The sequence below is a fragment of the Vibrio sp. M250220 genome (genome assembly GCF_036533795.1).
Lineage (GTDB): Bacteria > Pseudomonadota > Gammaproteobacteria > Enterobacterales > Vibrionaceae > Vibrio.
Window position 1 is genome coordinate 1 of the sequence record NZ_JATABI010000040.1, and the last position, 41,942, is coordinate 41,942.

Annotated in this window: 30 protein-coding genes and 2 pseudogenes; 19 read left to right on the top strand and 13 right to left on the bottom strand. The window is 45.4% G+C overall.

Annotated elements, in window-relative coordinates; all coding sequences use genetic code 11:
• Positions 1–187: pseudogene (locus QTN94_RS13770) on the top strand (DUF2931 family protein); the annotation flags it as partial.
• A gap of 42 nt (positions 188–229) precedes the next feature.
• Positions 230–976 carry a DUF2931 family protein gene (locus QTN94_RS13775; protein ID WP_331427953.1) on the top strand — a complete coding sequence of 249 codons (747 nt, stop codon included), beginning with the start codon at positions 230–232 and terminating at the stop codon, positions 974–976.
• 7 nt (positions 977–983) lie between these two features.
• Here the strand turns inward: QTN94_RS13775 and QTN94_RS13780 are convergent, their stop codons facing one another.
• The 4 genes from QTN94_RS13780 to QTN94_RS13795 form a co-directional block, all read right to left on the bottom strand.
• Positions 984–2,321 (bottom strand): ATP-binding protein, encoded by a 1,338-nt coding sequence (locus QTN94_RS13780; protein ID WP_138972006.1) that lies wholly within the window; start codon positions 2,319–2,321, stop codon positions 984–986.
• Positions 2,311–2,970 carry a response regulator transcription factor gene (locus QTN94_RS13785; RefSeq protein WP_138972005.1) on the bottom strand — a complete coding sequence of 220 codons (660 nt, stop codon included), beginning with the start codon at positions 2,968–2,970 and terminating at the stop codon, positions 2,311–2,313. The genes QTN94_RS13780 and QTN94_RS13785 overlap by 11 nt, the downstream gene beginning before the upstream one ends.
• A 12-nt stretch (positions 2,971–2,982) precedes the next feature.
• A complete protein-coding gene (locus QTN94_RS13790; RefSeq protein WP_331427954.1) occupies positions 2,983–3,381 on the bottom strand; it encodes a PepSY domain-containing protein in 399 nt (132 codons plus the stop codon).
• A gap of 69 nt (positions 3,382–3,450) precedes the next feature.
• Positions 3,451–5,190, bottom strand: coding sequence for a DEAD/DEAH box helicase (locus tag QTN94_RS13795; protein ID WP_331417164.1), 1,740 nt, complete (start codon positions 5,188–5,190; stop codon positions 3,451–3,453).
• Between the two features lie 73 nt (positions 5,191–5,263).
• On the opposite strand from QTN94_RS13795, the gene rsuA reads away from it, so the two are divergent.
• The 3 genes from rsuA (at position 5,264) to QTN94_RS13810 (ending at position 7,986) form a co-directional block, all read left to right on the top strand.
• The gene (gene rsuA, locus QTN94_RS13800) at positions 5,264–5,965 is read left to right on the top strand and encodes a 16S rRNA pseudouridine(516) synthase RsuA (RefSeq protein ID WP_331427955.1); all 702 of its coding nucleotides are present in this window, start codon (positions 5,264–5,266) and stop codon (positions 5,963–5,965) included.
• 156 nt (positions 5,966–6,121) lie between these two features.
• On the top strand, positions 6,122–7,327 hold the full coding sequence (locus tag QTN94_RS13805) for a Bcr/CflA family multidrug efflux MFS transporter (RefSeq protein WP_331427956.1): 1,206 nt from the start codon (positions 6,122–6,124) through the stop codon (positions 7,325–7,327).
• Entirely contained in the window at positions 7,327–7,986 is a 660-nt protein-coding gene (locus QTN94_RS13810; RefSeq protein WP_331427957.1) for a DUF2913 family protein, read from the top strand. Before QTN94_RS13805 ends, QTN94_RS13810 begins: the two co-directional genes overlap by 1 nt.
• 27 nt (positions 7,987–8,013) lie before the next feature.
• Here the strand turns inward: QTN94_RS13810 and QTN94_RS13815 are convergent, their stop codons facing one another.
• Positions 8,014–9,453, bottom strand: coding sequence for a DUF2867 domain-containing protein (locus QTN94_RS13815; protein WP_331427958.1), 1,440 nt, complete (start codon positions 9,451–9,453; stop codon positions 8,014–8,016).
• A 108-nt stretch (positions 9,454–9,561) separates the two neighbouring features.
• On the opposite strand from QTN94_RS13815, the gene QTN94_RS13820 reads away from it, so the two are divergent.
• From QTN94_RS13820 to nhaA, 5 genes are all read left to right on the top strand, one after another.
• Positions 9,562–10,932: an MATE family efflux transporter gene (locus tag QTN94_RS13820; RefSeq protein ID WP_138971998.1), complete on the top strand. Its 1,371-nt coding sequence runs from the start codon at positions 9,562–9,564 to the stop codon at positions 10,930–10,932.
• 123 nt (positions 10,933–11,055) lie between these two features.
• On the top strand, positions 11,056–11,727 hold the full coding sequence (locus tag QTN94_RS13825) for an ABC transporter ATP-binding protein (protein ID WP_269376340.1): 672 nt from the start codon (positions 11,056–11,058) through the stop codon (positions 11,725–11,727).
• Positions 11,708–14,161: an ABC transporter permease gene (locus QTN94_RS13830; protein ID WP_331427959.1), complete on the top strand. Its 2,454-nt coding sequence runs from the start codon at positions 11,708–11,710 to the stop codon at positions 14,159–14,161. Before QTN94_RS13825 ends, QTN94_RS13830 begins: the two co-directional genes overlap by 20 nt.
• A complete protein-coding gene (locus QTN94_RS13835; RefSeq protein WP_331427960.1) occupies positions 14,162–15,280 on the top strand; it encodes a lipocalin-like domain-containing protein in 1,119 nt (372 codons plus the stop codon).
• Positions 15,281–15,553: 273 nt separating this feature from the next.
• Positions 15,554–16,738 (top strand): Na+/H+ antiporter NhaA, encoded by a 1,185-nt coding sequence (gene nhaA, locus QTN94_RS13840; RefSeq protein WP_331417172.1) that lies wholly within the window; start codon positions 15,554–15,556, stop codon positions 16,736–16,738.
• A 77-nt stretch (positions 16,739–16,815) separates the two neighbouring features.
• Here the strand turns inward: nhaA and QTN94_RS13845 are convergent, their stop codons facing one another.
• Positions 16,816–17,430 (bottom strand): OmpA family protein, encoded by a 615-nt coding sequence (locus tag QTN94_RS13845; protein ID WP_331427962.1) that lies wholly within the window; start codon positions 17,428–17,430, stop codon positions 16,816–16,818.
• A 2-nt stretch (positions 17,431–17,432) separates the two neighbouring features.
• Positions 17,433–18,746 (bottom strand): TolC family outer membrane protein, encoded by a 1,314-nt coding sequence (locus tag QTN94_RS13850; RefSeq protein ID WP_331427963.1) that lies wholly within the window; start codon positions 18,744–18,746, stop codon positions 17,433–17,435.
• Between the two features lie 288 nt (positions 18,747–19,034).
• Between QTN94_RS13850 and QTN94_RS13855 the strand changes: the two genes are divergently transcribed.
• The 4 genes from QTN94_RS13855 to nspC all read left to right on the top strand — a co-directional run bounded on the left by QTN94_RS13855 (position 19,035) and on the right by nspC (position 27,376).
• Positions 19,035–21,491, top strand: a complete 2,457-nt coding sequence (locus QTN94_RS13855) for a cadherin repeat domain-containing protein (RefSeq protein WP_331427964.1) — start codon at positions 19,035–19,037, stop codon at positions 21,489–21,491.
• A 502-nt stretch (positions 21,492–21,993) separates the two neighbouring features.
• The gene (locus QTN94_RS13860) at positions 21,994–24,894 is read left to right on the top strand and encodes a pyridoxal phosphate-dependent class III aminotransferase (RefSeq protein WP_331427965.1); all 2,901 of its coding nucleotides are present in this window, start codon (positions 21,994–21,996) and stop codon (positions 24,892–24,894) included.
• A gap of 14 nt (positions 24,895–24,908) precedes the next feature.
• Entirely contained in the window at positions 24,909–26,153 is a 1,245-nt protein-coding gene (locus tag QTN94_RS13865) for a carboxynorspermidine synthase (protein WP_331427966.1), read from the top strand.
• An 89-nt stretch (positions 26,154–26,242) separates the two neighbouring features.
• Positions 26,243–27,376 (top strand): carboxynorspermidine decarboxylase, encoded by a 1,134-nt coding sequence (nspC, locus tag QTN94_RS13870; RefSeq protein WP_331417178.1) that lies wholly within the window; start codon positions 26,243–26,245, stop codon positions 27,374–27,376.
• A gap of 69 nt (positions 27,377–27,445) precedes the next feature.
• On the opposite strand, the gene QTN94_RS13875 is transcribed toward nspC, so the two are convergent.
• Both QTN94_RS13875 and QTN94_RS13880 read right to left on the bottom strand, forming a co-directional pair.
• On the bottom strand, positions 27,446–27,958 hold the full coding sequence (locus QTN94_RS13875; RefSeq protein ID WP_269376350.1) for a glycine cleavage system protein R: 513 nt from the start codon (positions 27,956–27,958) through the stop codon (positions 27,446–27,448).
• Positions 27,959–28,169: 211 nt separating this feature from the next.
• Positions 28,170–29,066 carry a DUF3943 domain-containing protein gene (locus QTN94_RS13880; protein ID WP_331427967.1) on the bottom strand — a complete coding sequence of 299 codons (897 nt, stop codon included), beginning with the start codon at positions 29,064–29,066 and terminating at the stop codon, positions 28,170–28,172.
• A gap of 174 nt (positions 29,067–29,240) precedes the next feature.
• Between QTN94_RS13880 and QTN94_RS13885 the strand changes: the two genes are divergently transcribed.
• Entirely contained in the window at positions 29,241–30,482 is a 1,242-nt protein-coding gene (locus QTN94_RS13885; protein ID WP_331427976.1) for a CinA family nicotinamide mononucleotide deamidase-related protein, read from the top strand.
• 244 nt (positions 30,483–30,726) lie between these two features.
• Positions 30,727–30,966, top strand: coding sequence for a 30S ribosomal protein S6 modification protein (locus tag QTN94_RS13890; protein ID WP_138971984.1), 240 nt, complete (start codon positions 30,727–30,729; stop codon positions 30,964–30,966).
• A 350-nt stretch (positions 30,967–31,316) separates the two neighbouring features.
• Here QTN94_RS13890 and yfaE read toward each other — a convergent pair whose 3' ends face one another.
• The 4 genes from yfaE to ubiG form a co-directional block, all read right to left on the bottom strand.
• Positions 31,317–31,595 carry a class I ribonucleotide reductase maintenance protein YfaE gene (yfaE, locus tag QTN94_RS13895; protein ID WP_331427968.1) on the bottom strand — a complete coding sequence of 93 codons (279 nt, stop codon included), beginning with the start codon at positions 31,593–31,595 and terminating at the stop codon, positions 31,317–31,319.
• Positions 31,595–32,728: a class Ia ribonucleoside-diphosphate reductase subunit beta gene (gene nrdB / locus QTN94_RS13900; protein WP_331417182.1), complete on the bottom strand. Its 1,134-nt coding sequence runs from the start codon at positions 32,726–32,728 to the stop codon at positions 31,595–31,597. The genes yfaE and nrdB overlap by 1 nt, the downstream gene beginning before the upstream one ends.
• Before the next feature lie 83 nt (positions 32,729–32,811).
• Positions 32,812–35,094 carry a class 1a ribonucleoside-diphosphate reductase subunit alpha gene (gene nrdA, locus QTN94_RS13905; protein ID WP_331427969.1) on the bottom strand — a complete coding sequence of 761 codons (2,283 nt, stop codon included), beginning with the start codon at positions 35,092–35,094 and terminating at the stop codon, positions 32,812–32,814.
• A gap of 468 nt (positions 35,095–35,562) precedes the next feature.
• Positions 35,563–36,270, bottom strand: a complete 708-nt coding sequence (ubiG, locus tag QTN94_RS13910; RefSeq protein ID WP_331427971.1) for a bifunctional 2-polyprenyl-6-hydroxyphenol methylase/3-demethylubiquinol 3-O-methyltransferase UbiG — start codon at positions 36,268–36,270, stop codon at positions 35,563–35,565.
• A 284-nt stretch (positions 36,271–36,554) separates the two neighbouring features.
• Between ubiG and gyrA the strand changes: the two genes are divergently transcribed.
• From gyrA to QTN94_RS13925, 3 genes and pseudogenes are all read left to right on the top strand, one after another.
• On the top strand, positions 36,555–39,182 hold the full coding sequence (gyrA, locus tag QTN94_RS13915; RefSeq protein WP_331427973.1) for a DNA topoisomerase (ATP-hydrolyzing) subunit A: 2,628 nt from the start codon (positions 36,555–36,557) through the stop codon (positions 39,180–39,182).
• 224 nt (positions 39,183–39,406) lie between these two features.
• Positions 39,407–41,161, top strand: a complete 1,755-nt coding sequence (locus QTN94_RS13920) for a putative bifunctional diguanylate cyclase/phosphodiesterase (RefSeq protein WP_331427974.1) — start codon at positions 39,407–39,409, stop codon at positions 41,159–41,161.
• Between the two features lie 195 nt (positions 41,162–41,356).
• Positions 41,357–41,806 (top strand): annotated as a pseudogene (locus tag QTN94_RS13925) (methyl-accepting chemotaxis protein); the annotation flags it as partial.
• Positions 41,807–41,942: the final 136 nt, after the last annotated feature.

Consider the following 41,942-nt stretch of genomic DNA (forward strand, 5'->3'; position numbering starts at 1 on the left):
AGAGCTTGAACCTATTAAGGAGCTCGATATGGATTCCTTTGGCAACGATGCTGAAATCTATCGAATCAATTATGGCAAGCGGATGGCAGAAAGAGCCAAACAACTTGGTGCGACGCTCGATCCAATTCCGTGGGATAAGGTTAACAAGGTCTATTCCAAAGAAGAAATTACTAAGCTCGAACTATGATGTGTTTTGACCTTTTCCAAGATAAGTAGAGGGCATGATGCTGTGAGTTGTCTTGATATAAAGTGGTTTATTGCCCTGTTAGTGCTTATCACTTATGCAAATGCTAATGCATTTAGTCGGGTGCCTAGCGTACCGGAAGATATGCCTAAATGGCGTATTGGTTACGCGATGTCAACTTTGTATCCTGTTCAGGTTACAAATGCTTATGGGGTTAATGAGCTAAGAGACTGGACGTCTTTCATTCAACTCGACATGCATTTTATAACGAGAACTCAGCTTGAAAAGGTTAGAGAGTATTACCCTAATTACGATGGCTTTAGTATTTCATTAGGCATGCATGTCCCTCCCAAAAGACAGGTTATGGCGACGAATGTTCTTCCCGATAGCGTCTATCTTTACTGGTCATCAATCACCAATCAAAGGTTTTTTGCGACCAAATTTGATCTAACGCCTAAGATGAAAACGGTGATGAGCACCAAAGAGCCATTCACCCGCTTTGACGGCTTTAAAACTCACTGTTATCGAAGTGATATTGTTTTTGGCTTCCTACCCAACGGAAATACAAAAGTGTGGCTAGATGGCTGTGGTGAGTACAAGTTTGTTACAGAGCTTGAACCTATTAAGGAGCTCGATATGGATTCCTTTGGCAACGATGCTGAAATCTATCGAATCAATTATGGCAAGCGGATGGCAGAAAGAGCCAAACAACTTGGTGCGACGCTCGATCCGATTCCGTGGGATAAGGTGAACAAGGTCTATTTCAACGATGAGATTACTCAACTGGAATGATGACTGATTATGAAAGCTTTAATGTTAACACCGCTCTCAATCCCCCCATGGAACTGCGTGACAGGGTTAGTTTCCCTCGGTAGCTGTGTGCCATTTCACTGACGATATTTAAGCCTAAACCGGTACCTGGCGTCGTCTCATCAAGGCGTACTCCGCGTTCAATTGCCTGTTTGAGTTTTTCATCGGGTATCCCAGGGCCATCGTCTTCAATGATAATGGCGATGTCATCAGCTGCTAAGGTCTCGGAATGCACACGGATGATGCTTTCTGACCATTTGTACGCATTTTCGAGCAAGTTACCGACCATTTCATCTAAGTCTGTTTTATCAACCGCCACTTGAATATCGGAATCAAGTTCGTTGATAAGCGTCACGCCACGCTCTGCATAGACTTTATCGAACGCCATCGAAATCGCATCAACTCTTTGGGAAGGATTCGCTCGAACCGAAAGAATATTCTTTGAGCCAGCCATACGAGCACGGCCAAGGTGGTAGTCAATTTGGCTTTGAATCTGCTCGACGGGGGGGTGTAGGTAGCGCTGGGTTTCCTGATCAAGCGCCGCGATTTCGTTTTTTAACACCGACAAAGGCGTTTTTAACGCATGAGATAGATTTCCAGCATGGTGTCGAGCGCGTTCAAGTAGCTCTTGGTAGTGGAACACCAGCGCATTGAGATCAGACACAACCGGAGCAACTTCTTTGGGGTAGTCTTGATCTAGCTGAGTCTTTTCACCAGAACGTAACTGAGAGAGTTCTTTGTGCATTTTCGTCAACGGACTGAGTGACCATTGAACCTGCAAGAAAATGACCGCCAGAACGCCAAAATAGAGCAGGGCAAGAATAATCCACAATTGGCTCATAAGGCTGCCGACGGTATCTTCGATAGGTTGTTCATCGATGCCGATAATCACTTCGATTGGGCCGTCATAGTCTGGGTAGTAAAGGGTGGTTTTTATGTAAATGAGCTTCTCGTTTCGTGCGCCAAAATACTCTTTTTCTTTCTTCTCCGATGTGATTTTTTTATCCCACAGAGAGCGTGAACGAAGCAGTTCCTTGTCTGTTTTGGCTGACCAGTAAAGTCCACTATAGGGACGATTGAAACGAGGATCTGAGAGTGTGCTCGTGAGGGTCAGGTTGCCGGTTTTATCCGCTTCAAGCGATGCTGAGATCTCATCCATATAGATGGTGAGCTGTGATTTGGTGTCATCAACCATGTAGCTGAATACCTGATTGGGTACGCTGACACCAACTGCAATAATCATCGCTGTTAACCAGACTACGGCCGCAAGGACGAGGCGGCTTTTAAGACTCAGTCGTTTAAGCAGCGTTCGTTTGTTACTCGGCATTCAGTTGATACCCTAGGCCACGAACGGTTTTAATCACTTTTGGTGCGATTTTTTTGCGGATACGGCCAATGAAAACTTCAATGGTGTTTGAATCACGGTCAAAGTCTTGTTTGTAGATATGCTCAACCAGTTCGGTGCGCGAGATAACCTTTTCTGGATTATGCATAAAGTAGGCGACGACTTTATATTCCAGCGCAGTGAGGCTAATCGCTTGACCTTGCCACATGACTTTTGATGTACGCGTATCGAGGCTGAGATTACCAATTTGCATCACAGGAGATGCGTTACCTGAAGCGCGGCGCAATTGCGCACGAATGCGAGCGGTAAGCTCGACCATTTCAAAGGGTTTAGTCAGGTAGTCATCGGCTCCGGCATTGAGTCCTTCTACGCGTTGAGTCAGGGTGTCTCGCGCACTAAGGATTACCACAGGCGTGTTGATGTTCTCGTCTCGAATGCCTTTCAAAACGGTTAGCCCATCTAATTTAGGTAAGCCAAGATCAAGTACGATGACGTCCCACTCTTCGGAGGTCGCGCGATAGAGGGCATCAATACCATCTTGTGAAAGTTCTGGCACCCAGCCGGTTTTCTCTAATGACTCTACAATTTGTTCACCAAGGCGTGGTTCATCTTCAACAACAAGAATTTTCATATTCAGTTCTTCTTAGTTTTTTAGTGCTTGTTTAATGTTTCTGCCTTTGATTTGCAGCATTTCCAAAGTTTTGGCGTTGTACTCGACTTTAATTATATTGTTGTCGTGGTTCAGTTTGAGCTCATAGATCCAAATATCGTCGTCTTCTTCGAGTTCAACGTGAATGATTCGTCCGTTTAAGTCACGTTCAACGGCCGCGTAGAGTTCTGAAAAAGGGCGAATGTTGCCATTTTTGACCGCTTCATAGACTTCATCCTGATCCTCATCGAACTCAATTCGAGTTCCCGGCTTGTGTACGTCCTGAACTAAAGCATGACCATCTTGCTGGTCATGTTTTTTAGCCATTGTTGGTAATGAGAATAGCACACAGGCAACGACGGCAGACGTCGTAACTATCGGACTTTTAAACATAATCATACCTTCTCGCATTTTCTATCGCTCAGTATACGGACTTGTTTATGAACACCAAGTGAATGGCATTTAGTTAGTTAACTCGTCAGCAAAAATCTTATCGCGCATCTTCCAGAAGCGTCCGGATTTTCTGGCAATAACAAACTGAGGAGGGCGGAATCGATGTTGATTGTTGACCACTTTGGTCGGTGATGACTCGTCAAAGGGGCGATGTTTGTCTGCCAGATGCGGGCGAACAAATTGATCAAGAAAACGCTGCTTTTGCGGTTTGGTAGAGAGTGACCAGAACTCACTAACTTGCGCTTGGTTGTCCCCGATATAAGCGACCTTGAGACTGCTTTTACCTTTATCGTCTTTGTGGACAGAGAGGGTCATTTCACGGCATTCGAAGACTAAGGCATCTTTTAGGTTTAACGCTTCTTTTAGTTTCTTATCTGGATCAACCAGAGTGGCGTCACATTCATGGCAAATTCGGGCGGCGATATCATTGTCTGCCCCGCATTCACCGCAGTATTTGGCGCGAAAACGATAGTTGCAGTGTTCACGCTCACCCGTTTCATCATCTTCAAAATAGCCTTGGCATTTACGGCCAAAGTGTTCGATTAAAAATCCGTTGTTGTCGAGTTTGCCCCAAAAGTTATTATTAAAACCACAGGCAGGGCAAGGGATGGTAATGATTTCACTGTCTGAGTCGGGCTTTGGATCGCCAACTTCTGGCTGATAAAGGTCGTAACTATTGCCTGCGTAATCCAGTACCAGACATTCATCTTTCCCCGGAGATAAGCGTAGTCCGCGACCAACGATTTGCTGATAGAGACTGATCGATTCTGTGGGGCGTAAAATAGCAATAAGGTCGACGTGCGGCGCGTCAAACCCCGTGGTCAATACAGACACGTTGACCAAGTACTTGATTTTTCGCTGCTTGAAGGCGCTGATAATGGCGTCACGTTCAGGTGTCGGGGTATCGCCAATGACGATGGCGGCTTCCCCTTGAGGAAGTAAGCTAAATATTTCTTGAGCATGGCGAACCGTAGCAGCAAATATCATGATGCCCTGTTTCTGGCGAGACATGTGAATGATTTGGTCGACAATTTGCGGGGTGGCTCGCTTGGCTTTGTCGATGACCATATCCATTTCCGACTCTTTATAGCGACCTGTACTGGCTGGTTTAAGCTGCGAGAAATCGTAACTCAGCACTGGTGCGTCCATCATTCTTGCCGGAGTGAGGAACTTTTCATCAAGTAAGTAACGAATGGGCAGTTCGAAAATGCAGTCGCGGAAAAAACGCGGTTCTTCACTTCGCACCAAACCACGAGAGTGATATTGATAAATCCAGCCCATTCCAAGTCGATAGGGTGTTGCGGTGAGCCCGAGAACCTTAATGCCAGGGTTTAAGTTTCGTAAATGGGTAATGACTTTTTGATAGCTGGTGTTCTTATCGTCGGGTACTCGGTGGCACTCGTCGATGACTAAGAGTGAAAATTGATTTTCAAATTGATCGAGATTACGTACCACAGATTGAACCGATGCGAAGACCACTTGTTGGTCTGTCTCTTTACGCCCTAAACCTGCTGAATAGATTGAGCCTTTGAGTCCGTATCCTTCGTACTTCTCGTGGTTTTGTTCGACCAACTCTTTGACGTGGGCAAGTACCAAAACTCTGCCTTTTGCCAGCCTCGCTAATTCAGCGATAACTAAGCTTTTTCCGGCACCAGTAGGCAGTACCAAAACTGCCGGTGTTGAGTGTTGACGAAAGTGATGGATTACGGCTTTTACCGAATCAGACTGGTAAGGGCGGAGTGTATACATAAAATGTGTGAAATAGCTCAACTATTTAGTTTAGTCGCACTATAATACCCTACCTGACTGAGATGAGGTATTCATGCGTTTAGATAAATATCTATGTGATGCATTAGGTGCAACACGTAAAGAAGCAACAAAAATCATTAAAAGTGGCGATGTAACAGTTAACGACGTCGTGCAGAAAAGTGGTGCAGTTAAGATCACTGAAGATTGTACGGTTGAGTGGCAGGGTAGAGAAATACATAAACCCGGCCCACGTTATATCATGCTGTTCAAACCTGATGGTTTTGTTTGCTCGCATGAAGATGGATTCAATCAAACAGCATTTGTGTTGCTGGACGAAGTGAAAATTGAAGATCTTCACTTTGCAGGTCGCCTCGACGTGGATACCACAGGTCTAGTGTTGATTACTGATGATGGTCAGTGGTCGCACCGAATTACGTCTCCAAAGCATAAGTGTGCGAAAACCTATCGTGTATGGTTGGCGGATCCTGTGCAAGAGGACTACGCAGACAAGTTTGCGGCCGGTATTCAGTTGCGCAATGAGAAAGAGCTGACGCTTCCTGCCAGCCTAGAAGTGGTGAATGCGGAAGAAAATGAAGTATTACTGACGATCACGGAAGGCAAGTATCACCAAGTTAAGCGTATGTTTGCCGCTCTGGGAAATAAAGTTGAACATCTGCACCGCGAACGCATTGGTGAAATCGAGTTGTGTGACACCTTGGAACCGGGCGAATATCGTTATCTGACTGACGAAGAAATTGAATCTGTCTGGAATTAATAGATAGTTTGGGAAATGCTGTGTTTCCGAATGGGAACTAGTTTTTTATCCGGATTTGATTGAGGATAGATCGGATCACGACATCGTTGATATTTATACATACTGTTTGGTTGCAGCACGGAGGCTGCATCTTATACGCCGCCGAGTAGGAGACTTATGTCTGAAAAATCCTTAGCGAAATCCAATACTCCACATATCAGTTTTCTACTATTTTTAGTGCTGGGTGCGATTGGTGCTCTGACCCCTTTAGCCATTGATATGTACTTGCCAGCAATGCCAGCCATCGCCCGCGATCTTGGTGTTAGTGAGGGTTCGGTACAAGTTACCTTGACCGCCTATACCGCAGGCTTCGCCATTGGTCAGTTAATTCATGGACCATTAGCAGACAGCTATGGACGCAGACCAGTCTTGCTGCTGGGCGTGCTGTTTTTTGGTTTAGCATCGGTAGTCAGTGCAACAACCCATGGCATCGATGCATTGACTTGGGTTCGCACCGCTCAAGGTTTTGCTGGTGCAGCGGCCGCCGTGATTATCCAAGCGGTTGTTCGCGATATGTTTGACCGAGAGGATTTCACCCGAGCGATGTCATTTGTCACATTGGTTATGACGGTTGCTCCGCTGATTGCGCCTATGATTGGCGGATATGTAGCGGTTTGGTTCGGTTGGAGAGCGATTTTCTGGATTCTTGCTGCATTTTCCTTGGTTGTTATCGCCCTAGTATTGTGGAAGATTCCTGAAACTTTAAGTGCAGAAAATAAGCAACCGCTACGGATCAGAAATACACTTCGCAACTATTTACGCTTGTTTCAAAATCCTGTGGCGATGGGTCTTATCTTCTCGGGAGCGTTTTCTTTTGCAGGCATGTTTGCATTTTTGACCGCAGGTTCGTTTGTCTATATTGATATTTATGGTGTGAGACCGGATCAGTTTGGTTATTTGTTTGCACTTAATATCGTTGCAATGATTATTATGACCAGCATTAACGGCAGATTAGTTAAAAAGGTCGGCTCGCATAACATGTTGCGCTTTGGTTTACTGGTTCAACTTATCGCGGGTATTGGTCTATTTGTTACATGGTTGCTCGACGCAGGTCTATGGGGCACCGTGGTGTTTGTGGTGATGTTTATTGGTACATTGTCGACCATCGGCAGTAACACCATGGGACTATTATTGAGTGGTTATCCAACGATGGCAGGTACTGCTTCTTCGTTGGCAGGGACTCTACGTTTTGGAACTGGGTCTATTATTGGTGCTGTTGTGGCATTTTTGCCCGGCGGCGTAACCTGGCCGATGATAACGGTTATGAGCTTGTGCTCGGTGATCTCGGCTACCTGTTATTGGGTATTTGGAAGAAAGGCGTAATGTCTGAATATACGGTAGAAATACAAAAACTAGTGAATGCGGCATTGGATGACATTGCTCGAGAGCACAAAGCGGGTAAGCTGGTGAATGGGCCAGTGGCAAACAATCTTTATTTGGTTCGTTGGGTGACCAAAGCGCTAAAATCGCAGCAGTATCCACGTATTGTGGTCGATGACCTGACTCGTTGGCAAAAAAGCGGTCGTTCTAAAGGTAATCAAGCTAGTTTGATGCAGACTTTCCAGCGAATCTCTAAGTTCTATGCGCAGTTTTTCCCACAAGGTCAAGCTGAACGTGTGATTAAAGACAAAGAGATTGATGCGTTTCTTGATGCAATGGAGCAGCAAGGGTGGGAGATCTCAACCTCAGAACCATTAGTCAATTGCGGTAAAGTTCAGATTTTCACTGAAGGTCCAAACTCACTGGCGCTCTGTTCAGAGCAGTGTGATAACTGTTTTGATGGCGAAGAGCTAGTGAAACCAATGAGTTGGTTTGTACGTGGTCATCATGCGGATTTTGTTGAGAAAGCATCCGCAGCAGGCTTTATGGTACATAAAGTCACCGACTATAAATCAAATGTGAAATATCACGGTGAATATTTGATTTTCCCAGCCAATAGAGGCAATCAGCTTGCAGAAATACCTCTGAGTTTGACGGTATAGTCATCGAGCTGTAATCGAAAAGAGCTTCTACGAGTGTGGAAGCTCTTTTGCTTTTCGAACAATGGCTTTGACCATTCCTTTAAAAATAAACATGTGCGCTGGCATCATCGCAAACCAGTAAAGAAGCCCTTTGAAACCTTGGGGGTGCCACCATGCCGTTACGGTTAAGCGCCTAAACTGGCCTACATCCTCTATCGAAAATTCTAATCGACCAAGCCCTGGCCCTTTCATACCAAACAGTAAAGAGATGAACTGCTGTTCTTCACAGCGGATGACCTTCCATGAGTCAATAAAATCGCCTACTTGCAACTGTGGCCCCGACGGGGAGCGTCTGATAGGGCGACCGCCACCGAAAAAAATATCGAGCCATTCTCGCGTGCGCCACAAACTGTTGGCGAAGAAATATCCTTGTTGTCTGCTGCCAATCTGTTTGACCAGTTGCCACAGTTGCTCGGAACTTAACTCGGTCTCAATATTGGCTCCGGTCTGTTTAGGGTAATAACCAAATCCGGGTTGCCAGCGCGAGAGAGCTGCTGGGTTAAATCCCCAAACATTACTACGAACGAAAGTCCCTTCACGCTCTATGCTGTTTTTGACCATGTCAGAAAAACGCACTAGTTGCTGAGGGTAGCGCTGCCTAATGGCTGTCGAGTCAGCGATAAAATCATGTTCTAACCCAGATAGCAGTGCCGCACCGATACTTGAAGGGACAGACGTGATTATGCCAAGCCAATGTGATGCCATCTTTGGGGTCAACAAAGAGGTCGACCATATCGATATTGGTTTGTGGATTGCCTGCGCAATGACTTTAAACTGTTCGCGATAACTGAGAGTGTCGGGCCCGCCTACTTCGAACAACTGGTGTTCTGTTGGTGGCTCTAACGCGACGGCTAGCAGATAGTGATTGAGATTTTCTAGTGCAATTGGGTTCGCGCGTGAATCGACCCACTTAGGGGTGATTAACAACGGCATGTTGTAGACAAAATCGCGCATGATTTCAAAAGCAGCAGAACCTGGGCCAATAATCACTCCAGCGCGTAACTCAGTGATAGGAACGCCAGAGGAACGGATGATGTCCCCCGTCATTCGCCGCGCTTGCAGATGTTTTGAATTGCCAGTCTGAGGTTGAATCGCACTCAGATAGATGACGTGTTGAACCTTACTGTGGGCTAGGGCGGCTTTAAAGTTCTCCGCCAGCGAGATTTCGTAATCAAGGAAATCATGGCCGTGAGCCATACCATGGACTAGAAAATAGATAAGATCAAAGTGAGGCACAAGCTCCATGGTCGCCGCTTGGTCGACAAGATCAAGATAGCGCAGGGTTAGATTGGGATGAGGTGCCACGCGCGCACGAAGATACTCGATTTGTCGAGCCGCAGCTGTAACGAGATAACCACGTTGGCAGAGCTGTTCTAGGAGTTGAGAACCCACGTATCCTGACGCCCCCAATACCAGCACTTTCTTCATTTATTTTCCCTGATATTTTTATGGTTTCATATTTAAGCCGATCATATAATAACCAAGTATTTTTTTCTCTATTTTCATGCTGTTGCAGCTCAAGGTGGGCGTTTGTCTATGCTTTCTCAAATCATGCACCATACCCGTGGTGACTTTATCCGCCGTCTGATTGCTATCGCTCTACCTATCACGCTGCAAAGTATCATGTTCTCAAGCCGCAGTTTGGTCGATGTTCTGATGTTAGGCCAATTAGGCGAAGCAGAAATTGCGGCGGTCGGTGTCGCTGCTAGGGCAACGTTTGTTACCACCATTATGTTAGTCGGTGTGACCACAGGTGGGGCCTTGCTGACAGCACAATATTGGGGGGCAGGTGATCGACAAGGGGTGCGTGAAAGCACCGCTTTAACTTGGTTGGTTTGTACCCTATTTGCTGCGCTGACTGCTCTGCTATTTGTTCTTTTCCCAAGCCAGATCATGGGGCTAGCAACCAATGATCCAGAGGTCAATCAACTCGGTAGCGACTATCTGGTCATCACGTCAGTCACCATGTTCGCAGTCGCTTGTGTTGCCAGTATGTCGGTGGGCTTGCGAGCGATGCATAAGCCGGGTATCAGCACCTTTTTTAGTGGCATTGGTATTGTGTCCAACATCTTTCTCAACTGGGTACTGATTTTTGGTAAATTTGGTATGCCTGCTATGGGGATCAAAGGGGCGGCGATAGCAACGGTGATGAGCGGCGCGATAGAGGTGCTCACGCTATTTTGCTACCTGCATGTTAAGCAGCATTTGCTGGCGTTTGGAGTTGATGATATTCGGCGAGTCATTGAGTGGAATAGAGTCATCAAGTTCTTGAAACTGTCTCTGCCAACCACTTTTAACTTCTTGGCATGGGCTGGTGGTTTGTTTGCTTATCACGCCATTATGGGACAATCCGGTGTTCAAGGTTTGGCTGCGTTATCAGTGATGACGCCTGTTGAATCTATCGCCTTAGCATTGCTAATAGGAATGTCGAATGCCGCAGCGGTGTTGGTGGGTAATCAGATTGGCGCTAAGAATTATGATGCGGTTTATTATCAAGCTATTGGTGTTACGTTACTCAGCTTGCTTGTTGGTGTTGTGGTTGCGATTTTGCTGTTCTTTGTCCAAAGCTCTGTGCTTGATGGTTTTAGCGCGTTGTCTGCCGAAACCCGCGCTTTGGCGGAAAAGTTTATGCTTGTATTGAGTGTTGGTATTGTACTTCGCTCTGTGCCGATGATGACCATTGTAGGCGTGTTGCGTGCAGGCGGTGACGTTAAGTTCTGCCTCTACCAAGATCTGGTTGCTCAATGGCTTATTGGTATTCCTCTTGCTGCGTTTGCGGCGATTGTCTTAGGCTGGCCGCCAGAGTGGATCTATTTGCTGTTTTTGACCGAAGAACTGATTAAATGGTTTGGTTCGCTGTTTAGGATGAGTACACGCAAATGGATACGTAATTTGATCGAAAATTAGATATTGAGCATCTATTTGATGTGTATAGATGCATATCTTGTGATCTAGTATCCAAATTACTTCCTAGATGGGTCGATTTAGTGTAGATTCACATTCCTATTTGTAAGGTTAACGAGAGAATCGATGTTACAACTGACAGACCTATGTAAGGGCTACTTAGACGGTGGTGAATTTCACCCTGTTTTACAAGGTGCTGAGTTGTCATTGAAACAAGGGGAGCAGGTTGCTCTGATGGGCGAAAGTGGTTCTGGAAAGAGCACTTTACTCAACCTGATAGCAGGCCTTGATACCGTTGATTCTGGTGAAGTTCTTTTCCCCAATTTTGCAATGAACTCTGTCGCAGAGACCAAGCGCACCGCTTATCGTCGTAATAACATTGGCCTTATCTTTCAGCAATTTAACCTTCTTCCGACTCTGAATGTCGCGGATAACATCCGTTTCTGTCGCCAGCTAAAAGGCTTGCCTGAAGATCAGGGACTATGGCGTCAAATTCTCTCTGCTTTGGATTTAATGCCGCTATTAGGTCGCTATCCTGAAGAGGTATCAGGTGGTCAGCAACAGCGTGCTGCGATTGCTCGTGCGTTATATATGGAACCCAAGATTCTTCTTGCTGATGAACCTACGGGAAGTCTTGATGAGCGAAATGCAGAAGCGGTGATGCGTCTGTTAACGAGCTTAACCAGGCAGCTTGACTGTACTTTATTGTTGGTTACGCACAGTGAACGCGTTGCGGAACATATGGAAGGCAGGATAAGGCTCCAAGGAGGGCAGTTGCATGTTATGGCCCGTAGTTAAAGCACTACTTGGCCACTACAGGCGTTATCCTTTTCAAATCCTTCTCGTCTGGCTCGGTCTTACTCTTGGTGTATCACTCTTAGTTGGCGTGACCGCGATTAATAGCCATGCTCGTCAAAGTTATGAGCATGGTGAAAAGCTATTTTCCAACCCTCTTCCATATCGTGTGCGTCCTAAGCATGCCACAAGCAAGATCCCTCAAGGATTTTACATCCAGTTGCGTCGTGATGGATTCCATCAATGTGCACCGTTTGAAAGTTTAAGAGTTGATACTGCGAGCGGTGTCGATTTGATGCTGATTGGTATCGACCCTGTGGCAATGCTGCGTTTTCAACCTGGCGTATTGCTCGAAGATCAGTCAACACTCGCTTTGATGCATCCCCCTTATCCAATCCTTGTCAGTTCGGATCTGGCTGCTCGAATGAAGTGGCAAGACAACGATGTAATTCAGTTAGATAACGGTAGTACGCTTGGTCCGATTATGGTCGACCAAGAAGGGAAGCTAAATGGGACTCGTATTCTAGCCGATATCTCGCTACTGAGAACATTAGCTCGCAGCTCTGGTATCTCCGTGATAGCGTGTGGTGATATGCCACCTGAAAAACTGGCGAAGCTAAAATCTATTCTACCTAATGGTATGGAGTTGAACCGCAGTTCGCGTGCAGAACTAGAATCGCTGACTCAAGCGTTCCACATGAATTTGAGTGCGATGGGGATGTTGGCTTTTTTAGTCGGTCTGTTTATCTTCTATCAGGCGATGTCGCTGTCTCTCACTCAGCGTCAACGACTAGTGGGTATCTTGCGCCAGACTGGCGTATCAGGCTGGCAACTTGCGCAGGCCTTGTTGCTGGAGCTGCTTGCATTGGTCTTGGTGAGTTGGTTGTGCGGCAACTTGCTGGGCATGCTGTTAGCAAACCAACTGATTCCAACAGTGTCAGCAAGTTTAAGCGATCTTTACGATGCTAACGTTGGTTTGGCGATTAGCTGGAACTGGCAAGCGAGTCTTTACAGTTTGTATCTTTCGGCCGCAGGTGCCATTGTCGCCTGTGCGTGGCCTTTGGTGCGCTTACTGCGTTCTCAGCCTGTTCGTCTTACCACGCGATTGTCACTGGCTCGCTTTACTGGTGCAGAGTTCACTATTCAAGCATTGCTGGCATGTGCATTCTGTATGGCCGCGATTGCGATTTATCAGGCTCCGCAGACACAAGAGTCGGGTTTTGCCATTATTGCTTTGATGCTGTTAAGTGTCGCACTGTTCACGCCTTATATTATTTGGAGAGTGTTCGAAAGCTTTTCATATTCACTTCGCTGGGTAAAAGTGCGCTGGTTCTTCGCCGATGCGGCTGCAAGTATGAGCTATCGAGGTGTCGCTACAATGGCCTTTATGCTCGCGATGGCGGCCAATATCGGTATTGAAACGATGGTCGGCAGTTTTAGGGATACCACGGATAGATGGTTAAGTCAGCGTTTAGCCGCAGATCTCTACATCTATCCGAATACCAGTACCGCGGCTCGAATGAGTGGTTGGTTAGCTAAACAGCCAGAGGTTGAGTCGGTTTGGTGGCGATGGGAAAAAGAGGTCTCTACCTCCTATGGTGCACTGCAAGTGGTGAGTACCGGACCGTCTGAAGGTGAGTTAGGCGCTCTGACGGTCAAGCTTGGTATTCCTGACTATTGGTATCATCTCCACCACTCTAAGGGTGTCATGGTGAGTGAATCGATGGCACTTAAGCTCGGGATTCGTCCCGGAGATTACATCGATCTTGATGGAAAACTAGGGCAAGGTTGGCAAGTCGTTGGGGTCTATTATGACTATGGCAACCCGTATAACCAAGTGCTCTTGTCCCATCGAAATTGGCTTTACGCTTTTGCTGGAAGCGGCATGGTTGCTTTGGGCACTGTGCTCAAGGAGGATGTCAATCCGATTGGTTTGAAACGCCGTCTCGAGGCGGTGTTTAGGCTTGATTCTGAGCGAGTGTTTGACAATAGTGATATTCACAAACATGCACTACGCGTGTTTGACCGTACTTTCTCCATTGCGGATACGTTGGGCAATATTACGTTGGTCATAGCGGTGTTTGGTATTTTCTTCGCTACAGTCGCGGGGGAGGTTTCTCGTCAGAAACACATAGCTTTGCTTCGCTGTGTCGGTATGTCGGGACGAGAGCTGATCTTAATGGGCAGTTTGCAGCTGTTTGTTTTCGGTGCTATCTCGATGTTGATTGCCATGCCGTTGGGGCTTGCTTTGGCACGCCTTGTGGTGGATATCATCATTAAACAGTCATTTGGTTGGACTCTGGAACTACAATTCATACCAACCGAATATCTTCAGACTGCGTCGCTTGCTATGCTCTCTTTGATGTTGGCTGGTGCGTTGCCTGTTCTACGGATGGTGAGAAATACGCCGATGAAGTCATTAAGGGATGCGTTGTAAATGAAGAGCTCGAAATTCACGCTCGTGATCATAGCAATTATCGCTATTGCGGCAGGTATATTTTCAGCACTTTATTTTCATCACTCGAACCAACTCGACAGCGTCGACAACCACAATGGAATGAACGCGATGTTCCGCTCTCAAGCGGATAAAGTGTTTGAACCAGTGCTGCCTGACAATCCTGTGGTGTTGCCTGAAGACTTCGCGTTTCACAACCAATATCAGCATGGATGGTGGCACTTCTTTGCCAATGTCGTTGATAAAAGAGGCAACCAATACGGTGTCCAATGGAGTTACTTCCGTATCGCGAACAGCGACAGTAACTTATCAGGTTGGCAAAGCCCTCAACTCTATATTTCTCATGTTGTTATTTCTGATAAGCACCGTGTCTGGCGTGAGCAGCGAGTCGCACGGGGTGGGATCGGACAAGCCGGCATGACGGTCAAACCATTCAAACTATGGATTGATAACTGGTTCTGGCGCTCTTTGGGACAGACACCTTTCCCTGGGCTATTGGACGCTCAGACGGATACTTTTGGTCTTCGCCTCACCACGTCGACGCGCGGGCCGTTTGTCATTCCCGGAGAACGTGGTTACGTTGTTAAACACGATTTGTTGCCCATCGCCTCTCACAATATAACAGCCCCTTTTTTGAACGTTAAAGGCCTGTTGGATCTTGGCGGAAACAAGGTTGTGCCAGTCGAAGGCAAAGGCTGGATGAGCAAAGAGTGGGGAAGTGGTTTGCTAGCCGAAGGGCAACAAGGCTGGGATTGGTTTGTGTTCCAGCTTGATGATGAGACTACCTTGTCGGTTAGTCGCTATCGTCATGATCAGCAGCTGCCTTATTTGTTCGGCACGCTATCAACCAATGATGGCAAAGTCGTTACGCTCACCAATGATCAAATCGATATCACGCCCGTGCTGTCCGCCGATTTCAACAATGGAAGATCGATTCCTATGCAATGGGCAATCAATGTCCCTGATTATGGAATCCGATTAAATACCCAAGTATTGAACTCCAACTTGTGGCTTCCTTTTGTTTTGCCATATTGGGAAGGGCCAATTACCACAACGGGAAGTCACAAAGCCAAGGGGTTTATGCAACTTACCGGCTACTAACCTCGACTTTGATGGGTGTACAAACTGTTGTGTTTCAATCGTACCAGAGCCACTTCTCTTGTAATATGAAGTGGCTTTTGCGTTTTTATATGGAAAAGCGTTGATTTTGCCTATAATTAACTAAGGAAAATAAATGGCATTCGAACGGTTTTCATCGGAAAAACCGAATCATTTACTCTAAAGAAGCGATTTTTACTGTGTTGGCGAACTCTATAAACTCAACTGTATTCTTTGTTAATCGCTTATTAACATAATAAATATAAGGGCAATATAATGAATGACATGATTCGCGATTTCTTCAAAATGGAGTCTGCCGGGGGCATTCTGCTAGTAATTGCGGCTGCAGTTGCTATGACAATCGCAAATACATCGTTGAATGATGCATACCAAGGTTTTCTTCATACCTACGTATTTGGTATGTCTGTGTCGCATTGGATCAACGATGGCTTGATGGCTGTCTTTTTCTTGCTAATCGGTTTGGAAGTAAAACGAGAGCTACTTGAAGGCGCTCTTAAATCAAAAGAAACAGCTATCTTCCCAGCAATCGCAGCCGTTGGCGGTATGCTGGCTCCAGCTTTGGTTTACATTCTGTTTAACTATGGTGATGCACAAGCTGTTCAAGGCTGGGCGATTCCAGCCGCGACGGATATTGCGTTTGCTTTAGGTATCATGGCGCTGCTCGGCAAGCGTGTACCAGTGAGTCTGAAAGTTTTCTTGCTTGCGCTGGCTATTATTGATGACCTCGGTGTTGTTGTGATCATCGCGCTATTTTATACGGGTGATCTCTCTACTTCAGCGCTGGCGGTTGGCTTCGCAATGACAGCGGCACTGTTTATCTTGAACTCTAAGAAAGTGACTAAGCTAACACCTTATATGATTGTGGGTGCTATCTTGTGGTTTGCGGTGTTGAAGTCAGGTGTCCATGCTACGCTTGCAGGTGTTGTGCTCGGTTTTGCGATCCCTCTCCAAGGTAAGAAAGGAGAGCACTCGCCACTGATACATATGGAACATGCGCTTCACCCATACGTTGCGTTTGGTATCCTGCCACTGTTTGCTTTTGCCAACGCAGGCATCTCGTTGGAAGGTGTGTCGTTAGACGGTCTGACATCCATGCTTCCTCTGGGTATCGCGCTTGGTCTATTGATTGGTAAACCTCTAGGTATCTTCTCGTTCAGCTGGTTAGCAGTGAAATCAGGTATTGCGAAACTGCCTGAAGGCATTAACTTTGTGCATATCTTCGCTGTGTCTGTGTTGTGTGGTATCGGTTTCACCATGTCGATCTTCATCTCTTCACTGGCATTTGGCTCTGTTAACGCTGAGTTTGATACCTATGCTCGTTTGGGTATCCTAATGGGCTCAACGACAGCAGCTGTATTGGGTTACTTCCTACTACACGTGTCGTTGCCAAAGAAGGTCGCTAGTGTTGAGGGTAGTGAGCAAGTGAACTCTCAGCACTAATTCAAAACAGACAGCATTAGTATTAGAAACGCCCCGTAGAGACGGGGCGTTTTTTTACCTATGGATTTTTGTTTGGGCTACTTTTCAATGATGGTGAAAATAGTCCACTCTTCAACAACTTCTTCTTTCAGGCCTACCACCGTTGCGGTTACGCGACGATTTAAAGCATGAGAGGTTTCGTCATCGCCTTCTGCTTCTAGACGCGACTCACCGAAACCGACGATGGTGACGCGCTTTGGATCCACTTCATACGAAAGTAGTTCGTCTTCAACGGCGTGAGCCCGTTTTTTTGATAGCTCAAGGTTATAGTTGGGATCACCCACTTTACTGGCATAGCCTTGAATCTGAATTGACGCAGATTGGTAGCTATCAAGAAATTCCGCCATAGTCTGGATCTGATCGGAGAAGATTGGGTTGATTTCATAAGAGTCGTTGGCGAACAAAATTCTGAGTTGTCGCTGTTCTTGTTCTACAATCGCTGCGCCACAGCCATCATTATCTACCATGGCGCCAACGGGTGTGCCAGGGCATATATCACGTGCATTCACCACGCCATCTTTATCATCGTCAGTCAGGTCTGATATTTGATTGGCGATAGGCGTTTCGATGTAGTCGTATTCGTCCTCTGCATTGGCTGCACTGAATGGAACGATAAACAGTAAAGTGAGAGGGATTAGGTGTTTGTTCATCATACTTAGTACTCCACTCGCTTAGTCCAAGCCTCAGGGGTATCGACCAATAACGCATCTAACAGATTGCCAGTTGCATTCATAACGCGGTACTTGGCGTATTGTTCTGCATAGTGTGCATCAAGGTAGTCCTTACGCGCTTCAAACAGTTCATTTTCTGTGTTGAGTAGGTCAAGTAAGGTTCGTTGGCCAATCTGATACTGCTTTTTATAGGCAATAACAGTCTCTGATGCAGAATCAACGTGGTCGGCTAAGAAGTTTTTCTGTTGCAGTGTTAAATCTAGTGCACTCCAAGATAGGCGAAGGCTTTCCTCAACTTGGCGATATGCATTATCGCGAAAATCTTTAGCTTGGTTGAGTTGGAATGCTGCTCGTTCCGACAAATCACGGTCAGATCCGCCGTTATAAAGGTTGTAACGCATGCGGAGCATCGCAAGTGTTTCATCACTGCTGCCTCGATCACCGCCGGCATCGTCTCGCCATGTTTGGCTTGCTTCAATCGAAAGTGTGGGGAAGTAGTTACCTTTAGACTGCTTGTATTGGAAACGAGCAGAATCGACGTCAACTTGAGACACTTTGATAACTGGATGTTTATCAAAGGCTTCGACAAGAGCGTCCGTTAACGACAATGGCAGCTTGGATTCGTCAGCTCGCGGGTAAATCAGACCTAATGGCTCTTGTCCAACTATGCGACGGAATTGAGTGTGTGTGTCGATGAGGTTGTTTTGTGCTGCCAATAGATTGCCGTGTGCTTTGGCGAGCCGAGCTTCTACTTGTGAAACATCGGCTGTTGAGCCGATCCCTGAACTCGCGCGGCGTGATATGTCACGATAGATCTCTTTATGAACCGCAAGGTTACTTTCGGATAGGGCAAGCACCTCTGTCGCCTTTACTGCATCCAGATAAACTTGTGTCACCCGAAGTGCTATGTCGGAAGCATCAGCAATAAGTTGATAGCGGATAGATTCAGCGTCTGCTGCGGTTCTATCCATATCATTTAAAGTTGCATTACCGTCCCATAGCAATTGGGTCAGACTAATACTTGCTTCTTTTCTTGTCAGATCGGTGTCCGATCGTCCGGTCGACTCAGCGGGATTAATGCCTTCATAACCAATGCCAGCGTCCAAATCTAAGCTTGGCAGATAGGCACCTGTTGATGCATCTGCTTGCTTGACTGCACTTTGGAACTCGTTGAAGGTGCTTTTTATTTCAGGGTTGGTTGCAAGAGTAATTGCGACCGCTTGCTCAAGTGTCTGTGCTTGTACCGATAGGCAAGCTAGCAGTACACCACTTGCAATGAGTGACTTTTTCCAGTTCAAGGTAGCCTCCTTAATCAGTGCTATGTTTCCGGCGCTTTTTAAGCGTGTGTTTAGCCTGTGGCGAGTATCAAAAGCTTAGTTGACATATCTGTAATTTGAGAATTTTTGTGTCACAAAAGTGAGACCTAATATTAATGACTTAGTAACTTTCGTTAGCACTTTGTTGCTATTAACTAGATTGTCAGTAGCTTAGGGGCTAGTTTTTAAGGTGTAGAGGTATGCGTAATTTGTATCTTCACACTGGTGGAGAGGGGGGGAGCGCATACCGTTTGTATGGGGAACCTGCTTATGAATGCGAAGAGCTTAGCGCCGTTTATGCTTGCCAGCACAACTGTTTTGATTGACGTAAATGGTGATGTCCGAGAGTTGTTGCCAGGCGAAGTTCCGGCACCCGGTGAAGTGATAGTAGTCTTGGGACAAGACGCTACAGCCAATGCTGATTCACCGACTGGGATAGAGGCACAGTTAATCGGAGAAGGGGGAAACCTCGATCTCAACCTAGATAATGAAATCGCTTCGATTATTGAGCAAATTGAGCAAGGTGTCGACCCAACTCAGAACGACGATTTCGCGACCGCCGCCGGAGGACAGGATGGCTCAAGCCTCACTGGCTCGGGAGATATCGACCGTACTGGTGCAGAAACATTAGCAGAGACTCAATTTGATACTTCAGGATTGGAGTCTCAAGGTTTGTCGGAAACGCAAAGTCTTGCCTTGTTGGATATTGTTGCGGCACAGCTTGTTATTGAACTTGAAGCGCCAGTGTTTGACGCAGAGAGTTACGATTTCTCTTATGATGAAAACTCAGAACCAGGTACGGTAATCGGAACCGTTTCTGCGACGGATCTTGAGGGTGACAGTGTCACATATTCTTTGGTGTTTGAAGATGGTGACCCACTAGCCGATTACTTTGCCATTGATTCGGATACAGGGGAAATATCACTGACGGAAGCAGGGGCTGCCGCCTTCACCAATGATTTTGAAGATGAAGGTAGCTTAAATAGCCACAACCTTGTTGTACAGGCCAGCGATGGTACTAACATCTCCCAAGTTTTAGTTACTTTAAATGAGTTGGATGTCAATGAAGCCCCTGAGTTTGATCAACCTGAAGGTGGTTATGCATTCAGCTACAACGAAAACTCCTCTGACGCCTATGTGATAGGCACCGTGACCGCCACCGATGAAGATGCGGGTGATGTAGTGAGCTACAGCATTAGTTCGAATGTTCAGGTTGATGGTCTAGACTTGTTCGAAATAGACAGTGTGACTGGCGAAATCTCCCTCACCGCAGCAGGGGTAGACGCCTTCACCAACGATTATGAATTGCCAGACAACCAGCACACCATTACGGTGGTTGCATCAGATGGTGAACTAAATACGGAAGTCGTGGTTGACCTAACGGAGCTTAACGTTAACGAACTACCTGTTACCGAAGACTTTAACGTTGATGCGGGTGAAGCGATCATTGTGCCGATTATATTCGACTCTGATGACGAACTACTCGACCACATTTCAGATGAAGATGATGACTTTAATGGTGTTGAGCTCAACGTGATGATCACCTCTTTGCCACAATACGGCACCTTGCTCTATACAGATGACTTTGGCGAAACCAGAGTGATTACTGAAGCAGATCTTCATGTATTAGGTAATGAGATTGACCCTGCTAAGTTATTTGATCCTAGCAACTTTACTTTTGTCCCAGGACCGGGCGATCCATTTGAAATGGGGTATAGCGGCGACCCAGAGAATATTGTTCTTGACGAAGATGGCTTCTATAACTGGGGTGAGTGGGTCAGTGATACCGAACGTCTAATCACTTTAGAGAATGGCAATACCATCGGCATATCGATTGTCGACAACAACGATAAACCGCTCAAACAATACACCGGCGGCCCTGCCCATGTTGGTTGGGGTATCGGTGATACCGATGGTAGTGGTATGAATAAAGAGGAAAAATTAATCGTTGATCTTAGCAACAACCCTCTCGGTGTGGTGACCTTTGGCTTAGATGGTATGGGGGGCTCATTTGTCGCCAACAGTAATGTCTATGTCGAGGTTACATATACGTTTGCCGATGGTACGACTCATGTAGAGCAATACCATAAAGATGAGGGTGACGTGGGTAACGAGCAAACTCTTTACGAATTTAGTTACTCCTTTCCAGATAACCCAATTGTTCAGATGGAACTAAGTTCGACAGGGGGCAACTGGGAGTTACGTTACTTGTCAGGTACACAAGATATCACTGAAGACATCACTTTTGACTATGTGGCTGTCGATTCAGATTTAGCAGTGAGTAACGAATCAACCGTGACCATTGATGTATCGGAATCTCCAGAGTATGAAGTGCTTTCCGCAGCTCAAGGAGATGAAATGAATGCCGATTTGGGTAATCAAATGATGCTCGGTGATAGCGAGGACAACGTGTTCACTTGGCTCGATGGTACCTTAGACAACGGAACCGATGTTGTTGACAACTTTGAGCTCGGTAGTGATTTGATCGATTTACGCGGTATTTTGGAACAAGATGACAGCGTACTGCTGGGTGATCTTATCGATTCCATCAGCACTGAAATAGACGGTGATGACATTGTTATGACCGTGTCAGATGAGGGACGAGAGCAAACCATAGTGTTAGAGGGAATGACCACAGCCTTTGAAGAGGCAGGTTTCATCGAGAACAATGCGATCACCAATGAGTTGGAATTATTGGCTCAAGTATTGAAAACAGATGCAGCATAATTAACCAATAAAATGGCCAGCCAAACGGTTGGCCTTTTTGATAATTGGGTCATTATTTCAAAAGTGCAGGTCAAAAAATATTGCCAGATGAATTCGAATTATGTTAATTTTCGCGGCAATCTCGGAGATGAGTCGTAATTCGATATTCTGGGGGATACGCGTGATGGCATTCGGGCTGAGTGAACATCACGTAGGGTAGGTATCGACAAACCCTTTTGTCGATAGACGGGATACTTATGTCGCTGAAGACATGTGAATGGGAAACCCAACATTGAATCCACTAAACAAAACTACACTAATCAGCTTAGTTCTACCACAATGCCCTGTTTTACAAGACAGTTGCATTACTGAACCTTGATCTAAATTTTCTTCTATGTAGTCCATCGTAATGGTGGAGCGAATTGTCGTACGCGTTATTTATTTCGATCGCGGAACGGCTTGCTTTACCCTCAATTCAGACATTGTTCTGCTGAGGGATAATTACATTTCAAGGGATTAGATCATGAGCACAGCCTTTGAAGTCGATAACGCAGTGATGAACACCGATATCGCAACCCCTTTTTCTACACAAATTCCAGTATTGAATGGCATCTACGATTTGACGCCAGACCAAGTACTGATTGATCAAGAGCAGCACGAATCTGCCGTACGCTCTTACCCTCGTCGTCTACCTATCGCAATCAAGCAAGCCTACGGTGTGCTTGTTGAAGATACCCGCGGACAGCTATTTCTAGACTGTTTGGCCGGTGCTGGTACGTTGGCATTGGGCTATAACCATCCAGAGATCAACCAAGCACTTAAGGATGAACTCGACAGCGGTTTGCCATATCAGACTCTTGATATTGCAACGGAAGCCAAAACAAAATTCATTAAGAGTGTTAAGCACTTTCTTCCTCAGCAATTAGGCGACAACTGTGTTATTCAGTTTTGTGGTCCTTCAGGCGCTGACGCCGTTGAAGCTGCGATCAAATTAGCTAAGCAGACTACTGGTCGTAATACCATGTTCGCTTTCCGAGGTGCATACCATGGTATGACTAACGGAACCATGGGCATGATGGGTAACTTGGGTACCAAGGCTCGTCGTACCGGTTTGATGTCTGATGTTCACTTTATGCCTTTCCCTTACAGCCTACGCTGTCCGTTTGGATTGGGTGGTGATGAAGGCGCTAAAGCAAGTATCCGGTATATCGAACGTCTGCTAAACGATGATGAAGCGGGCATTATGAAGCCAGCCGCCATCATTGTAGAACCAGTGCAGGGCGAGGGTGGGGTCATTCCTGCGCCTGCTTTCTGGTTACGTGAGTTACGTCGTATCTGTGATGAACACGGTATCCTACTAATTTTTGACGAAATTCAGTGTGGTGTTGGTAAAACTGGCTACAACTTCGCGTTTGAAGAAGCGGGTATCATTCCTGATGTACTGTGTTTATCAAAGGCGATTGGTGGCGGTATGCCTATGTCGTTGCTGGTTATCAACAAGCAGCACGACACATGGAAACCAGGTGAACACACAGGGACTTTCCGCGGTAACCAACTTGCGATGGTATCGGGTGCTAAAGCACTAGAAATTATCCAACGTGATAACTTAGTTGAGCATGCCAACATCGCAGGTCAATATCTGCGTCTTGGTCTTGAAGGCATTCAAAAGCGAGTAGATTGTATCGCAGAAGTGCGTGGCAAAGGCTTGATGCTAGGTGTTGAGATCCGTAAGCCAGGCAGTGAACTGAATAAATTCGGTGAGCCGGTATCTGATGGTCAACTGACACTGAAGATTCAGCGTGCAGCGCTAGAGCGTGGTCTGATGGTAGAAAAAGGTGGGCGTGACGGTTCGGTTATCCGTTTCCTTCCTCCTCTGATTATCTCTTTCGAGCAAATCGATTTTGCGTTACGTGTGATTGAAGAAGCGATTCTTGTTGCTGGCGGCAACCCAGTGTCCCCTGAGCAGGCGAATGAGAGCTGGAAACAGCACTTTATCCAAACTGGTGAAGCAGGCGGTCGTGAGTTTGCCAAAATGATGAACCACGCGACTTCAGCGATGAAAGCCGTGTTTGAACAAGTTGACGCGCCATACTCTGGTCTAGAACCAAAGCTATTGGAGCAAGCGATCAACGCTGTTGACCTAGATAACAGAAACGCGCCACTTGCAGACATTATTGGTGAAACGGCGGAATTAGTCGCGAAAAACTCAATCATTGTTCAGCATCCAGACTGTATCGCTCATCTACATACGCCACCATTGATGCCATCGGTAATCGCGGAAGCGATGATCGCGGCGCTAAACCAATCAATGGATTCTTGGGATCAATCGTCAGCAGCCACTTATGTTGAGCAAAAAGTCGTAGACTGGATGTGCAGCAAGTATGACCTAGGTTCAAAAGCAGACGGTGTATTCACTAGTGGTGGTACGCAAAGTAACCTAATGGGTTTGTTGCTAGCGCGTGACTGGGTAGCAGATAGACTGAACTCTCACTCAGTGCAAAAGCAAGGCTTACCTGATTACGCCTCAAAGCTTCGCATTCTGTGTTCGAAAAAGTCTCACTTCACAGTACAGAAGTCCGCATCTCTGCTTGGGCTCGGTGAAGGCGCGGTATGCTGCGTTGATGCCAATCCAAATGGCACGATGAAAGTGGCAGCGTTACAGGCAGAAGTTGAGGCTCTGCTGGGTCAAGGCCTGATTCCTTTCGCGGTCGTGGGTACAGCGGGGACAACCGATCATGGCGCCATTGATGACCTAGCGGCAATTGCCGATCTCGCACAGCAAAACCAGATGTGGTTCCACGTTGACAGTGCTTATGGTGGTGCGCTGATCTTAAGCAGCCACAAAGACCGTCTAGCGGGTATTGAGCGTGCAGATTCTGTTAGCGTTGATTTCCACAAGTTGTTCTATCAAACAATCAGTTGCGGTGCGATTCTCCTTAAAGACAAAGCTAACTTCCGATTCCTACTTCACCATGCTGATTATCTGAATCGCGAACATGATGAGCTACCGAATCTGGTCGATAAGTCAATCGCGACGACCAAGCGTTTTGATGCGTTAAAAGTGTTCATGACAATGCAGAGTGTCGGTCCAGATGCCCTGGGAGAAATGTACGATCACGTTATTGAACAAACTCAGCGTGTTGCTGAACTTGTTGACGTACATGAAGGGTTTGAGTTACTGGCTCAGCCTTCTCTTTCTACGGTGCTGTTCCGTGCGGTGAATCCAAACGCCACTGCTCTCGATGAGCTGAATAAAGTCGTAAGACTAGAGGCTTTAGTCCGCGGAATAGCGGTGCTAGGTGAGACTGTGGTTGATGGTAAATCGGCACTGAAGTTTACAATTTTAAATCCATGTTTAAAGATTTCTGATTTCGAATCTTTACTGAACAAAATCAATACACTGGCGATTGAGCTAGCAAAATAAAGGTAACAAATACTATGGCTATTCTACAAATTGGTGCAGGTGGTGTCGGATGGGTTGTTGCTCACAAAGCGGCACAAAATAACGATGTTCTAGGTGATATTACCATCGCTTCGCGCACAGTCGGTAAATGTGAAAAAATCATTGAGTCTATTCAAAAGAAGAACAACCTCAAAGATCCTTCTAAAAAGCTAGAATCTCGCGCAGTGAACGCAGATGACGTGGATGCGTTGGTTGCACTGATCAACGACGTTAAACCTGATCTTGTGATCAACGCTGGTCCTCCGTGGGTCAACATCAAGATTATGGAAGCATGTTACCAAACTAAAGTTAGCTACCTAGATACCTCAGTTGCTGTAGACTTGTGCTCAGAAGGTCAGCAAGTTCCTCAAGCGTACGACTGGCAATGGGGTTACCGTGAGAAGTTCGAACAAGCGGGTATCACAGGTATTCTTGGCGCAGGTTTCGATCCAGGTGTGGTATCAGTATTTGCAGCGTATGCAGTTAAGCATCTGTTCGATGAAATCGACACGATTGATGTGATGGACGTAAACGCAGGTGACCATAGTAAGAAGTTTGCGACAAACTTTGACCCAGAAACAAACATGCTTGAAATCCAAGGCGACTCATTCTACTGGGAAAACGAAGAGTGGAAGCAAGTACCGTGTCACTCACGTATGCTTGAATTTGACTTCCCACTTGTAGGTAAGCATAAAGTTTACTCAATGGCGCACGACGAAGTTCGTTCAATGCAAGAGTTCATTCCAGCAAAACGTATTGAGTTCTGGATGGGCTTTGGTGACAGATACCTAAATTACTTCAACTGTATGCGTGATATTGGTCTACTGAGTCCAGAGCCATTAACACTGCATGACGGAACTGTTGTACAGCCTCTTCATGTTCTAAAAGCACTACTGCCAGACCCTACTTCCCTTGCACCGGGTTACACAGGTAAAACCTGTATCGGTACTTGGGTTCAGGGTAAGAAAGACGGCAAAGAGCGCAGTGTCTTCATCTACAACAATGCGGACCATGAAGTTGCATATGAAGATGTAGAACACCAAGCGATTTCTTACACAACGGGTGTTCCTGCAATCACTGCTGCGCTTCAATTCTTCCGCGGTAAGTGGGCGGACAAAGGCGTGTTCAACATGGAACAGCTTGACCCAGATCCGTTCCTAGAAACAATGCCAGAAATCGGCCTAGATTGGCATGTTCAGGAGCTGGAAGTTGGTCAGCCTGTTATCCATAAGCTGAAGTAATCGGCCTGAACGACTGACAGATAAAATTTAAGCCGATGCTTTGCATCGGCTTTATTCGATTTTAGAGTGAACCTACTCAAGGTATTAGAATGCAACATAACGAACTTAAAACCCCTTACTTTATGATCAATGAAGATAAGTTGGTTGAAAACCTCGAGAAAGCGAAACAGCTTAAAGAGATTTCAGGTGTTAAGCTGGTGCTGGCGCTGAAATGTTTCTCAACTTGGGGGGTGTTTGACATCATTAAGCCGTATCTTGATGGTACAACAAGCTCAGGCCCGTTTGAGGTTAAGCTTGGCTACGAAACATTTGGTGGCGAAACACACGCTTATAGCGTCGGATACAGTGAAGAAGACGTACGTGAAGTTGCGGATATCTGTGACAAGATGATCTTCAACTCTCAAAGCCAGTTGGCAGCCTACCGTCACATTGTTGAGGGCAAAGCATCACTAGGATTACGTTTGAATCCAGGTGTGAGCTATGCAGGACAAGACCTTGCTAACCCTGCGCGTCAGTTTTCGCGCTTAGGTGTTCAAGCCGATCACATTGAACCGCAAATTTTTGACGAAATTGATGGCGTGATGTTCCACATGAACTGTGAGAACAAAGATGTGGACGCATTTATCGGCTTGCTTGATGCTATCTCAGAGCAGTTTGGCGAATACCTCGACAAACTTGATTGGGTAAGCATGGGTGGTGGTGTGTTCTTCACTTGGCCTGGCTACGATATCGAAAAACTAGGTTTGGCGCTAAAGGCGTTTGCGCAAAAACACGGCGTTCAAATGTATCTAGAGCCGGGTGAAGCAATCATCACTAAAACCACTGATCTTGTTGTGACTGTGGTTGATATTGTTGAGAACGTAAAGAAAACGGCTATTGTTGATTCGGCGACAGAAGCACACCGTCTGGATACGCTTATTTACAATGAGCCAGCATCGATTCTTGAAGCATCAGAGAACGGTGAGCACGAGTACGTAATTGGTTCTTGTTCTTGTCTGGCTGGCGACCAATTCTGTGTTGCTAACTTCGAACAACCACTAAAGATTGGTCAGCGTCTGCACATTTTGGACAGTGCAGGTTATACCATGGTTAAACTCAACTGGTTTAACGGGCTTCGCATGCCTTCGGTTTACTGTGAACGCTCTAATGGTTCGATCGAAAAGCTGAACGAGTTCGACTACTCAGACTTTAAACGTTCATTGTCTCAATGGTCAGTGAAATAAGATTGACTGACTTCGACTAGCAACGAAAAAGAGAGCGACATTGGCGCTCTCTTTTTTTAACAAACTGCCTTAGCTTTCAACTAAGACGCGAGTATCTTCACTGAGAGACTCCAGTTCATTAGCGACATCTTTGATGTCGAGCTCTTTAGGTAATCTTATTGCCATATTTGCGGTAAATAGACTTGAACTGACACCGCCACCACCAGCGATAAATACGCGTTGACAATCCATATCTAGAATATTAATACCTTGGCCATCAAGTACATGAGTGATCTCATTGACAATACCCGCTCGATCGTTGGAATCGAGTCTTAATTGGTAGATGGTATCAACGTGATGATTGGCCTGATCGGATTCCGTGATTTGTACCAGTAAATCTGGGTGACCATTGAAAGCATCTTTGACCACCTCGGCATTCTCAGTAGGCAGCTCAACTTTTATTACCGCAGCAACTTGATCCTCAATAAAATTAACTTTGCTGATTAACCACTTACCACCATTCTCATGGGTGATTGCGGCTAACTGCTTAATTGTCGCAGGTGTTGCTTTACCGACGAAATTAACGATAAATGTGCTTTGCATAGTGGGCCTCCTAGCGTTGATACAGGCAAGATTCATCGGTCCAAACCTATAGGAGGATGACTGCCTAAATTCAGTTTAGGATTGTGGCAAATGTTAGGTTTGACTTGGGTCAACTTTTAAACCTAATCTATTGTTGGCATTACTAATATCACGTAGCGAGCACAAAAAAAGCGACGTGGAGACGTCGCTTTTTCATAGGATTGAGAGGTATTTAGAAGGTGATTTTCATTTCTACGCCGTAGAAAACATCATCGTAGCTCGCACCCGCATCCATGGCGAACTTAGCTGCATCTTGGTTACCAAACCAAGGTTTGCTGCTGTACTGGAACTCAGCGCTGCCGCCCCATGCGTCACTGACCCAGCCATGAATATGGCCAACAGGGTTGAGGAAGAATAGGGTAATGCCACCCATGGTTTCAGAACCCATGACTTCGCCACCAGAAGCTACGATATCTTGTTCTGCTTCGAACATCATTTCACCGACAACCGCACCAAAGAACGGAGTAATGAAGATATCTTGCCATGACGGGATCTCTGCGAAGGCCTCGACGCCGTATTCCCAGAAGAATGTCGACATAGTGGCAGAGTAAAGGAACGACTCAAATTCATTGAATCCAGCATGGCGAGCTGCGGTGTAGTAAACACCCCCAAAATATGGGTGCATGATGTAGTTGAGGAAATGTTCATCACGGTCCCAAACTGGGCCATCAGTGACGTTATTTTTCCATTTTTTACCAAGGCCACTTAAGTCACGATCTTCTTCATCCCACTTTGTAATAGATTCTGGAAGTAGTGTCATCAAGCCGACAGTTGCAACGCTTAAACCTAAGATGGTGTAAGTCTGACCCATAAGGTAGCCCCAATCTTTTTCGCTTGAAGGCGTGAGATATTTTGGCAGCCCCTGATCTTCAAGTTTGAGATCATTTTCGGTCAAACTTAACCAATAAGGATCTTTAGATTGATATTGATAGGAGTGATTGTAGAATGTGTCGGTCTCAGCTTGATCTACTGTATACGAAAACTCAATGTTTTGATTTGATTCATAAACATTAGCGTTGGCGCAAGCAGACGCTGACAACATTAAAGCAGCAATGCTTTTTTTGAACACAGAAAACTCCATCGTTATTATTTTAATGATCAGGTTCACAATTATCTTATAAACTTAGCGGAATAGAAACCCGTAATTGTCCTAAATAAGTAATTGGTTCGATTTTAGGACTATGAGAATAGTATTTATAAGTTAAACTCACGAACGTGAGAGGTTTCCCACAAAGGATAAATGATGTTAAAAATCGCAATGCTAAGCACAGGGGAAGAAGTTCTTCACGGAGATATTGTTGATTCCAATGCTGCGTGGTTGTCACGTCGATTTTTCGAAAATGGTTACAGTCTGACCAAACGTTCAACGGTTGGCGATGAAATGTCTGCGCTAGTGGAAGAGCTTATGATGCTCAGTTTCAATAGCGACATTGTCATTGTAAATGGTGGTTTGGGGCCAACTAGCGATGATTTAAGTGCTCAGGCAGCCGCAGAAGCCGCCGAAACAGAGTTGGTGCTGTATCCTGAATGGTTGGAAAAACTAGAGCGTTTTTTTGCTGCTCGTGGTGTCACTATGCCAGAAAGCAATCGCAAACAAGCCATGTTGCCAAAAGATTCCGTTCTACTCGATAACCCGATTGGAACGGCTTGCGGGTTCAAAGTTACTTTCAATAACTGTGATTTTTATTTCACTCCTGGGGTACCGAGTGAATTCAAGTTAATGGTCGATCAACAGATCCTACCGGATATGAAGCAAGTTCATCCCGATATTGCGGGTCTCGAGTGCAGTAAACTCTACACATTTGGCACCTCAGAGTCTGCGCTGTCCGATAAACTTGATAAAGTTCAGTTGCCTCAAGGGTACACGCTTGGCTATCGTTCATACCTTCCATACATCGAAGTGAAACTGTTTGGTCCAAAGAACGATTTGGATAATCGCGTCAAGCTGCTACAAATCATTTTCAACTTGATTGAAAGTAATGTCGTGAGTGTCGATGAGTCGATGCCAGAACATCTTGCTTTCCTCATTCAAGAGAAACAGTACTCGATATCGACCGCTGAGCAGTCAACCTTTGGTGCGTTGTCTCAATGTTTGCACTCAGACTCCGAAGCAGCCCAATACTGTGGTCATGGTTGGGTGTTAGGTGAGCGTGTTGCTGTTGGAGATTCGAATGATGATCCATTGGCGGCGGCCTTTGCCCTTGTAGGTGCGACCAAAGATAAATGTGCAACGGATCTGGCGATTGTGACAGGTAAGGTATCCGACAAAACCTTTTCCGTGGCGATTGCGGCACCGGAGGGGGAGTGGGGGCAAACCTTGACCTTGAATCGTAATTACAGTCGCGATGAGCAAGTTCTCGTTATCACCACAGTGGCGGCAGATATGTTACGTCGTTACCTAAGCGCTAAGCCGATGTTCGTTTCCTACAGTTCTCTAACTAGAGAAAAGGAAATGTTCGTTCCACGAAACGTCCTCAAAGCATAGTTATTCAGCTAGAAGAGCGAGCCAGTTTTGTCAAACTGGCTCAGACTGCTGTTCTGTAATAAGTGAATGAATATGTTTCTTATTACTCGTGTCGTCTCATATTATTTTCTTATGCAAAAATCATATAATGCTTAACGCGATGATTTTCAATAGAACAGAAACTTGTCTTACTTTTGCAACGTGCATTCTTCACAATAACCTTTAAACTGACTATTCGATTTGCAAACTGTTCAAGGAGGTTCGCATGTTTGGTCAATCAAAAATCATTGTGTGGTATCAGGTTGCAAGCCAAAAAGTCCTTTTGGGTGAGGCGGTTAGGGATGGTCGTCAAGATATGATCTCATTATGGCTGCAAGCTCCAAAAGAGAAGCGAGGCGAAGATAGCCTTGGCTATCACCTATCGTTGTTCGATGACGATGGCAGGGAGATTGCAGACAAGTCTGTCTCCATGGTGACAGCCGATCAGTTTTTGTCGCGAGCTTAAATCTCAGGTACAACCACAAAATTAGTTTAGTTTTCACTTCACTGTTTTGGTGAATAGTTATTCATATTAGCGTTATCATTCGAAAGGTCTGGAGAATAGAATTTTGGCTTCTGATCAGTGAGTGGTAGGGTTTTGTGACTGACACAGCGAGTTAGAGATGTAATGGAATATGTTTTTCTAAACGCTGTGATCAGACCTTATTCCTACGATTAAATCCAGCAAATTTACGACTAATGGATGAGACGAGTCTTCTTGCAACAAAAGGTTAATCCGTTAAGCTGAAGAACACAAAATAAAACGGCCGACACCATAATGATATCGGCCGTTTGTGGTTAGAACAGTGCAAGTTGTTATGCGCGCTTCTCTTTTAGTACGTAGTTGACACCCTCAATCTCGATGTCTGACTTCGCTTTACAGATGCACGGCAAAATCTCTTTCTCTAGCGTGTAAGCCATTGCAAAACCAACGTATTCCACTTCTCCAAAAACCAGGGTGCAGCGGCAAGCGCCACAATGACCATCTCGACAGTTATATTCTGGCTCTAACCCAGCGTTTTCCATCGTTTCCAAAATGGTATTTGATGGGTGAGACTGGATAGCAGTGAGGCCGTTAATTTTGATATTGGGCATTACAGTTCAAAGTCCTTGAAGTCGTCCGCGCGAACATCACTGTCGATCTGACCGACAAGGTAAGATGAGATTTCTGCTTCTTGCGGCGCAACCTGCACGTTGTCTGAAGATAACCATGCATTGATCCAAGGAATCGGGTTAGATGTCGCTTCAGGGTAAGCCGCATCAAGACCGACAGCCTGCATACGGATGTTGGTGATGTATTCAACGTATTGGCAAAGAATGTCTTTGTTCAGACCGATCATCGAGCCATCTTTGAATAGGTATTCCGCCCACTCTTTCTCTTGCTCTGCTGCTGCTTTGAACAGATCGAAACACTCTTGCTTACACTCTTCAGCGATTTGCATGAATGAGAAGTCATCCTGACCGTTGCGCAGTAGGTTGATCATATGCTGCGTACCGGTTAAGTGAAGTGCTTCATCACGAGCAATTAGCTTGATGATTTTAGCGTTACCTTCCATAAGCTCACGTTCAGCAAATGCGAATGAACAAGCAAAACTTACGTAGAAACGAATGGCTTCTAATGCATTAACCGACATTAGACACACATATAGTTTCTTCTTCAGGTCATGCAGTTTAATGGTGATCTCTTCACCGTTAACCTGATGAGTGCCTTCGCCATAGCGGTGGTAGTCATTGGTCATCTTAATCAGATCATCGTAGTAGTGAGAAATGTCTTCAGCACGTTTTAGGATATGCTCGTTCTCTACGATATCGTCAAACACCAAACCAGGGTCGTTCACGATGTTACGAATGATGTGCGTGTATGAGCGAGAGTGAATCGTTTCAGAGAAAGACCAAGTCTCGATCCACGTTTCTACTTCTGGTAGTGACACAAGGGGAAGTAGTGCAACGTTTGGGCTACGACCTTGAATAGAATCAAGCAAGGTTTGGTATTTTAGGTTAGAGATGAAAATGTGTTTTTCATGCTCTGGTAGCTTGTTGTAATCGATACGGTCGCTAGATACGTCAACTTCTTCTGGACGCCAGAAAAATGAAAGCTGCTTTTCAATCAGCTTTTCGAAAATCTCAAATTTCTGTTGGTCGTAGCGCGCTACGTTTACTGACTGGCCTAAGAACATTGGTTCTTTTAGCTGGTCATTTTTGTTTCGGTTAAAAGTACTGTAAGCCATGATGCCTCAATTCCTTTTATGCCCCTCGTTACAAGAGGGGCGAATAATTTGTTATGCCTTAGCCACTGAAAGTGGGCCAGGGATTAAATCTTACAACCGCCGCCTGCGCAATCGTCATCTTGTGGTTGTACAGCGTCCTTCTGGTCGTCGCTCGCACCATCACGTGTGTTATGGTAGTAAAGCGTCTTAACACCGAACTTATACGCAGTAAGAAGATCTTGCAGCAGTTTCTTCATTGGTACTTTACCGCTTTCGAAACGCGTTGGGTCGTAGTTAGTGTTTGCAGAGATAGCTTGGTCAACAAACTTCTGCATGATACCAACTAGGTGCAAGTAACCTTCGTTCGAACCAATGTTCCACAGAAGTTCGTAGTTGTCTTTGTACTCAGTAAACTCAGGAACAACTTGCTTCAAGATACCATCTTTAGACGCTTTCACTGATACATAGCCACGTGGCGGCTCAATGCCGTTAGTCGCGTTAGAAATCTGAGAAGAGGTCTCAGAAGGCATCAATGCTGTTAAGGTAGAGTTACGCAGACCATGTGTCATGATCTCTTGGCGTAGGCCATCCCAGTCATAGTGCAGCGGCTCATCACAGATCTTATCCACGTCTTTCTTGTAAGTGTCGATAGGAAGTAGACCTTTCGCGTAGTTTGTCTCTTCGAATAGAGGACACTTACCTTGCTCTTTTGCTAGTGCTACTGATGCTTTCAACAAGTAGTATTGAATCGCTTCAAATGTACGGTGAGTTAGGCCGTTTGCGCTGCCATCAGAGTATTTCACGCCATTCTTAGCAAGGTAGTAGGCGTAGTTGATAACGCCCACACCTAGAGTACGACGGTTCATAGTAGATTTGTACGCCGCTGGAAGAGGGTAGTCTTGGTAATCAAGCAGTGCGTCAAGAGCGCGAACAACAAGATCTGACAGCTCTTCAAAATCGTCGAGCGACTTAATTGAACCCAAGTTAAATGCAGACAGAGTACACAGTGCGATTTCGCCTGAGTCATCTTCAACGTTGGTTAACGGTTTGGTCGGCAGTGCAATCTCAAGACACAGGTTAGACTGACGGACTGGTGCAACTTCAGCGTCAAATGGGCTGTGAGTATTACAGTGGTCAACGTTCTGAATGTAGATACGACCTGTAGAGGCACGCTCTTGCATCAAGATAGAGAACATCTCAATTGCTTTTACGGTCTCTTTTTTGATTGATGGATCATTTTCATATTGAACGTATAGGCGCTCAAACTCATCTTGGTTCTGGAAGAACGCGTCGTAAAGTCCAGGAACGTCAGAAGGCGAGAATAGCGTGATGTTGCCACCCTCAACCAGACGTTGGTACATCAAACGGTTCAACTGAACGCCGTAGTCCATATGACGAACACGGTTTTCTTCTACACCACGGTTATTTTTCAGGACCATAAGTGCTTGAGATTCACCGTGCCATAGTGGGTAAAATACGGTCGCTGCACCGCCACGAACGCCGCCCTGAGAACAACATTTCACCGCAGTTTGAAAATACTTGTAGAACGGGATACAACCAGTGTGGAATGCTTCGCCACCACGGATCTCTGAACCTAGAGCGCGGATACGACCTGCGTTGATACCGATACCAGCACGTTGTGATACATAACGAACGATAGAGCTCGCCGTCGCATTGATAGAATCTAAGCTATCACCACACTCGATCAGTACACATGAACTGAACTGACGAGTAGGAGTACGTACACCAGACATAATTGGTGTAGGTAGAGAAATTTTGAATGTTGAAGTCGCATCGTAGAAACGCTTGATGTAATCAAGACGAGTCTCTTTTGGATACTTAGCAAACAAACAAGCCGCAACAAGAATGTATAGGAACTGAGCACTTTCGTAGATCTGGCCTGATACGCGGTTTTGTACAAAGTACTTACCTTCAAGCTGTTTAACAGCTGCGTATGAGAAATTCAGGTCACGCTTGTGGTCTAAGTAGTTATCTAGCTCATCCAGTTCTGCTTTGGTGTAATCTTCCAGAATGTGCTTATCGTATTTACCTAGCTCAACAAGATGAGATACATGAGCATACAGTGCTGGTGGCTCATATTGACCGTACGCTTTTTTGCGCAGGTGAAATACAGCCAGACGAGCAGCAAGATATTGGTAGTCAGGTGTCTCTTCAGAGATTAAGTCAGCCGCTGATTTGATGATAGTTTCATGAATATCAGAGGTTGTAATCCCATCGTAGAACTGAATGTGAGCGCGTAGTTCTACTTGAGATACAGAGACGTTATCTAGACCTTCTGCAGCCCAGGTAATAACGCGATGGATCTTTTCAAGATCAATACTTTCTTTGCGTCCGTTACGCTTTGTAACGGTAAGTTGTTGGTTCATTCTGCTTCATTTCCCTAACAAAACTGATTAAAGCCGGATTTTTGTGTAATTCTTGTAAAATTCGTTCCGGCTTTGTGATCAAAGTCTATCTATATATTGTAGTACAAACACAACATATAGGGGTGTACCGAGGTGCGGATTACAAGATAGTGCTATCCCCACTGTATTTCAAGTTGCAGATCTTGGATGACTTGTGGATAACTAACAAAAATGAAAAAAACAGTAAGTGTCTACTAACCGATGAAGTTAGAGCAGCAAAGATTGTGTAAAACTGCACTTTGAGGATCGGTTTAGAAGTAACCATAAACAAAAAAAAATCCCTTGATCTTTACTCAATTTTGAGTGCGATTATTGAGTTGATTAAATTGGAATCAGATCGACAAAAATAGGTTAAAAAAGAACTAAAAAAGGCGGTGAGCTTGTGCTGCCGCCTTAAACATAACCTTGTCTTTAATCAGGTGAAATTTGCTAAAACTTTTGAGTGTGGACGATGTAGTTCACGTCAACATTTCGACCTAGTTTATAGGTGTCGGTAAGAGGGTTGTAGTGCAGACCAGTTATCGCCATTTCAGTCAAATCTGTGTTGTCGACCATCTTGATTAGCTCAGCAGGGCGAATAAACTTATCGTGGTCATGCGTCCCTTCAGGAACGATTTTAAGCAGCTTCTCTGCACCCACAATCGCAAACAGATACGACTTAACGTTACGGTTGAGAGTAGAGAAGAAAACATGACCACCAGGCTTTACAAGTGCTGCACATGAGCGAATGACTGACTGAGGATCAGGAACATGTTCTAGCATCTCCATACAGGTCACAACATCGTACTTACCTGCATTGTCGACAGCGTGATCTTCGATGGTACTCTGGATGTAAGTGAGCTTAGTTCCTGTTTCAAGGGCATGAAGGCGAGCAACTTCAAGGGGCTCTTTACCCATATCTAGACCAGTCACCACAGCACCTTGCTTTGCCATGCTTTCAGCAAGAATACCGCCACCACAACCGACATCGAGGACGTTTTTTCCAAATAAGCCGTCAGCCTTGTCAAGAACATAGTCTAAACGTAATGGGTTGATTTGGTGTAGTGGCTTAAATTCGCCCTCCAAATCCCACCAGCGTGAGGCCATATCCTCAAACTTCTTAATTTCATTTGGATCGACGTTTTGTGATTGGGTCATAACAACTCTATTAATTAACCAGCTTCCTTGAAGGGGGCATTATACCCTTTAAATGATAACACTCCACAAGGAGGGGGCACTTTTATCGATTGTTGAACAAAATGTAGCCACTAATCAGCAAGATATAAGATCAGTGTGCAATTTCTCGGCGTTTGATTCACAACCAACCTCACAACCTGATAAAAGGAGAGGGAAAGTAATGCCGAACTACTGAAATGTATGTTATATTTTTGCACCTTAAACGTATTGTACATACGATCTATAAATAGAGGGATAATGGCTCTATGAGCGATCTAGCGAAAGAGATCACGCCCGTAAACATTGAAGATGAGCTTCGAGGTTCATACCTAGACTATGCGATGTCAGTTATCGTTGGTCGTGCTCTTCCAGATGTGCGTGATGGCCTAAAGCCTGTACACCGCCGCGTTTTGTTCGCGATGAATGTACTTGGTAACGATTGGAATAAACCATATAAAAAATCTGCCCGTGTTGTTGGCGACGTAATCGGTAAATATCACCCACATGGTGATATCGCTGTGTACGATACTATCGTACGTATGGCACAGCCGTTTTCGCTCCGTTACATGCTAGTCGACGGTCAAGGTAACTTCGGTTCGATCGATGGTGACTCAGCGGCGGCAATGCGTTACACCGAAGTTCGCATGGCTAAAATCGCCCACGAACTTCTCGCAGACCTAGATAAAGAAACAGTGGACTATGTACCAAACTACGACGGTACTGAACAAATTCCAGCTGTTCTACCTACAAAAATTCCTAACCTGCTGGTAAACGGTGCTTCTGGTATCGCGGTAGGTATGGCAACCAACATTCCACCACATAACCTTGGTGAAGTGATTGATGGCTGTCTTGCGTACATCAATAATGAACAAATCACTATTGATGAGCTGATGGATTACATTCCAGGCCCAGACTTCCCGACAGCGGCGCTAATTAGCGGTCGCAAAGGTATCGTAGATGCCTACAAGACTGGCCGTGGCAAGATCTACATGCGTTCTAAAGCGGAAATCGAGACAGAAAAGAATGGTAAAGAGACCATCATTGTTACCGAGATCCCTTATCAGGTAAACAAAGCTCGCTTGATTGAAAAAATTGCGGAGCTTGTAAAAGATAAGAAAGTAGAAGGCATCAGTGCACTGCGCGACGAGTCTGATAAAGACGGTATGCGCATTGTTATCGAATGTAAGCGCGATGCAGTAGGCGAAGTGGTTCTAAACAACCTTTACGCTCAAACTCAGTTGCAGACAACGTTCGGCATCAACATGGTTGCACTGAACAATGGTCAACCTCAGCTATTCAACCTGAAAGATATGTTGAAGTGCTTCGTTGATCACCGTCGTGAAGTGGTGACTCGTCGTACTATCTACGAACTACGTAAAGCGCGCGACCGTGCACATATCCTAGAAGGTTTAGCACTAGCGTTAGCGAACATCGATGAAATCATCGACCTTATCCGTAACGCACCAACGCCAGCTGAAGCTAAAGCAGGCTTGGTTGCTCGCGGCTGGGATTTGGGTAATGTGGCGGCGATGCTAGAGCGCGCTGGTACTGACGCTGCTCGTCCAGATTGGCTAGAAGCTCAATACGGTATCCGTGATGGCTTGTACTTCCTGACAGAAACTCAAGCACAAGCAATTCTAGACCTACGTCTACACAAACTAACAGGTCTTGAGCACGAGAAAATTCTTGATGAATACAAGCAACTTCTAGAAGAGATTGCTGAACTGATGCACATCCTTGCAAGCACAGAACGCTTGATGGAAGTGATCCGTGAAGAACTTGAATCTGTTCGTGATGCGTTTGGCGATGTTCGTCGTACAGAAATTACTGCCGCAAGCCATGATATCGACATGGAAGAGCTGATTGCTCGTGAAGACGTAGTAGTAACACTTTCTCACGAAGGTTACGTCAAATACCAAATCCTAAGCGATTACGAAGCTCAGCGTCGTGGTGGTAAAGGTAAGAGCGCAACTAAGATGAAAGAAGAAGACTACATTGAACGTCTTCTAGTGGCGAATACCCACGACAACATCCTATGTTTCTCTACTCGCGGTAAGACATACCGCTTGAAAGTGTACCAACTACCGCTAGCAAGTCGTACTGCACGTGGTAAACCAATCGTCAACATTCTTCCACTGGAAGAAGGCGAGCGTATTACCGCGATTCTGCCAGTCTCTGAGTTCAGTGCCGATAAGTTTATCTTTATGGCGACTGGCGACGGTACAGTTAAGAAAACGTCACTGGATCAGTTTGCAAACGTTCGTTCAAATGGTCTGATTGCGGTTAATCTACGTGAAGATGACTCTCTGATCGGTGTTGACATTACAGACGGTCAAAGTGACATCATGCTGTTCTCTAAAGCGGGTAAAGTTGTTCGCTTTAGTGAAGATAAAGTACGTGCAATGGGACGTACAGCGGCAGGTGTTCGTGGTATGAAACTGGCCGATGACGATCAAGTAGTATCGCTAATTGTTCCTTCTAACGAGGGTGACATCCTGACTGTGACTCAAAACGGTTTTGGTAAGCGTACTGAACTTACAGAGTACCCAATCAAAGGACGCGCAACACAAGGTGTAGTATCAATCAAGGTTTCTGAACGTAACGGCCCAGTGGTTGGTGCGGTTCAGGTAGAGGAAGGCGACGAGATGATGATGATCACCGACGCTGGAACCTTGGTTCGTACACGCGTAGCGGAAGTAAGCCAAGTGGGTCGTAACACTCAAGGTGTGACGCTCATCCGTACTTCAGCTGATGAAAGCGTTGTTGGTCTACAGCGAATTGACGAAGTTGAAGAAGCTGAACTTCCAGAAGGTGAAGAGGGTGTTGAAGGTGAACAAACTGTATCATCAGAAGCACCAGAGGCAGACCAAAAAAGTGATGATACTGAAGCCTAAGCTAAAGTAATAATCTAATTAATGAGGAATGCCAGACGAAAGTCTGGCATTTTTTTTGTCTTTTTATTTAAGGTGATAGAGGTCATAGGAACATTTTCGACTATGCTTTAGGTTAGTAGTATAATCATTTAATGGTATTGTGTTCTATTTAATGATTGTGCATACTGTATGCTTCTTGGTCATTTATAGGCTTATTTGCAGGCATTTTTAGTAAGGAGGGTTGAGTGCAGTTGAAGCATTTCAATCGAGTAGTCCAATATGGTGTAACAGCTTTTTTCTTTATTTCTGTTGCCCTAATAACCTATACACTTATCTCTGAACATAAGTCTATTCGTCTGCTTTACACTGCGTTTCCTATTGCTATGTTAGTCGCTTACTTTTCACCTCATAGGCGACTTAAAATTATTGCAAGTTTGGTCTCTTTATTCTTGATCTTCGGAGGTTCGATTATCGAACCTTTAGAGATGGATGCCATTGAAGAAAGCTTACTTGTCTTACCCCTCTGCTACATCATCTTGTTTCCAGGTTCACTGTGGCCAATCGCGGTGGGACTTGGGCTGATAGGCAGCTACCTTATTGATCTTCCTACTGAAGAGTTTGACGAGTTCGTCGAAGATGCAATTGAAGTACTCTTTATTACGATATTTGCCACAGTGATGACCTTCTATCAGCAAAAAGCGAAAAAGCAATCACGGTTGTATAAGCGGGCAAGTTTGACTGACTATTTGACCAATCTGCCTAATCGTAAGTCCTTTTTCCAAGCGGTGAGTGACCTTAGTTCCAGTGATCAGATGGACTATGCAGCGATTCAGGTCGGCTTGAACAACTTAAAGAAAGTGAATGACGATTTGGGCTACGGTTATGGTGATGAATTACTGTATCAATTCGCTTGCCACATTAAAAGACTTGTAGGTGGACACGGAAAACTATTTCGCTTAGGCGGTGATGAACTGATTATCTTGGTTGCCTGCCAGAATGGCGAACTCTATGAAGTGAATAAACTTATCGATCGACTTGAGGCGCATCATGACACAGTGTGTAAGATCCACAACACTTCGCACAGACTGAGATACAGAGGAGGATGTGCTCTGCTAAGTGATGCGCAAAATAACATCAAAGTATGGGGAAAAAACGTCGATGCGGCTGTTGCTCGAGGCAAGCAGAACGAATCGATTCGTGTCCAATGGTACGATGATGAATTGATGGATGAGACGATTCGTGCGCATCAGATTGAAATAGAACTCAAAGGCGCGATTGATAACCAGCAATTGTTCCTTGTCTATCAGCCAAAAGTCGATTTAGAAAGCAATAAGATCGTCGGTGCGGAAGCCTTGATCCGCTGGCTGCATCCAGATTTAGGGCTTGTGGCACCCAATGATTTTATTGGTGTTGCGGAGCGAACCGCGCAAATCATCCCAATCGGCCGATGGGTTTTCGAACAAGCCATTATTCAGGCTAAGGCTTGGCTCGATAAGGGCTCGCTGATTCCTATTTCTATCAATGTTTCCAGCGTTCAGTTTGCTCATGACGATATCTTTCCTTACATCATGGAACAGCTAGAGAAACACAAGTTGCCAGCCAATTGTTTGCAGATTGAAATCACCGAAACCGCAATGATGGATAAGCATTCCCAAGTTGCTCAGACTTGTAAAAAACTTCAAGACCTAGGGGTCACGATAGCCATTGATGATTTTGGGGTGGCGTATTCTTCATTGAACTATCTAAAACATCTACCTATCGATGTGGTCAAGATCGACAAGTCATTTATTGATGACTGCGTAGAAGACGTCACCGACCATATGATTGTTCGAACCATAATCCAAATGGGACACAACCTAAACAAAACGGTGATTGCCGAAGGGGTAGAAGTCGACGAGCAACTCGAATTACTGCGTCGGGAAAAATGTCATCAGTATCAGGGTTACCTTTTTTCCAAGCCCATTTCTGCCGCAGAGTTTAATCAATTACTCATACAATAGTTGACAAATTGATGTCAAAAGTGGGTATAGAGTGCTGTGGTGATGACATGCGCAAAAAACACCGTCATACGTTTATTAAAATATCGGGATAACAATACGTTATCTTAAGTCAAGATACTGACATTAATTGGTGCAAATGTAAGAAATTGCCGATAAAATTCCCTTCCTGTCTGTTCCACTAATTGTATAGAAACCATGAAACTATCCTTAAAACAAAAACTCATCGGCGCGAGTTTAATCGCCGTTGTGCTGATGGCAAGCGCTTTGACGTGGCTATCCGCCGATCAACTATCAAAACAAACACGTAATGGTGTCAATGCACGTGCAACAAGCTTAGCAAATGCGGCATCTGCAGGCGTTTCGGACTGGATATCGATCCGTAAAGATATTGCCAGTGCATTCAACGACTACAGCCGTGAAGCCGATGTGGTTCCGTTCCTGCAGCAAGCACGCAAAGCGGGCGGTTTTGATGACATTTTCCTTGGTACGCCAGAAGGTGGGATGTACCGATCACACCCTGAACGTAATCGTGCAGATTACGACCCACGCGTTCGTCCTTGGTATATCGATGCGAGTAATGCGGGTAAACAGATCATTACCACAGCCTACACCGACGCAATCACCAATGCGTTACTAGGGTCTGTTGATCTTTCGTGATGATTTTTTGAACGGCATGGTGAAGGTTATAATCATTTCGCCAAAAACAAATCACAACTGAGTTCACCATGCCAAGGACAATGCTAACTGATAAACGATGGGAAAAGCTACTTCAAGTGATGAC

Coding starts and splice junctions, on each gene's coding strand:
- QTN94_RS13865 (WP_331427966.1), top strand. CDS start 24,909: ATGGCTATTCTACAAATTGGTGCAGGTGGTGTCGGATGGGTTGTTGCT.
- QTN94_RS13835 (WP_331427960.1), top strand. CDS start 14,162: ATGAAGAGCTCGAAATTCACGCTCGTGATCATAGCAATTATCGCTATT.
- QTN94_RS13855 (WP_331427964.1), top strand. CDS start 19,035: ATGAATGCGAAGAGCTTAGCGCCGTTTATGCTTGCCAGCACAACTGTT.
- QTN94_RS13795 (WP_331417164.1), bottom strand. CDS start 5,190: ATGTATACACTCCGCCCTTACCAGTCTGATTCGGTAAAAGCCGTAATC.
- nspC (WP_331417178.1), top strand. CDS start 26,243: ATGCAACATAACGAACTTAAAACCCCTTACTTTATGATCAATGAAGAT.
- rsuA (WP_331427955.1), top strand. CDS start 5,264: ATGCGTTTAGATAAATATCTATGTGATGCATTAGGTGCAACACGTAAA.
- QTN94_RS13820 (WP_138971998.1), top strand. CDS start 9,562: ATGCTTTCTCAAATCATGCACCATACCCGTGGTGACTTTATCCGCCGT.
- QTN94_RS13825 (WP_269376340.1), top strand. CDS start 11,056: ATGTTACAACTGACAGACCTATGTAAGGGCTACTTAGACGGTGGTGAA.
- QTN94_RS13890 (WP_138971984.1), top strand. CDS start 30,727: ATGTTTGGTCAATCAAAAATCATTGTGTGGTATCAGGTTGCAAGCCAA.
- QTN94_RS13785 (WP_138972005.1), bottom strand. CDS start 2,970: ATGAAAATTCTTGTTGTTGAAGATGAACCACGCCTTGGTGAACAAATT.
- QTN94_RS13860 (WP_331427965.1), top strand. CDS start 21,994: ATGAGCACAGCCTTTGAAGTCGATAACGCAGTGATGAACACCGATATC.
- QTN94_RS13815 (WP_331427958.1), bottom strand. CDS start 9,453: ATGAAGAAAGTGCTGGTATTGGGGGCGTCAGGATACGTGGGTTCTCAA.
- QTN94_RS13805 (WP_331427956.1), top strand. CDS start 6,122: ATGTCTGAAAAATCCTTAGCGAAATCCAATACTCCACATATCAGTTTT.
- QTN94_RS13885 (WP_331427976.1), top strand. CDS start 29,241: ATGTTAAAAATCGCAATGCTAAGCACAGGGGAAGAAGTTCTTCACGGA.
- nrdA (WP_331427969.1), bottom strand. CDS start 35,094: ATGAACCAACAACTTACCGTTACAAAGCGTAACGGACGCAAAGAAAGT.
- nrdB (WP_331417182.1), bottom strand. CDS start 32,728: ATGGCTTACAGTACTTTTAACCGAAACAAAAATGACCAGCTAAAAGAA.
- QTN94_RS13845 (WP_331427962.1), bottom strand. CDS start 17,430: ATGATGAACAAACACCTAATCCCTCTCACTTTACTGTTTATCGTTCCA.
- QTN94_RS13790 (WP_331427954.1), bottom strand. CDS start 3,381: ATGTTTAAAAGTCCGATAGTTACGACGTCTGCCGTCGTTGCCTGTGTG.
- nhaA (WP_331417172.1), top strand. CDS start 15,554: ATGAATGACATGATTCGCGATTTCTTCAAAATGGAGTCTGCCGGGGGC.
- gyrA (WP_331427973.1), top strand. CDS start 36,555: ATGAGCGATCTAGCGAAAGAGATCACGCCCGTAAACATTGAAGATGAG.
- QTN94_RS13810 (WP_331427957.1), top strand. CDS start 7,327: ATGTCTGAATATACGGTAGAAATACAAAAACTAGTGAATGCGGCATTG.
- ubiG (WP_331427971.1), bottom strand. CDS start 36,270: ATGACCCAATCACAAAACGTCGATCCAAATGAAATTAAGAAGTTTGAG.
- QTN94_RS13830 (WP_331427959.1), top strand. CDS start 11,708: ATGTTATGGCCCGTAGTTAAAGCACTACTTGGCCACTACAGGCGTTAT.
- QTN94_RS13875 (WP_269376350.1), bottom strand. CDS start 27,958: ATGCAAAGCACATTTATCGTTAATTTCGTCGGTAAAGCAACACCTGCG.
- yfaE (WP_331427968.1), bottom strand. CDS start 31,595: ATGCCCAATATCAAAATTAACGGCCTCACTGCTATCCAGTCTCACCCA.
- QTN94_RS13780 (WP_138972006.1), bottom strand. CDS start 2,321: ATGCCGAGTAACAAACGAACGCTGCTTAAACGACTGAGTCTTAAAAGC.